Origin of the sequence: Gilliamella sp. wkB108, from assembly GCF_001690195.1 — a bacterium.
Classification (GTDB): domain Bacteria; phylum Pseudomonadota; class Gammaproteobacteria; order Enterobacterales; family Orbaceae; genus Gilliamella; species Gilliamella apicola_L.
In genome coordinates this window covers 115,344-173,014 of the sequence record NZ_LZGM01000078.1, presented here as the reverse complement: position 1 = coordinate 173,014, position 57,671 = coordinate 115,344, and the positions used below count along the sequence as shown (strand labels likewise).

General features: G+C 34.7%; 50 protein-coding genes and 4 tRNA genes (2 of these 54 cut by a window edge). 25 read left to right on the top strand and 29 right to left on the bottom strand.

Annotation, left to right across the window (positions count from 1 at the left end; all coding sequences use genetic code 11):
- Positions 1-849, top strand: partial view of an aminodeoxychorismate synthase component I gene (gene pabB / locus A9G11_RS08675; protein WP_065619208.1) — the 3' portion only. Its footprint begins 894 nt before the window's first position; 849 of the gene's 1,743 nt are visible here — the last part of the coding sequence; its start codon lies off the left edge, out of view; the stop codon is at positions 847-849.
- Between the two features lie 44 nt (positions 850-893).
- Here the strand turns inward: pabB and A9G11_RS08670 are convergent, their stop codons facing one another.
- The 3 genes from A9G11_RS08670 to A9G11_RS08660 are packed head-to-tail and all read right to left on the bottom strand — an operon-like array spanning position 894 to position 4,390.
- Positions 894-1,481: an ABC-type transport auxiliary lipoprotein family protein gene (locus A9G11_RS08670; protein ID WP_065619207.1), complete on the bottom strand. Its 588-nt coding sequence runs from the start codon at positions 1,479-1,481 to the stop codon at positions 894-896.
- A complete protein-coding gene (pqiB, locus tag A9G11_RS08665; protein WP_065619206.1) occupies positions 1,481-3,130 on the bottom strand; it encodes an intermembrane transport protein PqiB in 1,650 nt (549 codons plus the stop codon). The genes A9G11_RS08670 and pqiB overlap by 1 nt, the downstream gene beginning before the upstream one ends.
- Positions 3,131-3,145: 15 nt before the next feature.
- Positions 3,146-4,390 carry a PqiA/YebS family transporter subunit gene (locus A9G11_RS08660; protein ID WP_065619205.1) on the bottom strand — a complete coding sequence of 415 codons (1,245 nt, stop codon included), beginning with the start codon at positions 4,388-4,390 and terminating at the stop codon, positions 3,146-3,148.
- Positions 4,391-4,949: 559 nt separating this feature from the next.
- Here A9G11_RS08660 and recA point away from each other — a divergent pair.
- The 10 genes from recA to rarD all read left to right on the top strand — a co-directional run bounded on the left by recA (position 4,950) and on the right by rarD (position 12,611).
- On the top strand, positions 4,950-5,996 hold the full coding sequence (gene recA, locus A9G11_RS08655; protein ID WP_065619204.1) for a recombinase RecA: 1,047 nt from the start codon (positions 4,950-4,952) through the stop codon (positions 5,994-5,996).
- The gene (locus tag A9G11_RS08650; protein WP_065619203.1) at positions 5,996-6,496 is read left to right on the top strand and encodes a regulatory protein RecX; all 501 of its coding nucleotides are present in this window, start codon (positions 5,996-5,998) and stop codon (positions 6,494-6,496) included. Before recA ends, A9G11_RS08650 begins: the two co-directional genes overlap by 1 nt.
- Positions 6,497-6,703: 207 nt before the next feature.
- Positions 6,704-9,337, top strand: coding sequence for an alanine--tRNA ligase (gene alaS, locus A9G11_RS08645; RefSeq protein WP_065619202.1), 2,634 nt, complete (start codon positions 6,704-6,706; stop codon positions 9,335-9,337).
- A gap of 139 nt (positions 9,338-9,476) precedes the next feature.
- Positions 9,477-9,677: a carbon storage regulator CsrA gene (csrA, locus tag A9G11_RS08640; protein ID WP_065619201.1), complete on the top strand. Its 201-nt coding sequence runs from the start codon at positions 9,477-9,479 to the stop codon at positions 9,675-9,677.
- Positions 9,678-9,804: 127 nt separating this feature from the next.
- Positions 9,805-9,897: transfer RNA gene (locus A9G11_RS08635), tRNA-Ser, on the top strand.
- Between the two features lie 21 nt (positions 9,898-9,918).
- Positions 9,919-9,995: transfer RNA gene (locus A9G11_RS08630), tRNA-Arg, on the top strand.
- A 23-nt stretch (positions 9,996-10,018) separates the two neighbouring features.
- Positions 10,019-10,095 (top strand) — tRNA-Arg (locus A9G11_RS08625).
- Positions 10,096-10,114: 19 nt separating this feature from the next.
- A tRNA-Arg gene (locus A9G11_RS08620) sits at positions 10,115-10,191 on the top strand.
- Positions 10,192-10,347: 156 nt separating this feature from the next.
- A complete protein-coding gene (gene serS / locus A9G11_RS08615; protein WP_065619200.1) occupies positions 10,348-11,640 on the top strand; it encodes a serine--tRNA ligase in 1,293 nt (430 codons plus the stop codon).
- A 74-nt stretch (positions 11,641-11,714) separates the two neighbouring features.
- On the top strand, positions 11,715-12,611 hold the full coding sequence (gene rarD, locus A9G11_RS08610; RefSeq protein WP_065619199.1) for an EamA family transporter RarD: 897 nt from the start codon (positions 11,715-11,717) through the stop codon (positions 12,609-12,611).
- 57 nt (positions 12,612-12,668) lie between these two features.
- Here rarD and pflA read toward each other — a convergent pair whose 3' ends face one another.
- The 5 genes from pflA to A9G11_RS08585 all read right to left on the bottom strand — a co-directional run bounded on the left by pflA (position 12,669) and on the right by A9G11_RS08585 (position 18,472).
- Positions 12,669-13,457: a pyruvate formate lyase 1-activating protein gene (pflA, locus tag A9G11_RS08605; protein WP_065619238.1), complete on the bottom strand. Its 789-nt coding sequence runs from the start codon at positions 13,455-13,457 to the stop codon at positions 12,669-12,671.
- Between the two features lie 271 nt (positions 13,458-13,728).
- On the bottom strand, positions 13,729-16,011 hold the full coding sequence (pflB, locus tag A9G11_RS08600; protein WP_065619198.1) for a formate C-acetyltransferase: 2,283 nt from the start codon (positions 16,009-16,011) through the stop codon (positions 13,729-13,731).
- Positions 16,012-16,079: 68 nt separating this feature from the next.
- Positions 16,080-16,928, bottom strand: a complete 849-nt coding sequence (gene focA / locus A9G11_RS08595; protein ID WP_218056104.1) for a formate transporter FocA — start codon at positions 16,926-16,928, stop codon at positions 16,080-16,082.
- A gap of 201 nt (positions 16,929-17,129) precedes the next feature.
- Positions 17,130-18,194 (bottom strand): membrane-bound lytic murein transglycosylase MltC, encoded by a 1,065-nt coding sequence (gene mltC / locus A9G11_RS08590; RefSeq protein ID WP_065619197.1) that lies wholly within the window; start codon positions 18,192-18,194, stop codon positions 17,130-17,132.
- Between the two features lie 8 nt (positions 18,195-18,202).
- A complete protein-coding gene (locus tag A9G11_RS08585) occupies positions 18,203-18,472 on the bottom strand; it encodes an oxidative damage protection protein (protein WP_065619196.1) in 270 nt (89 codons plus the stop codon).
- 186 nt (positions 18,473-18,658) lie between these two features.
- Between A9G11_RS08585 and argD the strand changes: the two genes are divergently transcribed.
- The 3 genes from argD (at position 18,659) to A9G11_RS08570 (ending at position 21,766) form a co-directional block, all read left to right on the top strand.
- Positions 18,659-19,870 carry a bifunctional acetylornithine/succinyldiaminopimelate transaminase gene (gene argD, locus A9G11_RS08580; RefSeq protein ID WP_065619195.1) on the top strand — a complete coding sequence of 404 codons (1,212 nt, stop codon included), beginning with the start codon at positions 18,659-18,661 and terminating at the stop codon, positions 19,868-19,870.
- Between the two features lie 68 nt (positions 19,871-19,938).
- Positions 19,939-20,550, top strand: coding sequence for a ribosome biogenesis GTP-binding protein YihA/YsxC (gene yihA, locus A9G11_RS08575; RefSeq protein ID WP_065619194.1), 612 nt, complete (start codon positions 19,939-19,941; stop codon positions 20,548-20,550).
- 229 nt (positions 20,551-20,779) lie between these two features.
- Positions 20,780-21,766 carry a serine/threonine protein kinase gene (locus A9G11_RS08570; RefSeq protein WP_065619193.1) on the top strand — a complete coding sequence of 329 codons (987 nt, stop codon included), beginning with the start codon at positions 20,780-20,782 and terminating at the stop codon, positions 21,764-21,766.
- Positions 21,767-21,845: 79 nt separating this feature from the next.
- Here A9G11_RS08570 and A9G11_RS08565 read toward each other — a convergent pair whose 3' ends face one another.
- Complete coding sequence (locus tag A9G11_RS08565) at positions 21,846-22,139, bottom strand: GIY-YIG nuclease family protein (RefSeq protein WP_065619192.1); 294 nt, start codon at positions 22,137-22,139, stop codon at positions 21,846-21,848.
- 220 nt (positions 22,140-22,359) lie between these two features.
- Here A9G11_RS08565 and A9G11_RS08560 point away from each other — a divergent pair, with 220 nt between their 5' ends.
- Both A9G11_RS08560 and A9G11_RS08555 read left to right on the top strand, forming a co-directional pair.
- A complete protein-coding gene (locus A9G11_RS08560) occupies positions 22,360-23,064 on the top strand; it encodes a lipopolysaccharide core heptose(II) kinase RfaY (protein ID WP_065619191.1) in 705 nt (234 codons plus the stop codon).
- Positions 23,065-23,284: 220 nt separating this feature from the next.
- The gene (locus tag A9G11_RS08555) at positions 23,285-23,869 is read left to right on the top strand and encodes a hypothetical protein (RefSeq protein WP_065619190.1); all 585 of its coding nucleotides are present in this window, start codon (positions 23,285-23,287) and stop codon (positions 23,867-23,869) included.
- Between the two features lie 253 nt (positions 23,870-24,122).
- Here the strand turns inward: A9G11_RS08555 and A9G11_RS08550 are convergent, their stop codons facing one another.
- Positions 24,123-24,782: an alpha/beta fold hydrolase gene (locus A9G11_RS08550; RefSeq protein ID WP_065619189.1), complete on the bottom strand. Its 660-nt coding sequence runs from the start codon at positions 24,780-24,782 to the stop codon at positions 24,123-24,125.
- Positions 24,783-25,011: 229 nt separating this feature from the next.
- On the opposite strand from A9G11_RS08550, the gene A9G11_RS08545 reads away from it, so the two are divergent.
- The 9 genes from A9G11_RS08545 to A9G11_RS08505 all read left to right on the top strand — a co-directional run bounded on the left by A9G11_RS08545 (position 25,012) and on the right by A9G11_RS08505 (position 36,439).
- Positions 25,012-26,064: an ABC transporter substrate-binding protein gene (locus A9G11_RS08545; RefSeq protein ID WP_065619188.1), complete on the top strand. Its 1,053-nt coding sequence runs from the start codon at positions 25,012-25,014 to the stop codon at positions 26,062-26,064.
- A gap of 10 nt (positions 26,065-26,074) precedes the next feature.
- Complete coding sequence (locus tag A9G11_RS08540; protein ID WP_065619187.1) at positions 26,075-27,088, top strand: FecCD family ABC transporter permease; 1,014 nt, start codon at positions 26,075-26,077, stop codon at positions 27,086-27,088.
- A 1-nt stretch (position 27,089) separates the two neighbouring features.
- Positions 27,090-27,839: a metal ABC transporter ATP-binding protein gene (locus tag A9G11_RS08535; protein ID WP_065619186.1), complete on the top strand. Its 750-nt coding sequence runs from the start codon at positions 27,090-27,092 to the stop codon at positions 27,837-27,839.
- Positions 27,840-27,842: 3 nt separating this feature from the next.
- Positions 27,843-28,589, top strand: coding sequence for a substrate-binding domain-containing protein (locus A9G11_RS08530; protein ID WP_065619185.1), 747 nt, complete (start codon positions 27,843-27,845; stop codon positions 28,587-28,589).
- Between the two features lie 204 nt (positions 28,590-28,793).
- Positions 28,794-30,089, top strand: coding sequence for a 2-hydroxycarboxylate transporter family protein (locus tag A9G11_RS08525; protein WP_081298492.1), 1,296 nt, complete (start codon positions 28,794-28,796; stop codon positions 30,087-30,089).
- Between the two features lie 128 nt (positions 30,090-30,217).
- Positions 30,218-31,381, top strand: a complete 1,164-nt coding sequence (locus A9G11_RS08520) for an NAD(P)-dependent malic enzyme (protein ID WP_442902983.1) — start codon at positions 30,218-30,220, stop codon at positions 31,379-31,381.
- Positions 31,382-31,489: 108 nt separating this feature from the next.
- Entirely contained in the window at positions 31,490-33,118 is a 1,629-nt protein-coding gene (dcuS, locus tag A9G11_RS08515) for a DcuS/MalK family sensor histidine kinase (protein ID WP_065619183.1), read from the top strand.
- Entirely contained in the window at positions 33,111-33,794 is a 684-nt protein-coding gene (locus A9G11_RS08510) for a response regulator (RefSeq protein WP_065619182.1), read from the top strand. The genes dcuS and A9G11_RS08510 overlap by 8 nt, the downstream gene beginning before the upstream one ends.
- A gap of 191 nt (positions 33,795-33,985) precedes the next feature.
- On the top strand, positions 33,986-36,439 hold the full coding sequence (locus A9G11_RS08505) for an autotransporter family protein (RefSeq protein ID WP_065619181.1): 2,454 nt from the start codon (positions 33,986-33,988) through the stop codon (positions 36,437-36,439).
- 98 nt (positions 36,440-36,537) lie between these two features.
- Here the strand turns inward: A9G11_RS08505 and yfbR are convergent, their stop codons facing one another.
- The 19 genes from yfbR to zwf all read right to left on the bottom strand — a co-directional run.
- On the bottom strand, positions 36,538-37,131 hold the full coding sequence (gene yfbR / locus A9G11_RS08500) for a 5'-deoxynucleotidase (protein ID WP_065619180.1): 594 nt from the start codon (positions 37,129-37,131) through the stop codon (positions 36,538-36,540).
- Between the two features lie 89 nt (positions 37,132-37,220).
- On the bottom strand, positions 37,221-38,135 hold the full coding sequence (lpxC, locus tag A9G11_RS08495) for a UDP-3-O-acyl-N-acetylglucosamine deacetylase (RefSeq protein WP_065619179.1): 915 nt from the start codon (positions 38,133-38,135) through the stop codon (positions 37,221-37,223).
- A gap of 65 nt (positions 38,136-38,200) precedes the next feature.
- On the bottom strand, positions 38,201-39,337 hold the full coding sequence (gene ftsZ / locus A9G11_RS08490; protein WP_065619178.1) for a cell division protein FtsZ: 1,137 nt from the start codon (positions 39,335-39,337) through the stop codon (positions 38,201-38,203).
- 81 nt (positions 39,338-39,418) lie between these two features.
- A complete protein-coding gene (gene ftsA, locus A9G11_RS08485) occupies positions 39,419-40,672 on the bottom strand; it encodes a cell division protein FtsA (RefSeq protein ID WP_065619177.1) in 1,254 nt (417 codons plus the stop codon).
- Between the two features lie 21 nt (positions 40,673-40,693).
- On the bottom strand, positions 40,694-41,524 hold the full coding sequence (locus tag A9G11_RS08480; protein ID WP_065619176.1) for an FtsQ-type POTRA domain-containing protein: 831 nt from the start codon (positions 41,522-41,524) through the stop codon (positions 40,694-40,696).
- 14 nt (positions 41,525-41,538) lie between these two features.
- Positions 41,539-42,447, bottom strand: coding sequence for a D-alanine--D-alanine ligase (locus A9G11_RS08475; RefSeq protein WP_065619175.1), 909 nt, complete (start codon positions 42,445-42,447; stop codon positions 41,539-41,541).
- On the bottom strand, positions 42,447-43,895 hold the full coding sequence (gene murC / locus A9G11_RS08470; protein ID WP_065619174.1) for a UDP-N-acetylmuramate--L-alanine ligase: 1,449 nt from the start codon (positions 43,893-43,895) through the stop codon (positions 42,447-42,449). Before murC ends, A9G11_RS08475 begins: the two co-directional genes overlap by 1 nt.
- A gap of 170 nt (positions 43,896-44,065) precedes the next feature.
- On the bottom strand, positions 44,066-45,118 hold the full coding sequence (murG, locus tag A9G11_RS08465; protein ID WP_065619173.1) for an undecaprenyldiphospho-muramoylpentapeptide beta-N-acetylglucosaminyltransferase: 1,053 nt from the start codon (positions 45,116-45,118) through the stop codon (positions 44,066-44,068).
- Positions 45,118-46,269 carry a cell division protein FtsW gene (gene ftsW, locus A9G11_RS08460; protein ID WP_065619172.1) on the bottom strand — a complete coding sequence of 384 codons (1,152 nt, stop codon included), beginning with the start codon at positions 46,267-46,269 and terminating at the stop codon, positions 45,118-45,120. Before ftsW ends, murG begins: the two co-directional genes overlap by 1 nt.
- The gene (murD, locus tag A9G11_RS08455) at positions 46,266-47,600 is read right to left on the bottom strand and encodes a UDP-N-acetylmuramoyl-L-alanine--D-glutamate ligase (protein ID WP_065619171.1); all 1,335 of its coding nucleotides are present in this window, start codon (positions 47,598-47,600) and stop codon (positions 46,266-46,268) included. Before murD ends, ftsW begins: the two co-directional genes overlap by 4 nt.
- Before the next feature lie 23 nt (positions 47,601-47,623).
- Positions 47,624-48,706: a phospho-N-acetylmuramoyl-pentapeptide-transferase gene (gene mraY, locus A9G11_RS08450; RefSeq protein WP_065619170.1), complete on the bottom strand. Its 1,083-nt coding sequence runs from the start codon at positions 48,704-48,706 to the stop codon at positions 47,624-47,626.
- Positions 48,707-48,721: 15 nt separating this feature from the next.
- A complete protein-coding gene (gene murF, locus A9G11_RS08445; RefSeq protein ID WP_065619169.1) occupies positions 48,722-50,083 on the bottom strand; it encodes a UDP-N-acetylmuramoyl-tripeptide--D-alanyl-D-alanine ligase in 1,362 nt (453 codons plus the stop codon).
- Positions 50,080-51,627 carry a UDP-N-acetylmuramoyl-L-alanyl-D-glutamate--2,6-diaminopimelate ligase gene (murE, locus tag A9G11_RS08440; protein ID WP_081298490.1) on the bottom strand — a complete coding sequence of 516 codons (1,548 nt, stop codon included), beginning with the start codon at positions 51,625-51,627 and terminating at the stop codon, positions 50,080-50,082. The genes murF and murE overlap by 4 nt, the downstream gene beginning before the upstream one ends.
- Positions 51,628-51,640: 13 nt before the next feature.
- Positions 51,641-53,419, bottom strand: coding sequence for a peptidoglycan glycosyltransferase FtsI (ftsI, locus tag A9G11_RS08435; RefSeq protein ID WP_081298489.1), 1,779 nt, complete (start codon positions 53,417-53,419; stop codon positions 51,641-51,643).
- Complete coding sequence (gene ftsL / locus A9G11_RS08430; RefSeq protein WP_081298488.1) at positions 53,419-53,802, bottom strand: cell division protein FtsL; 384 nt, start codon at positions 53,800-53,802, stop codon at positions 53,419-53,421. The genes ftsI and ftsL overlap by 1 nt, the downstream gene beginning before the upstream one ends.
- The gene (gene rsmH / locus A9G11_RS08425) at positions 53,792-54,730 is read right to left on the bottom strand and encodes a 16S rRNA (cytosine(1402)-N(4))-methyltransferase RsmH (protein ID WP_065619168.1); all 939 of its coding nucleotides are present in this window, start codon (positions 54,728-54,730) and stop codon (positions 53,792-53,794) included. The genes ftsL and rsmH overlap by 11 nt, the downstream gene beginning before the upstream one ends.
- A gap of 15 nt (positions 54,731-54,745) precedes the next feature.
- Positions 54,746-55,192, bottom strand: a complete 447-nt coding sequence (mraZ, locus tag A9G11_RS08420; protein ID WP_065619167.1) for a division/cell wall cluster transcriptional repressor MraZ — start codon at positions 55,190-55,192, stop codon at positions 54,746-54,748.
- Between the two features lie 387 nt (positions 55,193-55,579).
- Complete coding sequence (gene pgl, locus A9G11_RS08415) at positions 55,580-56,281, bottom strand: 6-phosphogluconolactonase (RefSeq protein WP_065619166.1); 702 nt, start codon at positions 56,279-56,281, stop codon at positions 55,580-55,582.
- 12 nt (positions 56,282-56,293) lie between these two features.
- Positions 56,294-57,671 carry the 3' portion of a glucose-6-phosphate dehydrogenase gene (gene zwf, locus A9G11_RS08410; RefSeq protein ID WP_065619165.1) on the bottom strand. Its footprint extends 83 nt past the window's final position, so the window shows 1,378 of its 1,461 coding nt (coding positions 84-1,461); the start codon falls outside the window, past its right edge; it ends in the stop codon at positions 56,294-56,296.

The following is a 57,671-nucleotide window of genomic DNA, read 5'->3' as shown; positions in this document are numbered from 1 at the left end:
GAAATGGAAAACTCAAGGCGAGGAGTTTACTGCGGAACAATCGGTTATATTGAACCATTTATGCATAAGGCAACATTTAATATTCCTATTCGTACCTTAACTATACATAATCAACAAATATACTATGGTGTTGGCGGTGGGATCACTTGGGACTCGACATCTCAAGATGAATATAATGAAATTCTTGCTAAAACAGCTATGCTAAATCGTACCAACGCATTTCCAAAGCATCTGCTTGAATCGATTTTACTTGAGAATGGTCAGCTGTTTTTACTTGATGAACACTTAGCTAGATTACAAGATTCTGCTCACTATTTCGATTTCCAATGTGATACTGATTCAATTAAATTACAACTTATCAGTGATGCCAAAGCGTATAGTCGTGGTTGTTATAAAGTTAGAGTATTACTATACCAAAATGGTTTTTATACTCTTTGCTATCAAAATCTAAATAGTCCCTTGTCAATTACTGAAATCGCTTTTGCTCCGCAATGCGTGGATAGTCATAATGTTTATTTATATCACAAAACCTCAAATCGTGAACACTTCCCTGTTATAACAACCGGTAAAGAGTATATTAATTTTAACCAAAATGATGAGTTAACCGAATTTGTCAACGGCAATATCGCGTTATTGATTGATCATCAATGGGTTACTCCTGATCTTAGTGCCGGATTATTGGCTGGAACCATGCGTCAATTTTATATAGATCATGAGCAATTAGTTGTAAGAAAAATACTAAAAGATGAGCTATTATCTGCTGAAAAAATAGCTTTTATTAATAGTGTTCGTAAATGGGTCGAAATTGATGATAAGATCTTTAAGCAATTTAAACTACAATTGAGTTAAATAAAAACATTCCGTGTATATATCAACGGAATGTTTTTTAGTGATTAATGTTTAATGGATTTGGCAAAATCTTGTTCTTCATCCTGCCAACCTTTTGATAAAGCCTTAACTAAGGCATCATAACCATTATCAGTTAATGGCACATGTCTATCAAATGTCTTGGTTTGAATACTGTTTTTACTATCTGTTACCACCCAACGTCCTTTGATAATCGCATCTCCCGTATAACTGCCATGAAAACCATCAATAAATAGTTTAACGGTATAAGTTGGTGTGGTAATGGATTTATTGGATACTAAGTAGTTAGGTAAAAAGAGTGTCATATCCTGCATTAACCGATCCGCTAATTGTTGTGAAAGAGTTGAAACCCATAGATTTTGGGTAGCAGTCGTGTACTTAATATTCTCTGTTTGTAGCACAATACCCGGAGTATTTAAAAAACTCGCCACATCAATCGTCTCTATCCAGATAAAATGATTAGTTTTTTTCATTGTGTGAGAGGGTTTATTCGTCAAGTTACTGGTTAATTGAAAATAATTTTTACTCGGTTCATTGGATGAACACCCTATTAAGGTAGTAAATAATGCCATTAACATAACCATAAATAGTTTTCGATGAAATACTCTATTCATTATTTTTTACCTTTAGTTTTAGTTTTAGCTTTTGGCTCCACATCCTGCTTCGCTGGTGCAGAAAAAATCAACGCATTACTTTTATCATTGAGTGTATTAAGTAATGGAGTAAGTTGATCCATCATTTGTTGAACTTTCTGCAAACTCTCAGTCATCTGATTATTGAGATCTGAACCAGGTTGGAAACTTTTCATAGTTTCGTTTAAATTCCGTATGGTTTTTTGCAGTTCTTTCGGCATATTTTGCATCTCTTTGCTTGCCATAATCTTATTTAACGAGTTCATTAACTTTTCACTTGAAGCTAGAGATTTATCTAATTGTGTTACTGCGCTGTTAAGTGGTAAGTTATTGAAATTATCAAGAACTTGTAAAATTTTTGCTTGTATCTGTGCAAATCCGGTTGAAGTAGTTTCAATGGTATCGTAACCATACATTTTAGCTTGAGATGGATCATATTTATCTTTTTGGTTCGGATAAAAATCTAAATCAATATATAGCGCGCCTGTAAACATATTAGAGGTTTTTAATGAAGCTCTTAAACCATTTTTCTGTTCCTGAATAATTAACCCTGCAATATCTATTTTTTCTTCCACCAATTCAGATAAGCGATCTGGTTCAATTTTGATTAAAACAGGGACTTTTTGATTTAATATGGATGAATTTTTTAACATTTCTGCGGTATAAAATGGCACTTTACTCACAGTACCAAGTCTTATACCATGATACTCAACAGATGTCCCTTCCGTTAAACCTGATATTGAGTCAGAAATCATAATAAGGAATTCTTTATAATTAGTATACTGTGATTCCTGAATGGCTTTTTTATCCTCATACAATTTATACACAGCATGCTGTTGTGCCGGTGCACCTAATTTAGCTCCTTCTGGTATATCGAAACTAATTGCACCTGTCATTAATACATCTAATGAAGGAAAATCTAAACTAGCACCATGTGAGGACAAAGATAAATTAATACCACCTTCTTTCCAAAAGCGCACATTTTGTGTGACTAATACATCATACGGTCTGGTGATAAAAATTTGATATTTCATTTTACGAGCTTCAACATCAAAATCAGAAGTTTCAACATTACCAACTCGATACCCATGAAACATCACAGATGCACCTCTTGGGATAACATTATTTTGGTCACTTTCTAAGTTTAAACGGATACCTTTGATGCTTGGATCGGATAACGGCGGTGTATCTGAAAGTATAAAGGGATTATTTTTAAAGCTATGGGTATCATTTCCCGCGACGAGTTCGATATAAACACCCGATAAAATCGTACTTAAACCAGTCACTCCATCACGACCAATTTCGGGTTTCACTACCCAAAAGATTGAATCGTTGTGAAGAAGAGGATCCATATCATTATAAATGCGACCTTTAATTACAACTTGTTTATAATCATCGGATAACGTCACTTCATCGACAATACCGACATCAACACTACGATTTTTAATCACCGTTTTACCCGCTACAATACCGCTTGCATCTTTTGCCAGTAAAGTAAATGAAGTTCCTCTATCAGCAAAATGAGAATAGATAATCCAAAGGCCAACAACTAAAGTCACAATTGGAATAATCCATATTGCTGAAATGGCTCTTATTTTAACTATTTTTGCTAATCTACGTGATGTTGCCATATTGTTCCTATTACTCTATTTTCTAATTTTTACCTGATCCCAAATTAAACGAGAATCGAATTTTTGAGATGCAACCATAGTAACGATGACTACAGTTGCAAAAAATGCAACGCCAATATCCGGGTAGACACTCATCATTTGTTGATTTCTTACTAACGAACAAACAACAGATACTACAAATATATCAATCATTGACCATTTACCGATAAATTCTACTGCACTATATAGTTTTTTCATTTTTAAGCAATCATGACCGCGTTTTCGTTTCACGGCTAGCGCAAAATAACACAGCCAACTTAGCGAGATGATTTTTAAAATTGGTATCACCACGCTTGCTGCAAAAATAACTAATGCCACCGGGATATCTCCCGATTGCCACATATAAATCACTCCATCCATAATGGTTGAAGTAGAAGACGAACTAAACAAAACTGTTATCATAATCCCAAATACATTGGCAGGAATATAAATAATCAATGAAGTCACTAACAAAGCAATTGTCCATTGTATCTTATCGCGATTTCTTAGCTTACTTTTTTGTTTACACCGAGGACATTTTACGTAATGCACCGGTAACATCGCTTCACAACAACCACAAAGCTTTAAATTTTGACGTATTCCTGTTCTTCCTACTTTCAAAGGTTCGAGTGCGAAATTATTAGAATGAAGTTCGTTCCAAATTGCTTCAGGCGAAAAAATAACTAACGCTTTAATATAAAAAAAGACAAATAAACAAAATGCCCAAAATGTGCTAGTTACCCCAATATTTCCATAACTCATTAATTTTACAAAACTAACTAAAACACCAGTTAAAAATATTTCAGGCATACACCAATGTTGAAGCTGTTTATAAATAATCAAAAGATCGCGTTTACGATATTTTGATAATGGTAATTTGCTACAAAGTAGCGTAATAATTAATAAATTAAATATAGGAAAAAGTAATACAAATAATATAAATAACGCTGAAATATAACTATAGCGATCAAAAAATAAGATTCTGGGGATATCTAACACGCTTACCCCATTAAAGTTACCAACAATACGAATATCAATGAAAATAAATCCACAAGCTATAACTGCCATTATTAATGAACAAATTGCATAAATAGCAGATTTATGCTTCATGTTAGTATTATTTTTTGCCAATGTCGTATGACAGCGCGGGCAAACAGCTTTATGTCCTAAAGTAATATCCGCGAACTCTACTACCAAATCACAATGGGGGCATAATACATAGTGGTGGTGATCAATGGTCATTATTTTCCTTGATATAATAGCTATTTTAAACTGTGAAGATGTTTCAGGTTAAGACTACGTTTCAGTATAAAAACTCTAATTAACAACATAAAATCCAATTTTGCTAGATAATTAATTCAAATCAATGCAATGACTAAAACTTCTTCGTTGCTCATCATAGCAAATGGCTTTTTTTTAGGAAAGTATTAGCTGATTAAACCCTAACTATTTTCATCTGGACAAATCAAAAAAACAATGATTAATAAATAAGATGATAATTATTTTTCATTGCTTAGTTTCTATACATCTATAATTTTAATATTATTTTCCTTCTTAATATGAAATTCAATTATTCAGATTAAAATTAAATCAATATTACAATAATATTTAACCTTGAATATGACTATTTCATCACCATTTACGGGTCTTGGTATAATTTAAATTGGTTTATTAACTAATGAATATTCGAATTTTTTTACCTTATCTGATCTAATTTATAATAAGTATAAAAAAAACTTGATACTGTATAACAATACAGTATAATGTTCATTAATAGCCTAACTTATTGGAATTTAATTATATGAACGAAAACAAACAACGCGCACTTTCAGCAGCATTAAGTCAAATCGAAAAACAATTTGGTAAAGGTTCAATTATGCGTTTAGGTGACACCCAAACGTTAGATGTTGATGCTGTTTCAACGGGTTCTTTAGGATTAGATATTGCATTAGGTATCGGTGGCTTACCGATGGGTCGTATTGTTGAAATTTTTGGTCCAGAATCATCAGGTAAAACAACGTTAACCCTATCAGTTATCGCACAAGCACAAAAAGAAGGTAAGACTTGCGCATTTATTGATGCCGAACACGCTTTAGATCCAATTTATGCTGCTAAATTGGGAGTACAAGTAGATGATTTATTAGTTTCACAACCTGATACAGGGGAACAGGCGCTCGAAATTTGTGACGCGTTGGTTCGTTCTGGTGCTGTCGACGTTATTATTGTCGACTCAGTTGCCGCATTAACACCTAAAGCTGAAATTGAAGGAGAAATGGGTGATTCTCACATGGGTCTGCAAGCTCGTTTAATGTCACAAGCTTTACGTAAACTTACAGCAAACATCAAAAATGCTAACTGTTTAGTCGTATTTATCAATCAAATTCGCATGAAAATTGGTGTCATGTTTGGTAATCCAGAAACAACAACCGGTGGTAATGCTCTTAAATTTTACGCATCAGTTCGTTTAGACATTCGTCGTACAGGTGCAGTAAAAGAAGGCGAAGATGTGATTGGTAGTGATACCCGTGTAAAAGTAGTTAAAAATAAAGTAGCAGCACCTTTTAGACAAGCAGAATTCCAAATTCTTTATGGATGTGGGATCTCAAAAGAAGGTGAACTGATTGATTTAGGTGTAAAACACAAATTAGTCGATAAAGCCGGAGCTTGGTATAGCTATAACGGCGAAAAAGTAGGACAAGGTAAAGCTAATTCTATTAAATTCTTGCAAGAGCATCCTGAAATTGCTCAAGAGCTTGAAACAAAATTACGCGAATTATTATTAAATAGCCCAGCTGTTTTTACTGCTGACGATGAAGATACATCATCTGAAGATGATAACTTTGAATAATGAACCAAAAACTGAATAAATTAATTCTGAATAAAGCTGTGCAATTACTTGCACAGCGAGATCATTCATCATACGAATTAACGCAAAAAATCACCCTATTTTTTTCCAAAAAAATTAAACATTGCGACGATGAGTTTAGCGAACAATTAAACCAATTAAAAAATGAAATAAGTGATGTTATTCAGTACTGTATAAGTAAAAATTGGGTAAATGATACACAATATATCGAAAAATACATTATCATGCGTGCTGATAAAGGTTATGGGAAATATAAAATCGCCATAGAATTAAAACAACGAGGTATATCATCTCATGTAAGTCGTGACCTATTACAAAAATCGGCAATTGATTGGGTTAATATCGCTCATAAGCAATTAATTAAAAAATTCAAACAAGTTGATCCTAAAGATAATCAACAACGACAAAAAGGTATACAGTATTTAATTTCCAGAGGTTATACGCAAGATGATGTAAAAACTCTCTATAGTTTATTGACTTAACCAAGTATAATCCTTAAAATGTGGCGCATTAAATTTAATGTAACATCCATTACGAATAAAGCTCCTAGGTCATTTTATTTTTTTCCTTTATTTAGTAGTAATACTAGCTTGATTCACTGCCGTATAAGATAATAATTACTTTTCAACTTAAGTTGTTACGGGTATATTATTATGTTTAAAATTCTATCGTTTTATTTGGAAGCATAAATGAAAAGCACTGCAGAAATTCGTCAAAACTTTCTTGACTTTTTCCATAGCAAAGGACATGAAATTGTAGCGAGTAGTTCGCTTGTACCACACAATGATCCGACATTATTATTTACTAATGCGGGTATGAACCAGTTTAAAGATGTCTTTCTTGGTATGGACAAGCGCCCATATACCAGAGCGACAACATCACAACGATGCGTTCGTGCTGGTGGTAAACATAATGACCTTGATAATGTAGGCTATACAGCTCGACATCATACATTTTTTGAGATGTTAGGTAACTTTAGTTTTGGTGACTACTTTAAACATGATGCTATTCATTTTGCATGGGAATTACTTACCAGTAAACAATGGTTTAACTTGCCAAAAGATAAACTTACTGTAACTGTGTATGAGTCAGACGATGAAGCGTATGCAATTTGGGAAAATGAAATTGGCATACCTAAAGAGCGTATAGTTCGAATTGGTGATAATAAGGGCGCACCTTATGCTTCAGACAACTTCTGGCAAATGGGTGATACTGGACCATGTGGACCTTGTACAGAAATTTTTTATGATCATGGTGATCATATTTGGGGTGGACCTCCGGGTAGTGCAGAAGAAGATGGTGATCGATTTATAGAAATTTGGAATATCGTCTTTATGCAATTTAATCGCCATCCAGACGGAACAATGGAACCATTACCTAAACCTTCAGTAGATACAGGTATGGGGCTTGAACGTATTGCTGCAGTACTACAACATGTCAATTCAAATTATGATATTGATTTATTTAAAAAGTTAATTAAAGATGCAGCTACAATTATTCAAACAAATGATTTAGAAAGTAAATCGCTACGAGTTATTGCAGATCATATACGATCATGTGCATTTTTAATTTCTGACGGTGTATTACCTTCTAATGAAGGTCGTGGTTATGTACTACGTCGCATTATCAGACGGGCTGTTCGTCATGGACACATGCTTGGTGCAAAAGATATTTTCTTCTACAAATTAGTTAAGCCATTAATTGATGTTATGGATAGAGCTGCGGTAGAATTAAATAACAATCGTAAATTAGTAGAAGATACGCTTAAGATCGAAGAAGAACAATTCTTAAAGACCCTTGAGCGTGGATTATTATTACTCGATCAAGAATTAACTAAGATAAGTGGAACCGTATTACCGGGTGAAGTCGCTTTCAAACTTTATGATACTTACGGATTCCCATTAGATTTAACCGCTGACGTTTGTCGCGAAAAAAATATCACCATTGATGAAACAGGTTTTAATAACTGTATGGAAGAGCAACGTAAGCGCGCTCGTGAATCCAGTTCATTTAGTGTTGATTATAGTAATGTCATCAAATTAGATGATAAAACCGAATTTTTGGGATATCAGTCGACAGAATCTACTGGTAAAGTTATCGCTATTTTCCAAAATGGTCAAAAGGTTAACAGCATTAATGCTGGTGACGAAGCCATTGTTATTTTAGATAAAACACCATTTTATGGTGAATCTGGTGGTCAAATTGGCGATAAGGGGTTACTCACCGCAGCTAATCTTGAGTTTGCTGTCGTAGATAGCCAAAAATATGGTAAGAGCATTGGCCATTTAGGTCAGATAGTAAAAGGATCTTTAAAAGTTGGTGAAACTGTAACTGCTGCAATTAATGTAGAACTACGTGAACGAATTCGTCGAAATCATTCAGCAACACATTTATTACAAGCGGCTTTACAGCGTGTTTTAGGTAATCATGTTCACCAAAAAGGATCATTAGTAAATGAAAGTTATCTGCGTTTTGACTTTTCTCACAATCAAGCCATTACGTCAGATCAATTGATCGAAATTGAAAACCTCGTTAATCAACAAATACGTCGTAATTTGCCAGTAAATATTGAACTTATGCCTATCAATGAGGCTAAAAATAAAGGGGCAATGGCACTATTTGGTGAGAAGTACGAAGATATTGTTAGAGTACTAACGATGGGAGATTTTTCGATTGAACTTTGTGGTGGTACTCACGTTGATAGAACTGGCGATATTGGTTTATTTAAAATAACCTCTGAGTCAAGTATAGCTTCTGGAGTACGTCGCATTGAAGCCACATCAGGACAAAATGCAATGGATTACATACACCAAGAGTCCAATTTGTTAAGTCAGATTGGATTATTGGTTAAAAGCGACAAAACGGCAGTTTTAGGCCGCGTTGAGCAACTGCTTGATCAGACTAAACTGTTAGAAAAAACAATTGAGCAATTAAAAGCACAGCAAGCTAGCCAACAAAGTGTACAATTGCTCAATCAATGTGAAAAAATTAATAATAATAATTTACTAATTGCTAAACTTGATAACGTCGAGGCTAAAGTGTTACGAACGATGATTGATGATCTCAAAAATCAATTAAAAACGGGCGTCATTATTTTAGCAGCCGTCAATGATGGCAAAATCAATTTAGCGGCTGGCGTAACAAATGATTTAATTCATATTGTTAAAGCTGGCGAATTAGTCTCTCAATTAGCATTAAAAATAGGCGGTAAAGGTGGTGGGCGACCTGATTTTGCTCAAGCAGGTGGAATGGATCTTTCGGCGTTACCAGGAGCTTTATCTTCTGTCAAAAAGGAAATCAGTAATAAATTACAAGCAAGTTAGCCAGATACCCGTAATGCTCTAATCGAGTATGAAGGTGTATTCTGTAAAATTCCGTCTTTCTATCTTGTTGATGGGAGGCTGACGAAGCTATATCTTAAAATTGTTTGGATATATAAAATAACTGAGAGTGGGAGATCTAATGTTAATTTTAACTAGGAGAGTAGGTGAGACACTTATCATTGGTGACGATGTGGTAATTACCATTCTAGGCGTAAAAGGTAATCAAGTCAGAATTGGTATTAATGCACCTAAAGAAGTTTCTATTCATAGAGAAGAGATCTATAACAGAATTCATCATGGTCAAGACAAAATTGATGATTTATCTGGGTCCAAGGAGTGATTTTGGGCATGAAATAAACAACTAGCGCACATAAGCAAAAAAATGTTTGACTTATTTTTTGTAAAAAGTAATATGTGCGCCACACAATATGATTTTGTTCAAGTTCGGATGAAGTCATTATTGTTTTGGTGAGATGGCCGAGAGGCTGAAGGCGCTCCCCTGCTAAGGGAGTATGCGGTCAAAAGCTGCATCGAGGGTTCGAATCCCTCTCTCACCGCCATTTTATTAACAAAAAAGATATGCATCCGTAGCTCAGCTGGATAGAGTACCCGGCTACGAACCGGGCGGTCAGGGGTTCGAATCCCTTCGGATGCACCATTTTTTTCTAATAATTTCTATACGCATCCGTAGCTCAGCTGGATAGAGTACCCGGCTACGAACCGGGCGGTCAGGGGTTCGAATCCCTTCGGATGCACCATTTTTTTACGAACTTACACGCATCCGTAGCTCAGCTGGATAGAGCACTCGGCTTCGAACCGAGCGGTCAGGGGTTCGAATCCCTTCGGGTGCGCCATTTCGGTTGAATCCCGATATAATTCTAGTATACTAAGCTCACTAATTTTATATTGATTATCAATCTACATTGTTATTTATATGATTTGTTAACTATATTAAAATAATGGTTTCAGTAGATAGATATTCACTCAATTGATGATTAATGGACTTTTTTATGTTAGACCCTAATTTACTTCGAAATGAACTGGATCTTGTTGCTAAGAAATTAGCTCGTCGTGGATTCAAATTAGATGTTGACACTATTGGTCAACTGGAAGAAAAACGTAAAGTATTACAAGTTGAAACAGAAAATTTACAAGCTGAACGTAATGCTCGTTCTAAAGCCATTGGTGAAGCAAAATCGCGTGGTGAGGATATTACGGTCGTTCGTGAAGAAGTCAATAAACTTGGCAAAAAACTAGATAGCGCAAAAGCAGAGCTAGATATTCTATTAAATCAAATTAAAGATATCACATCAGCTATTCCCAATATCCCGGATGATTCTGTACCTGATGGTGAAGACGAAAAAGGGAATGTTGAAGTATCTCGTTTTGGAACACCAAGAACATTTGACTTCCCTGTGCAAGATCATGTGGCATTAGGTGAACGTTTTGGTGGATTAGATTTTGCGGCTGGTGTGAAATTGACTGGTGCTAGATTTGTAGTAATGAAAAATCAAATCGCTCGTTTACATCGTGCTATCACTCAATTCATGTTGGATTTACATACCGAACAACATGGTTACGCAGAAATCTATGTACCCTATTTAGTTAACAATGCCACGCTTTTTGGTACAGGACAATTACCAAAATTTGCTGGTGATCTCTTCCATACAAAACCCTTAGCTGAAGAAGCAGAGACCAGTAACTATGCATTGATTCCAACTGCAGAAGTACCCGTAACAAATCTAGTACGCGACGAAATTCTTGATGAAAGTGTATTACCTCTTAAAATGACTGCCCATACACCATGTTTCCGTTCTGAAGCGGGCTCTTACGGTAAAGATACGCGTGGTTTAATTCGTATGCACCAATTTGACAAAGTAGAATTAGTGCAAATTGTTAAACCAGAAGAGTCAATGAAGGCATTAGAAGAGTTAACTGCACACGCAGAAAAAGTCTTACAATTACTTGAATTACCTTACCGTAAAATTGTACTTTGTACCGGCGATATGGGCTTTGGTTCATGCAAAACCTATGATCTCGAAGTTTGGGTTCCTGCACAAAATACTTATCGAGAAATTTCATCTTGTTCTAATATGTGGGATTTCCAAGCTCGTCGTATGCAAGCTCGTTATCGTAGTAAGGCTGATAATAAAACTTACCTAGTACATACATTAAATGGTTCTGGTTTAGCGGTTGGTCGTACTCTGGTTGCCATTATGGAAAATTACCAACAAGCCGATGGAAGGATTAAAGTGCCGTCCGTTTTAGTCCCTTATATGAACGGTGTTGAATTTATTGGTTAAGATTAAAAAACATATTATCTTGCTATAGCGCTATTTATTAGCGCTATTTTTTTATTAGTTAAAAGGTGAAACAGATGATCAAAGGTGTGGTACTTTCGATATTAGCATCATGTCTTTTTGGCTTGCTCTATTACTATCCTGTTTTATTACGACCCTTGTCTGTGGTAGATATTTTTTGCTGGCGATTGTTAACCTCCTTCCCTGCCATCATCGTGCTTATTGTTATTGAAAAAGAGTGGTCTGCTATCGGTTTACTTTTTACCAGAATTAAACAACAGCCTTTATTTTTATTAGGTCTATTATGCTCATCATTGTTACTCACTATTCAGATGATAATTTTTATTTGGGCGCCATTAAACGGTCACGGTTTATCAGCTTCGCTGGGTTATTTTCTCCTACCACTATCCATGGTGATTTTTGGTCAACTATTTTATAAAGAGAAGTTGAGTTTTTTGCAAAAAATAGCTGTAGTGCTTGCCATATTAGGTGTTAGTGTAGAAATCTATATCACAGGTGCATTTTCATGGGAAACGGCTGTTATTGCACTAGGTTACCCTATCTATTTTATGATCCGTCGAAAATTGCAAATTGAAGGCATCGCGGGTACTTTTTCAGACTTCTTTTTTATTTTTCTGGGTTGTCTCATCTATTGCATATTTAGTTATGATCTTAGTAAGGTAATGAGTGATATTAGGCATTTCCATATTTATATCCCTATGTTAGGCATTATTACCGCCATTGCTTTTGCCATGTATTTTGTTGCAAGACGATTACTACCAATGGGATTATTTGGATTATTGGGTTATGTCGAACCCGTACTACTTACCTTTGTTTCGGTCATATTCTTACATGAATCGGTTTCTGCCCAGCATATCATCTCATACGGGCTTATTTGGCTTGCAGTATGTGTACTGGCTCTAGAGGGAGGGATTTTTATGTTACGCGCTATAAAACGTAAAAGAATCCGATAATCATCACACATACAAAAGGCACCACTCGTGTGCCTTTTGTAGCGAATATCTGTTAACTTATTTACTAAATGTGACTGACTGACCGTAACTTTCTAAAATAGACTGTATTCTATCTAAAGTCTCTCTTGGCGGCGCTTCAACACCTTCTAACATATATTTATCACCTAAGGTTTCCCACTTGTAGGCACCTAATTTATGGTAAGGCAAAAGTTCAACTCTTTCGATATTATTCATCCCTTGCATAAATTGACCGAGCAAATGAGCTGAATTATCATCATCTGTCCAACCCGGTACAACGACATAACGAATCCATGTTCTTTTATTGATCTTCTGTAGATATTTGGCAAACTCAAGAACACGTTTATTAGGCACTCCAACAAGTTTTCGATGAATTTCGTCATTGATTTGTTTCAGATCTAACATCACCAGATCTGTAACACTCATTAACTCTTCCATGGTATGATCGAGTTGTCTTGCATAACCATTGGTATCCAAGCAAGTATTAATTCCTTCCTTATGGCATGCTTTGAACCACTCTGTGACAAATTCGGCCTGTAATGTGGCCTCTCCTCCGGAAGCTGTTACACCGCCTCCATTTGGCATTATAAAACTTTTATAAGAAACGATTTCTTGCATAAGCTCATCAACAGTAACTTCACGGCCTGCTTTTAAATCCCAAGTATCTCGATTATGACAATATAAACAACGCATCAAACAACCTTGAAAAAAAACAATAAAGCGGATCCCAGGACCATCAACAGTACCAAAAGATTCAAAAGAATGAATCCGCCCTTTTATCGGTTGCTCTGAGACTGTAGCATTAGCATTCGTTTGAGCTGTAGTCATAATAATATTCTGTTGTTCCATATATCTTCTCTAATAATTACTCACACTATTTTTAGTAGTATTTTAACTCAGATGATATTTAGCTTACACCAATTGCTTTAATAAGAAATAATCTTTATTTTAACTTAATTATACAGAATAAATATCCACAATATTAGGTTTATATCATTATAAATTATGTCTAAATCAATGCTGACATTAATTTAAATAATTACCTAAAAAAATAGCGCCCCTTAAGGACGCTATTTTATATTTTTACTATTAACTAAAGTTACATAGATTGTGTGAAAGTACGTGTAATTACGTCTTTTTGTTGTTCTTTAGTTAATGAATTGAAACGTACTGCATATCCAGAAACACGAATAGTTAATTGTGGATATTTTTCAGGGTGATCCATCGCATCTAATAATGTTTCACGATTTAATACGTTAACATTTAAGTGTTGACCACCTTCAATAGTTGCTTCGTGGTGGAAGTAACCATCCATTAAACCAGCTAAGTTACGTTTACGAACACTATCATCTTTACCTAATGCATTTGGTACGATAGAGAAAGTATAAGAAATACCGTCTTTAGCATAAGCAAATGGTAATTTAGCAACAGAAGTTAATGAAGCAACCGCACCTTTTTGGTCACGTCCGTGCATTGGGTTAGCACCTGGTCCGAATGGTGCGCCTGCACGACGACCGTCAGGAGTATTACCAGTTTTCTTACCATATACAACGTTTGAAGTAATGGTTAATACTGATTGAGTAGGAATTGCATTACGATAAGTTTTAAGTTTTTGAATTTTCTTCATGAAACGTTCAACTAAATCAACAGCAATATCATCTACACGAGGATCATTATTACCAAATTGTGGATATTCGCCTTCAATTGCGAAGTCAATAGCTAAGCCATCTTCGTCACGAATTGTTTTCACTTTTGCATATTTAATTGCAGATAGTGAGTCAGCAGCAACAGAAAGACCAGCAATACCACATGCCATAGTACGAATAATATCACGGTCATGTAGAGCCATTAATGATGCTTCATAACTATATTTGTCATGCATATAATGGATTGCATTTAATGCAGTAACATATTGTTTTGCTAACCAATCCATAAAATGGTCAAGACGAGCAAACACAGTATCAAAATCTAAATATTCGTCAGTAATTGGCGCTTCTTTAGGTCCAACTTGCATTTTTAATTTTTCGTCCACACCACCATTGATTGCGTATAGAAGAGTTTTAGCAAGGTTGGCACGCGCACCAAAGAATTGCATTTGTTTACCAACGATCATTGGACTTACACAACATGCGATAGCATAGTCATCGTTGTTAAAATCTGGACGCATTAAATCATCATTTTCATATTGTAAAGATGATGTATCAATTGACACTTTAGAAGCAAATTCTTTGAATCCACTTGGTAGTTGTTCAGACCAAAGAATAGTCATGTTAGGTTCAGGTGATGGACCCATGGTATAAAGTGTATTTAAGAAACGGAATGAAGTTTTAGTAACTAATGTACGACCATCAACACCCATACCTGCGATAGATTCAGTTGCCCAAATTGGGTCGCCAGAGAATAATTCATCATATTCAGGAGTACGTAAGAAACGAACCATACGTAATTTCATTACAAAGTGGTCAACAATTTCTTGTGCATCTTTTTCAGTGATTAAACCAGCAGCTAGGTCACGTTGGAAGTAGATATCAAAGAAAGTCGAAGTACGACCTAATGACATTGCAGCACCATTTTGTGATTTAACCGCAGCTAAATAACCAAAATAAGTCCATTGAACAGCTTCTTGAGCAGTTTTAGCTGGTGCAGAAATATCATAACCATATTTAGCAGCCATTTCTTTAATTTGACCAAGCGCACGATGCTGTTCAGCAATTTCTTCACGACGTTGCATAGTCATTGCTAAATCTACACCATTTTCGAAATCTGCTTGTAATGAATTAAATTGAGCAAATTTGTCTTGCATTAAGTAATCAATACCATAAAGTGCTACACGACGGTAATCACCAATGATACGACCACGACCGTATGCGTCAGGAAGACCAGTAATAACACCTGATTTACGACAACGGAGGATATCTGGAGTATAAATATCAAAAACGCCTTGGTTATGAGTTTTACGATATTCAGTAAAGATTTTTTTAACTAATGGATCAAGAGTTCTATTATATGCTTTGCATGAATTCTCGATCATTTTGATACCACCAAACGGGATAATAGCACGTTTTAATGGTTTTTCTGTTTGCAAACCAACGATTTTTTCTAAATCTTTTTCAATATAACCGGCATCATGAGCAGTAATAGTTGAGATAACACTGGTATCAAAATCTACAGGAGCATGGGTAGCATTTTCAATTTTAATGCCTTCCATGACTTTTTCCCATAACTTGGTTGTAGCTTCAGTTGCACCAGCTAGGAAAGACTCATCACCCTCATACGGTGTATAGTTTTTTTGAATGAAATCGCGGACATTGACACCATTTTGCCAATCACCTTCTTTAAAGCCTTTCCAAGCAGCTGCTTGTACTTCGTTTAAATTACTCATAGTTTTTTACCTCAGGTTTTCAAAAATATATATCTACCATTACTTAAATAAGGGTAAATATTATAAAATCAATGGGGCTTACGTAGATATAAAGCCCAATAAGGCAGTGCAACAGCTAGACCACCTAAAATATTACCGATTGTTACTGGAATTAAGTTATTAAATACAAAATGCTCTACAGTTAAAGCAGGAAACGCATCTGGTGACATACCCACTGAAAGCCAAAATTCTGGAGAAGCGAAATTATTAATCACAATACCCATTGGGATCATAAACATATTGGCAATGCTATGTTCAAAACCGCTAGCAACAAACATTGCTACAGGTAATACCATAATTAACATTTTATCCAATAAACTACGTCCGGCATAACTCATCCAAGCCGCTAAGCAAACCATTAAATTGGCAAGTAAACCAAGGAAAACGGCTTCAATAAATGTATGATGTAATTTGTGATCGGCTGTTTGTAGTACATTCAATCCCCATAATCCATTTGCGACCATGTACTGACCAGAAAACCAAATAACTGCAACAAATAGTATAGCACCAATAAAGTTACCAATATACACTAAAATCCAGTTACGAATCATTTTCAGCCAACCGGCTTTGTGCGTCATTTTAGGTAATATAGTTAACACGGTTGAAGTAAATAGATCTGAACCACAACAAACAACAAGCATTAATCCCAATGAAAAGCAGATACCACCAACTAATTTAGCTAAACCAAAAGCAACTGTTGCTGTGCCTGTTGTGACGGTTATATAAAATACAAAAGCAATTGAGATGAAAACACCTGCAATTATGGCGGATAGGATTGTACTACTTGGGTGCTTATTTAATTTGTAATTGCCGAGTTCTTCAGCGATTTGGGTCATTTGTGCGGGAGAAAATGAATCCACAATTTTATCGGTACTCAAACTAACGTCCTCAAAAAAACTAGGTTTTATGAGACGCATAGTATACTCAAAATTTAACGCAGATCATCTTTTTTTTATTAAAAACTTTTAAAACTCAAAAAGCCATTACTTTTAAGTTAATAAAATACCGTTATAATGGCTATCACTCCTCCCCCCTTTATCGAGTTAGGAGTTATAACTTATGCAAATCTTTTCAAGATGTTACTTATTGTCTAATACCTTACTAACTTTTATTAAATAATTTCTTGATTCTTGTGACACATGAGAGGTCACTAATTTTCGATATACTTGTTGTGGTGTCATCGAATTTATTATTTCAATGGCCTTATTACGATCACTAGAGAATGTTCGCAGAACACTTCCCGCCCCACCATTATAGGAAGTAATCATGGCATAACGCAAAGAGATTGGATTATTAATACCGGCTAAATATTTTGTTTTAAGTAATGATAAGTAAGCAGTACCCATATCTACATTATTACGAGGATCAAGCAAATATTTCCTACTTGGTTCTCCTGATTTGCCTCTAAGTTTAAAAATATCATGTCCTGCGGTGTGTTGTTGAACCTGCATCAAGCCAAGTGCATCAGAACGACTGACCGCATAAGGGTTAAATGCTGATTCGACTTCGATAATCGCTAAAATTAATCTTTCATCAATTAAATATTTATTTGACGCTTCAGTAATTAAAGGTAAGAATTTTCGGGCGCGTTGATTAATATGATTTGGAACAAGTTTAATTTCTACATACGTAATATTGTGAGAGCCGGATGTACGCGTTCTAACGTTATTAGCAAGCAGATAATCAGCAAAACTGTTTGCCCTACCACTCCAACGGATAGGTTGTCTTTCTTGGTCAAGAACTTGTTTGTATAAAAAAGGCTCTTCTGATAAATTTTCACTGGCTTTATCATGACGAATAATATCAACAGGTTCTGGCATTAATAACGTTGAAACAATCGCCTCTTTCAAATTGATTTCAGGTGTGCTTGATAATGTTTCAATCGTGATTATCCCTGATACGAAGTTAATATGTACTCTCGTTCGTAAATTATCTTCATACTGAACATAATCTTTAGGGCCGGCAATAAGGACTTCTTTTGATCCCCAAATTTGCTCAATATTGTTTGCATACTGACTTATCAAAATATTAAATGCATTGGTGTCTTTAACATAATAATCATCATTATCTGAATATTTATTGAAACAGCCGGTTAAAATGCTCACAGAAATAAATAATGTTATAATTTTTTTATTATTCTTCATTTTATATCTCAATTTTGAGGATTATACCCATCAATAACAACATCACCACCTTCAAATAAAAATTTAACCATTTCGGTTTCAATTCTTTTTCGATGTTCTGGATTCATCATATTGAGTTTATTTTCATTAATTAGCATGGTCTGTTTTTTAAGCCACTCTTGCCATGCTGGTTTGGAAATCTCATTAAAGATACGTTTACCCAGATCGCCGGGATAAAGCTGAAAATCCAGTCCTTCAGCCTCTTTTTTTAAATAATGGCAATAAATAACACGACTCATATTTATCTCTTTTTGGATACAATTAAAGATTAATTGCCGATTATACATGAAAATAATTCCAGAAAAGAAGAAAATTATTTAATATTTAACAATGAATATTAATTCAAAAAAATTGCATAATTATTTACTTTACTCAAAAAATAATTGGCTTAGAATAGGAGTAAATTATTTTTTGAGGATCACCAAATGAAATCACTAATTACGCGAGAACTGTTTGATAAAGTTATATTACCTATTTATGCACCAGCGCAATTTATTCCCGTTAAAGGTAAAGGTAGTCGTGTTTGGGATCAAAATGGTGAAGAGTATATCGATTTTGCCGGAGGAATTGCAGTAAATGCACTTGGTCATTGTCATCCTAAATTAGTCCAAGCATTACAAGAGCAGAGTGAAAAATTATGGCATGTCAGCAATGTTTTTACAAATGAACCTGCATTACAGCTTGCTCAAAAACTCATTGATAATACCTTTGCCGATCGTATCTTTTTTGCCAACTCAGGAGCTGAAGCTAATGAAGCGGCATTCAAACTGGCTCGTCATTATACCATTGAAAAATATAGTCCATATAAAACCAAAATTATCGCCTTTTATCAGGCCTTTCATGGACGAACTTTTTTTACAGTTTCTGTAGGAGGACAAGCTAAATATTCTGATGGTTTTGGTCCAAAACCTGCCGATATTATCCATGTACCATTTAATGATCTTGATGCGGTTAAAGCGGTGATGGATGATCATACATGTGCCGTTGTCCTTGAACCTGTACAAGGTGAAGGTGGATTAGCCTCAGCAACACCAGAATTTTTACAAGGTGTCCGTGCGCTTTGTGATGAACATAATGCTCTACTCATTTTTGATGAAGTACAATGTGGTATGGGACGTACAGGCAGTTTATATACCTATCAACAATACAATGTCATTCCGGACATATTAACTTCGGCAAAAGCACTAGGTGGAGGATTCCCTATTAGCGCAATGTTAACTACCGAGAAAATAGCATCAGTTATGCATCCGGGTGTGCATGGGACTACTTATGGTGGAAACCCGCTTGCTTGCGCCGTGGGTTGCGCCGCTTTTGATATTATTAATACTGCTGAGGTACTTGAAGGAGTACAAAAACGTCGTGCAATTTTTATTGAGCAACTTGAAAATATCAATGATAAATTCAAGGTTTTTCGTGAATACCGTGGTAAGGGATTATTGCTTGGTGCAGAATTACAACCACAATTTCATAATAAAGCACGAGACTTTTTAAATATTGCTACGGATTTTAAAGTCATGATTTTAAATGCTGGCCCAAATGTACTACGATTCACTCCGTCGCTCATTATCGAGGAAAATGAGATAAAAGAAGGAATGTCACGATTTGCAAAAGCGGTCGAAAAAGTTGTCAATTCTTAGGTTTTTCTATACAGTAACGGCATTTTAATTGATTAAGTGCTGTTGTTGTACTTAAAGGATCCTTATTTATGACTGATATTCGCCCATTGAATTATGCTAAAACTCATTTTATTTTGAGCGCACCTGATATTTCGCATCTCCCATCGGATACGGGGGTTGAAATCGCCTTTGCGGGTCGTTCTAATGCTGGTAAATCTAGTGCGCTTAATACACTCACTAATCAAAAAAGTTTAGCCAGAACCAGCAAAACACCTGGACGAACACAATTAATTAATCTTTTTGAAGTCGAAGAAAATTGTCGTTTAGTGGATTTACCGGGGTATGGTTACGCACAAGTTCCGGAAGCCATAAAACGCAAATGGCAAAAATCACTTGGTGAATATTTACAAAAGCGTGAAAGCCTTAAAGGATTAATTGTATTAATGGATATCAGACATCCATTGAAAGATTTAGACCAGCAAATGATTGAATGGGCCGTTTCTGTCGATATCCCAGTAATGCTATTATTGACTAAGGCAGATAAACTCGCTTCTGGCGCACAAAAAAAACAAGTCAATATGGTAAAAGAGGCAATTTTGCCTTTTCAAGGTGATATTACCGTCACCCCTTTTTCTTCACCAAAGCGCATTGGTCTTGAACCTTTGCAACAGAAATTAAATGAATGGTTTAATCTTCAATAATTTTTTATATATTTACTATTGTTATCTATGGTGAAATTGATATTTACTTTGATCAAAATGATATCTTCATAAAGGAAAAGTAGATAAACGATTAAATACAAATTGCCCGTGATGAAATTGATCAATATCATCACTCGCTGGCTTTTTTTCTATTTTATAGCGAGTATCATAAATAATCTGTATTTATAAATAACCAGTGTATAACTAGAATACTTAAGGTAGACATCTCATGAATAGCTCAGCTTTTTCATTTCACACATTATCCCCTGATCTTATTGTAGAGAGTTTAGCTTCGATTGATATTCGTATAGATTCAGGTTTGACGGCATTAAATAGTTATGAAAATCGTGTCTATCAATTTCATGATGAAGAGCGTCAACGTTATGTAGTTAAATTTTACCGCCCTTATCGTTGGAGTAGAGAACAGATCCTTGAAGAGCATCAATTTACAGCACAATTATTAGAAGCCGAGATACCGGTTATTGCGCCATTAACCTTCAATAACACTACGCTTCATGAATATCAAGGCTATCTGTTTGCACTTTTTCCTAGTGTTGGTGGCAGGCAATTTGAAGTAGATAATATAGAACAAATAGAATCTGTTGCGATGTTGCTTGGACGTATTCATCAAATCGGATCTGAACAACGATTTATATATCGCCCAACAATTGGTCTTGAGGAATATCTTTATCAACCACAAGAAATTTTGTTGCAATGTTCTTTGATTCCTAAAAAAATCCAATTCGATCTGCAAACTCTTTTAGCTCAATTGATTAAAACTGTGCAGAAATATTGGCACAATGACTGGCAAGCTATTCGTTTACATGGTGATTGCCATGCAGGTAATATTCTATGGCGAGACGGTGCAATGATTGTCGATTTTGATGATGCACGCAATGGCCCGGCAATTGCGGATCTATGGATGCTTTTATATGGTGAACGTCAAGAACAACAAGTACAGTTAGATATGATAATTGAACTCTATCAAGAATTTCATGATTTTGATACAAATCAACTCAAACTCATTGAACCATTAAGAGCGATGAGAATGGTTCATCATTTGGCATGGATCGTTGAACGTTGGCAAGATCCAGCCTTTCCAATTGCATTTCCTTGGTTAACTGAAATGGATTTTTGGTATCAACAATTAACCATATTTAAGCAACAAATTTTGGCAATTAAATCTCCACCATTAAGATTAATGTCAGGCATATAAAATAGATCTATCCAAATAATGGTTAGTTAAACAGATAATAGTGATATATTAAAAAAACCTTTAAAAGGTTATTGTACAATTAATTCAATAATTCCAATAAAATTGGTAAAGTAGGGCTTTGCATGATCAGTGCTTCTTTTTTCTTTTTCGATAGCTGCTTGATTTTGTATTCAAGTTTAAGTGCGGTGGAACGGTCACCGACCTTAATTTGATAAACAACTGACAGATCTTTATGTCCTTTTAAATGTTTAGCGCCTTTATTATTTTGATGCTGACGTAAGCGTCGAGCTACATCTGTGGTAATGCCTGTATAAAGGGATTGTTTAGCGGTTCGAATAATATAAACAAACCATATTGATACATTATCGGACATAAATAAGTGATAAACAGACTAAAGATAGCTGAATAATAGCATGGTTTATGCTTATTGCCGACATCGTTAATTTATATCATCCCTTATTAACTTAGTTCCTAAATTAAAGTTAATCGGTCAACAGCAAATTCATCTGGTAAATAGTTGTGTTTCGTTTACTTTAAGATAGATAATGTTTAAGATAGATCAATTTTTTTGATGTATTTCGAGGTTAAGTATTTTGAATAATTTTGCGAAAATTATTGAAACGCAACGTGGGGATATAAAATTTGCTTATGTCCAAAATGATGAAATAGATTATCTTGCCCTTTTTGACCAATTTATAGCTGAAGAAGGACATGGTGAGTTACTTGATCCTAGTGACAGAATTGAGAGATATACTTATTTAATTAATCACAATCAAAAGAAGTTTATTTTTAAAATTGACGGTGGTGTAGAGCATCGTCTGGAACGCCGAATTATTGCCAAAATTACAGGTGATTTTTATTTTAATTTGATTCATAAACTAGCCAAAATATCACTGGATAAATGTGATATTGCCTATGAGCTTTATTTAGTTGCTTTTGATCAAAAAACTAAACGTCACTATATGATTTTTAATTTTATTGAAGGTCGCTCTTTGACCTGGGATGAAATGAAACAATACGGTGATCAGATTAAACACTGTATTGAAACCCTACATAGTTACAATTTAGTCTCTAATGATATTCACGGAGGAAATTTCATTTTAACGCCTGAAGGGAAAATAAAAGCAATTGATTTGACTAATTCCGGTTTTATTTGGCTCACCAAAGCTAATGATGCAATCGAACTGCGCGATCGCTTCAATATCAAAATTAAAGTTCCTTTTTTAGCTATGGCATTTAAAGAATTTGCCCATGGTTTTAAACGATTATCACGTAAAATACGTGGTAAAGAAGATTAAAATTAGCTATCCAAGGTGAGGAAACCTCTCCTCACTTAAATATTTTTGCATGATATCAATTTTTAATATCGCCATTATTGATTTCAAGTTATCTGTCATTGCAAATAAAAAACTAATGCGTTATCTAAATCAATTAAATTTTTAGTTAACCCTTTCTTCTACTGGTAAATCATTGCATAAAAAGATAAAATTAATTAATTCAACCAAAAAAGGATGTGGCATGAGAAAGTTAATCGGGCTTTTTGTAGCATTTACAGTGCTTACAGGTTGTGTATCTCAAAAAATGGTGTCAATTTATCAGACTGAAGGTGTAGAGATTGTGCAGAATTCGTCAGGTGTGGACATTTTGAATAAATATAGCACATCTCGTTCGATTAAAGCCCTTCATTCCTCGTTATCGCTATGTATCGCTCAAGAGCTTGATAATAGTCCTGTTGTACTCACTAGTGAAAACTATTTTGGTTCGCGTTGGTGGTCTTATTATACTATGCCTAATCAACAAGCGATAACTGTTAATGGTGGTGAAACGATTAAATTGGTAGAAGGTAATAATGTGGTTGCTAATGCAGTAACTGATTATCAAAATTATTCAAAATATTTTGTTAGTTACACCTTAACTGCAACACGTAATCAAGATAATATTCGTTATCTATTTAGTAACATTAAACAAGCACAACAATATACCGGTTCAGTGGTCAATGATGGTTTTGAGAATGTAAAAACACTAGAAAGTGCGCATCCAAATTTGGTTATTGATACACTAAATAAAGAAGTAGATAAAATTCAAGCTTGTTTGTTACGCTAACAATAAGTAATAAAGAGTATAGCTTGTAAAGAAGTTTCAGGTTAGCTATACGTTTCAGTATATTTTTAATAAAAAACTTAGCTAGCCATTATTTCAATGGCTAGTTATCTAGCTATAAAAAGATAATGAATTCAGCTCCCTTTTTATGATAATAAACCTTCCAATTAATATTGGATTGTCAGATCTTTATATTAATTTTATTACAATCAACATATTCAACCTAAAAATCGATATTACGTTTTACTCATTCACTTTAATTTTTTTGCAAAAATCTCATCAAATCTGGATATAACATATCATTATTGATGATGTAGCTACCATGATCATGATTTGGAATAATTTTCAATTGTGAATCGGGTAGAGTATCAGCAATTTGAGTAAATAACTCAGGATGATAAATATCATTTTCAGCAGCAACAATTAGAGTTGGTACCGTAATTTTAGTTAACCAATTTAGCTCAATATTGGGTTGCTCTAACATCATTTTAAATAGGGGATCACCTGTTTGAGCATAATGTTGTTGTAAATATTGGTAACTCTCTTGAGTAAAATCTGATGGTTTTAAATTAACGCCTAATAATGCCATTTTTTTTATCATCGCTTGACAACGTAACGCTAGCAATAATGCAATAATCGCTCCATCACTAAAACCAATCAGATTAACGGATTTAAGTTGTAGTCCTTTAATCAATGCTTCAATGTCGTCAGCCATAACGTTATAGTCATAAACCGCCGTTTTTTCACTTTGCCCATGATTACGACTATCGACCGCATAAACAGTGAAATTCGATTTTAGTTTTGTAATTAATGGTGAAAAAATCTGATGATCCTCACCATTACCATGTAATAAAATGAGTGCCTCTCCATGACCCGTTTTTTGATAGTAAAGATTAACGCCGTTTACATAAATCATATTATTCCTGAGTAACCCTAATTTTCATATACAAAATAGTATAACAATATTACTAGCTTTGTCATAAACATCTCTGTGTCAAAAATCCTATATTTTGGTTATTGCTCTTTTTCTCCTAATATTATTTGTTATTAAACTAAAATTTCGTTATATTTAAAATTATATAGCGTATGCCATTATAAATAGTTCCATTATTAATTAACGCATAATATGTTTTTTAGGATGAACGATGAAAAAATACAGAAATTATCTAGTGAAATTAGGGTTGTTTTTCACATTATGTTTAACGTTTACTTGTGAAGCCAAGCAGGTAACTGATCAACTTAATCGTACCGTTGAAATTCCTGATAAAGTCGAAAGAGTAGTGGTATTACAACATCAAACATTGAATCTAATAGTACAACTCAATCGACAAGATACTATCGTTGGTGTACTCTCATCGTGGCAAAAACTTTTAGGCAAAGACTATGTCAGGTTAGCCCCCAATTTAGCAACAATGCCGACGCCCGGTGATTTAACCTCAGTAAATATTGAAAGTTTGATCGCACTTAAACCACAAGTAGTATTTGTTGCAAATTATGCACCTAAAGAAGTTATTGAACAGATCGAAAAGCTTAATATACCAGTAATTGCTATTTCTTTGCGTAAAGATTTAGCCTCCGAAGCGAATAAAATCAATCCTACCATGGTTGATGAAGAAACCACTTATAATGAAGGATTAAAAGAAGGCATTTTATTAATTGGCGAAGTATTAAACGCCAAAAATGACGCAACTGCATTAATTGATTATGCTTTTAAAAATAGACAGATCGTCACTGACCGCCTAAAAAACATCCCGTTAGAAAAACGCATTCGTGTATATATGGCCAATCCAGATTTAACTACTTATGGATCAGGGAAATATACCGGTTTAATGATGGAACATGCTGGTGCTATCAATGTAGCAACGGCAACAATTCAAGGCTTCAAACAAGTCACTATTGAAAATGTAATGCAATGGGATCCTCAAGTTATTTTTGTACAAAATCGATATCCACAAGTCGTCGAGAGTATTTTAACTGATAGTTTATGGCAAAATATTGATGCAGTTAAACAAAAACGTATTTATCTGATGCCTGAATATGCAAAAGCGTGGGGATATCCAATGCCTGAAGCTTTAGCTATAGGAGAGTTATGGATGGCGAAAAAATTATACCCAGAATTATTTACAGACATTGATATGCAAACACAAGCTGATAATTACTATTTGCGTTTTTATCGAACTCATTATCAAGGATTATAATAGATTTGATATGACTTTATTATCACATCAACGTATTCTTATTGGGCTAATTGTGATCACTATTGGATTAGCCCTGTTCTCACTGTTTTTAGGACACTATTCAATCTCAATTAACCAAATTTTTAAAGTACTTTACTCCCCTTTCATAGAGAGCCAAGATCATTTGTTTACTTTTCAACAGCAAATTATTTGGCAGGTAAGAATACCAAGAATATTATTAGCTTTTTTAGCTGGTTCAGGATTAGCACTTTGTGGCGCTGTGCTACAAGGATTATTTTATAATCCTTTAGTTGATCCTCACGTCATCGGCGTAACATCAAGTGCAGCTTTTGGTGGTACATTAGCTATTTTACTAGACTACTCAACCTTTGGATTGATCGTTTTAGCTTTTTTATTCGGAATATCAACATTATTATTAATTTTTATTCTTATTCATAGTCTAAAACAGAACAATATCTTAATACTAGTTTTAGTTGGATTAGTATTAAGTGGATTTTTTAGCGCCTTAGTGAGTTTAATGCAATACTTAGCCGACACTGAAGAAAAATTACCGAGTATTGTCTTTTGGTTACTCGGTAGCTTTGCTACTGCTAATTGGCATAAATTAATAATATTAGCAATACCCACCATTATTGCCAGTTATCTATTAATTCGATTGAGTTGGCGAATTAATCTATTATCTTTAGGTGATAATGAAGTAAAAAGCTTAGGAATATCAGTCTTATTTTCTCGTTGGTTAATATTGGTACTTTGTACTTTAATTATTTCTATTCAGGTTGCAGTTAGTGGTTGTATTGGTTGGGTAGGTTTAATTATTCCTCATGCGGCTCGATTATTAGTTGGAGGTAATCATCAACGTTTACTACCTATTGCATTTTGGTTAGGTGGTGGATTTATGATAATAATTGATGATATTGCACGCATAATTAGTACTTCTGAAATACCACTGGGCATCATTACTGCCTTAATTGGCGCGCCCTGTTTCGTTCTACTATTACGACAACAAATTTTACCGAGATCTTAATATGTCACTGACCATTTTAACTACACATGATTTAGTTTGTGGTTATCAAATTAACCATCCATTAACCTCACCGCTTAATATCGTGGTAAATAAAAATGATATCGTTGCAATATTAGGTGTTAATGGTCGAGGCAAAACGACCCTATTACATACTTTAATGGGTATTAACCAACCACTATCTGGAAAATTTGATTGCCGTTATCCATGCTGTTTTGTGCCACAAAATTTTACCTGCAATATTGATTATGCATTATGGGAAATTGTGGTTATGGGAAGTGTTAAACAATGGGGATTATTTGGTCAACCCGATAAAAAAACAACAGAGTTAGTACGAGATAATTTAACTCAATTGGGATTGGAAAAATATTACTATTCCCCCTTCTCTCAACTCTCAGGAGGGCAAAAACAACTTGCTTTAATTGCCCGTGCTTTGCTCACTAAATGTAAAATATTATTGTTAGATGAGCCAACTAACGCATTAGATCTCTATAATCAAAAAAAAGTCTTAAATATTCTAGCCTCACTAGTTAAACAGCAGGATTTGACGATTATTTTTACTACTCACGATCCAGCCCATGCGATGAACATCGCCAATAAGGTTTTATTATTGGATAATAAACAATATCAATATGGCTCAACCCATGCTTTATTGACTGAAAATAATCTAAGCCAGTTATACCATATTACTATGAAAAAAATAGTCTTAACAAAAGCACAAACCATTATTCCTATTTATGATCAGGGGCAATAACTTATGATGAATAAACTCAATATTTATGCCGCAGGCAGTTTACGCATAGCCTTTCCTGAAATAGCAAAATTATTTGCCCAGACTTATGCTTCTGAAATAGGCATGCAATTTGCTCCGGCTGGTTTATTGTGTGAAAAAATCATACAAGAAACAGCACATCCATTTGCCCACTTATTTGCTTCGGCAAATACGGTTCATCCACAGTATTTGATTAGCAAAGGACTAGCTGTATCTCACCATATTTTTGCACATAACCGATTATGTTTAACTGTACGTAATGATCCAAAATGGACAAATTATGATGCTTTAACGTTACTGTTAAATACTAATGCTAGAATTGGTATGTCTACACCTAAAAAAGATCCGTCTGGTGATTATGCATTTGCATTATTTGATAATATCGAAAATCATTACAATGGTATGGGTGAACAGTTAAAAAAACGCGCTAAACAATTAGTAGGAGGCTCTCTTACTTCTTCTATACCTAAAGGAATACATCCTGCTGAATATTTTTTGTTGAATGATATCATTGATGTTTATATTGGTTATGCCAATTATGCACCGGAACTTTTGAAAAACCGACAATTAGCTATGATTGAATTACCGACTGAATATAGTCCAGCAATTAATTATAGTATCGCATTACTTAATCATCTTCATCCACAGGCTAAGTTATTTATTGATTTTCTGATAAGCAATCAAGGTCAAGATTGTTTACAAAAAAATGGGTATATCAAAATAGATAGATAAAAACTATTTTATAAAACTGAGTATATGCAAGTTTATAATGTAAGTTCACAAGACTCTTATTTTATGTTTTTTTATGTAAAAATTCGTGTTCACTTACATTAATTACAAAAATAGTTAGATAACTTTCTTATTCTTTTGCTTTTTTTACTGCTATTTATACTGCCAATAGTATTAACCGAAATATAACTATGTTGAGGTATATTTATGAGCATGATGCAAAATTTGAAAGAAAATAAAACCTATATCGGATCTTTACCCCTACCTATTTTTATTGTTTGTTCCATTATCGTTATTATTGCCGCCCAATTAGATATGCTACCAAGATCATTAATTGGAGGGTTTGCGGTCATTTTACCTTTAGGGTGGTGTTTAGGGACGATTGGACAAAATATTCCGTTTTTTAAAAAATTTGGTGCGCCAGCAATACTATCATTAATTGTACCTTCTTTATTGGTTTATTATGGTGTCTTTGATGAAAATACATTAGCAGCAACAAAGATGTTAATGAAAGAATCAAATTTCTTACTCTTTTATATTGCTAGTTTAGTGTGTGGTAGTATTCTTGGTATGCATCGTGTGATTTTGGTTCAAGGTTTTATTCGTATGATGATACCAATGTTACTCGGTATGTGTCTAGCTGCAGTAGTTGGCGTCGCCGTAGCGGTAGCCTTTGGTGATACTTGGCAACACGCATTTTTTTATACTGTTTCACCGGTCATGGCTGGCGGTATTGGTGAAGGAGTATTACAGTTATCAAATGCTTATAGCAATATTCTTAATCAAAATTATGATTCTTTCGTAAGTGCTTTAATTCCTGCTACTGTAGTGGGCAACTTTTTTGCCATTACCTTTACCGCCATAATGAGTCGTATAGGTGAAGTTAAACCTCATTTAAGTGGTCATGGGCAACTAGTAAAAATTGAATTTGATGGTTTAGCTGATGCACTAAAAGAAGATAAAACACCTCTTGATGCAAAAGCAATGAGTGGTGCGGTTATGATTTTAGCTACTCTCTTTATTTTAGGTATGATTTTAGAAAAATGTATCCATTTCCCAGGTCCTGTATTGATGATTATTGCAACAGCCATTGTGAAATATTTCCGACTTTTACCTGAAAGTGTGGAACGAGGAAGTCAGCAATGGTATAAATTTATTTCGGGTAATTTTACTTTCCCATTAATGGCTGGTTTAGGGTTGTTATATATCGATTTAGGTAGTGTAGTCAATGTACTCACTGTTCCTTACTTTATAACAATAATTGCCGTAGTACTCACTGTTTCAATGACAGGGTTTATATGCAGTTTCTTCTTAAAAATGTATCCTGTTGAAGCATCAATTATCTCTTCTTGTCAAAGTGGTATGGGAGGTACAGGTGATGTGGCAATACTATCCACTGCAAATAGAATGAATCTGATGCCATTTGCTCAAGTGGCAACCAGATTAGGGGGTGCATTAATGGTCATTTGTACGACAGCACTGTTACGTTATTTAAATATGTGAGGAGAACATTCAGCACTTTAAAAAATCTAATCAATAATAATTTATTTTGGAAGTTTGTTATTGAGCCAATACAGATGTAATCGTGTAGAAAGTTAATCCTGTATTTTTTAAAAAGTAATCTAAAAGGAATGATTATGACAACTGTTCAAGAAAAAGCTTTAGCAATTAGCAAACAAATGCATGGTAAATTTGAGATAAATTCAAAAGTTCCTGTCAATTCAATGGCCGATCTGAGTGTTGCTTATACACCAGGTGTCGCAGCAGTATGCACAGAAATAGCCAATAACCCGTCATCAGTATATGAATATACCAGTAAACGCAACTTGGTAGCCGTTATTACTGATGGTTCTGCTGTATTAGGACTGGGTAATATTGGACCAGAAGCTGCAATCCCTGTTATGGAGGGTAAAGCCATCTTATTTAAGCAATTCGCTAATGTCGATGCCATTCCACTTTCACTCAATACTCAAGATCCTGATGAGTTAGTCAAACATATCGCTGCCTTAGCGCCCTCTTTTGGCGGAATCAACCTCGAAGATATTAGCGCACCAAGATGTTTTGAAATTGAAAAACGTTTACAAGAAATATTGGATATTCCGGTGTTCCATGATGATCAACATGGAACCGCTATTGTCGTTTTAGCTGCATTATATAATGCATTAAAAGTAGCAGGTAAAAAGATTGAATCAGTAAAAGTAGTCATCAATGGTGGTGGCGCTGCAGGGTTAGCTATTGCAGATATGCTACTTGCCGCCGGTGTTACTCATTTAACAATCGTGGATAAAATAGGAATTTTATCTGAGGATGATCATTCATTACCTTCCCACCATATGGCAATGGCTAAGCGAACTAATCGCGAAAAACAAAGAGGAACATTACAAGACGCCATCAAAAATGCCGATGTATTTATAGGTGTTTCAGCGCCAGGCGTATTAAAAGCTGAATGGGTTAAAACGATGGCTGCAAAATCCATTATTTTTGCTATGGCTAATCCAACGCCTGAAATATTTCCAGAAGAAGCAAAAGCTGCTGGAGCTTATATTGTTGGTACAGGGCGCAGTGATTATCCAAATCAAATCAATAATGTGTTGGCCTTTCCGGGAATTTTTAGAGGTGCATTAGATGCTAGAGCAAAAAATATTACTTTAGCAATGCAACTTGCTGCGGCTAAAGGTTTAGCAAGCATTATTCCAGCAGAAAAACTAGCAGTAGATAATATATTACCAAATGCATTTGAACCTAACGTCGCTAAAGTTGTTGCCGAAAGTGTGAAAAATGCAACGCAATATTAACGGGTTATTTCGTTAATAATATAACCTACTAATAAAATATTTTATTAGTAGGTTGCAGTTGATAGGTTAATATTATTCGTCTTCAGATTTATAAAATAAGTATTAAAAATGAATTATTTTTTTAATCGACTTTCATTAAAAGTAAAACTTATCAGTTTAATTTGTTTAGTATTTATCTTATCGGTAATTGCTGAAAATATATATATTATTCATGTTGTTAATGATGAATATTTAAGACTTTCCCGCCAACGCGTTGAAAATATTGCTAATATCATTTCAACCTCTGGCAATACTATTGACAACATGAATAACCCCACACCAGCAAATCTCGATTTTATTCAAAACGACACTGAACAAGCACGCCTATTGTCACAAGTTGATTTTATTGTAGTTTTTAATATGCAAGGCATCCGTTATTCTCATCCTGATAAAAATAAAATTGGTAAATTAATTGTTGGTGGTGATGAACAAAGAGCTTTACAAGGCGAATCTTATACTTCTATCGCTAAAGGAACACTTGGGAATTCTGTTCGTGCTTTTAGACCTATTTTTAATCATGAACATCAACAAATTGGTGCAGTGCTAGTTGGCCAAACGCTACAAAAAATAGATCATATGGCAGCACGAACCAGTCAACCGATCTGGTTATCACTATTTGCCTCATTAGCGGTAGCCATTATTTTGGCTAGTTTATTATCTCGTAATATTAAGAAAACGTTGTATGGCTTTGAACCGATAGAAATGGCGCAATTATTTGCCGAGCGAGATGCAATTATTAGTACAGTGAAAGAAGGTATTGTTGTGGTTAATCGTAATGGACTTATTACACAAATTAATAACGAAGCCATGCGAATACTACGTATCGAAGATAGCAAAGAAAATATTATTAATCGTCATATAACTGATATCATTCCTAATACTCGCTTACATGAAGTTATGATAAGCGGAATTGCAGAATATGATTGCGAACAAAATATCAATGGTGTTGTAATTTTAACTAATCGAACTCCCTTGTTTGTAAATGATTCGCTCGTTGGTGCTATAGCATCTTTTAGAGATATGACTGAAGTTCGACAATTAGCAGAAAACTTGACTGGTGTTAATCGTTATGCTGATGCACTACGTTCTCAATCTCATGAGTTTAAAAACAAATTACATGTTATTTATGGTTTAGCTTTTAATGATAATAAACAGGAGTTAATCGATTACCTTGAAGAGATTATCGGTAATAAACAGGCTGAATCTAAACTCGTTAGTCAAGCTATAAAAGATCCTATTATTGCTGGTTTTTTAAATAGTAAATTCAGCCGAGCAAGAGAATTAGGTGTTTCGTTATCTTTTAATATTGACGGTGTATTAGCATTAATACCAGATAGTTCTGTAACCCATAGTTTAATTACAATCCTTGGTAATTTAATTGATAACGGTTTAGATGCTGTACAGTTTTTAGACGACAAGCGGATCAGTGTTAATTTAGTTGTCGGCGATACTATTTTTCAAATTGAAATTAATGATAATGGTGAAGGAATTTCAGAAAAAGACATGCAACACATATTCCAAAAAGGTTACTCTACCAAAGGAGATAACCGCGGAATTGGTTTATATTTAGTTTTAGCCAGTATTGATGAACTTGACGGTCATATTCAATTGTGTGATCGAAGTGATAAAAAAGGAACTTGTTTTAGGGTATTATTACCTCTCAAAGCACTCTATCGGGAGAAAAAATCACATGGTTGATGTTTTGATTGTTGAAGATGATCCAATGGTAGCTGAGTTGAATAAAAAATATTTACAAATGTTGTCGGGATTTAATCTAATTGCAAATGTAAATAATGGAGAACAAGCACTACATTTTATTCATGATAATCATGTTGATTTAATATTACTTGATATTTTTATGCCTAAATTAAATGGCCTTGAGTTGTTAAAACATATTCGTATTAGTTATCCGAAAATTGATATTATTATGGTCACAGCTGCATGTAATAGCAATGAAATTCAAACCGCACTTCGTTTAGGAGTGATTGATTATATTGTTAAACCCTTCACTTTCAGTCGATTACGAACCGCTTTAATTACCTATCAAGAACGGGTACGCTTATTATCTTCTTCAAAAATCTTAAATCAAGATCAATTAGATGATCGTATTTTTGCAAAACCGGCAATTCATAATAAGGGGTTACCCAAAGGTATTGATATACAAACTTTACAAACCGTGCGTAATGTAATTAGTAAGTGTCAAAGTGATTTTTCTATGAGTGATATTGTTGAATTAATTCCATTGTCTCGAATTTCATTAAAAAAATACCTTGATTATTTAGAAGAGCGCGGAGAGCTTGAAAGCCATTTAACTTATTTATCAGTTGGTAGGCCTGTAAAGCGTTATATTTATCCAAATCAAGCTAACGATTAATCTTATTCATAAAATATTAGCATTAAAGAATTAATTTTTATTAATAACATAATCTACAAGTTATTTCATTATAATTCCCAATAAAAATAAATAGTTAATCAAAATCATATTAATATATTTTAAAATAGTATTGATTATCATTATCAATGAGATATTATTTTATTACCTGAAACCACATACAAGATAAAACAATGAAATTAAAATCCGTTACTTTATTAATAATAAGTGCTTTAAGTGCTAATTATGTACAAGCGAAAAACTATGATGCCACATCAGATGTTACTTTACCTTTTAATCAAGTTAATGAGCGCTACTTTTTAACCAATAGTAGTTCTACCCCTGTTAATATTACCGTTACAGACGGTTTGACCGTTAATAGTGAAGGCTCTTTTCACTTAGGGTTTAGTGGCAAAACCGACACTGAGACGCCGTCAGTTGCCGCAGGTGATATTAACATGAATATCAACGGTAATTTTCAAATTTATAATGATACCTGGATAGGTAAATTTGATACTAAATTCTTTACTCAATATCTCGGTTTACATAAAGACTACCCGTATGATCCGATTAATAATGACATTAATGTCCATGTAGCTGGTGATATTAATGTTGAATTAGGTGCAGATAAAAAAAGAGGTGGACTCATGATTTTGGCTGGTAATGTCATGGGTACTGGAACAAATACTTCAGGTAAAACTACCGTAAAAGTAGATGGAGATACCAATATTCGTAGTGGTGATAACCATTTAGCAGGAACTACATTAGCACCAGCTAAACTAATTACCCGTAGTTTTAACTTAACAGGTGGTGATATTGAGATTATCGGAGCGAAAACCGTATTAGAAACTACAAATAATGATAGCAATAGATCTTCTGTGTTGATAGGTAAAACAGGAAAAATGATCATCATGCGTGGTGGTACCGTTGATGTTAGTAACGGTGGTAATTTTAATGTGGTACAACAAGGTATATTAAGTGCCAGTCGAGGTAATGGCTTTGTTAAACTCGCATCAGATGGACAGTTGAATGTTGGCAAAAATGCTACGATTGAATCCACTAAGGGATCTCTTGCTATTAGTGATCAAGCGAACAAGGCATCGCAACTAAATATCGAAGGAATAATCAGCTTTGGTATCTCTGACTCACAACAGATAAATAATATTAGTGGCGATAATGTCAATGTCAAATCTTCTGCCAAATTTACTGGTACTGATGACTTTATTAAAAAAGGGCTAAAAAACACAGCAACCGAAGCTAATGTCTCTGTATTATCAGCAAATAATTCATTAAAGATAGCTAATATTAAAGAAGGTGAAACTAAATCGCTTATTCAAAATATATATGGCGATCTGAACTTTAAACTAACTGGTAATGAATTAAAATTTGTTAATGCTAGTAATGTCACTGATTTTACCAATGCATGGCAAACAAAAGCTGCCGCTGATCGCCAAGTTTCTCGTTATTATCAAGAAGTAGGAACCGGCTCTAAAAATGTAGCAAAACGCTTTTCCCAAAATTTAGCAAAAGTTTCGTATGAATCATTTTATAATCCTACAAATAATGGTGAAGTTATTTCCGATAAATCTTTAGCAGGAGATTTAAACTGGGCAGTATTAAGTGCAATGGGACGCGGTAATTTAGCGGTGGAAAATCGAGGTACTACATTACAATTTAATCGTGCATTAGCCGGAATATACAATAATAATCATGGTTTACATTTAACTGAAATAGCACTTAATTCATTTAACTATACTAAATCCACCTTAGATAACCGTATGCAACAATTTTCCCAAACCGGAAAATTAGCAGAGAATGATGACAATTTATGGATAAATCTCACTCACCATTATGAAAATACAGATAATCATCGTGGTATTTCTGGGTATAAATATACTTCTAACGGTTTTATCATGGGCTATGATAAAGAAGTTATTGATAATTTATTAATCGGCTCTGCCATAGGTTATGAATCTGGTGATTACAAAAATAAAGCTACATCATCCAACGATTCTGATACTAAAAATTATCAAATCCAACTTTATTCTAACTATAAATGGCCAACGAATATTGTTACTTCTGCCTATGCTGGATACTCTTATGGAAAAAACCATCTAAAAGCAAACGATAGGTATAATACGATTAAAGAAAATTTCCATAGCAATACGTGGGATATCGGAGCGTCTGTTGGTTATCAGTGGCAAGATATAGAACAATTAACATTAACACCTACTATTGGCTTAACTTATGTTTATACTGAAAATAGTGCGCATAATGTAAGTTATAATAATATTGATTTAGTCAAATATGGAAAAGCATCAAATGAGGCTTTGTTAATTCCAATCGACTTAATGGCAAATTATTCGCTTTGGCAAGATAAGGAAAGCCAACTGTTATTACGAGCCAAAACAGGTTATTCATTTAATTTAAGTGATGATGAATTTGATAGTGATATTACTATTAATGGTATTAATGGTTTATCTAAAATGAGTGCAAACTCTTCTAATCGTAGTAAAAATCAATACAACGTTGGTGGTGGTATAACTTATAAATACAATATGGTTGATATTAATATTGATTATCAATACTTTGGTGAAAGTAAGAGAAACTCAAATTATATTACCGCACTTGCTAAAATCAGTTTTTAATTTTTGATATTAATTAATTTGGATATTAATGATGCTCTATTTTTTGCAGAGCATCATCTATATTGAGGCTTGTCTTTATTCTTACAGAAAAAAGTGAACTATTTATCCATAGTGATTTCATCTAATGACAAACTAAAACTAGGGACAAATACATCCAGAAAATAATCCATTTCAGGGCTACTCCTTTCTGATAACGTCTTTTTTAGTCGTTGCTCTGCTAATCTAAACTCATTATTACCTGCACTAAGCTCTTCTATTGTTTTAAGGTAAGCACATAAAGCATCGGCTTGTTTAACGATGCTCTTTTCAGTTTCGTCATAAAAATCATCATCTATTAACGGTCTAAAATCGTCTTGCAACTCTTTAGGCAACATATTAATCAGTTTGTTTTGGGCTATTTTTTCTATCTTTTTATATTCTGTCGTTATTTGTGGATTGTAATATTTAGTTGGTGTTGGCAGATCGCCGGTAATGACTTCCGAAGCATCGTGATACATGGCTAATAAAGCAATACGTTCGGGATTAACTTTACCATTAAAACGTTTATTTTTTATAATCGCAAGCGCATGTGCCACAAAAGCAACTTGTAGACTATGCTCTGACACATTCTCGGTTCTAACATTACGCATTAATGGCCAACGATTAATAAGCTTCAAACGTGATAAGTGAGCAAAAAAATGACTTTTATTCATACACTACTCTCTTTGACTATAAAAATAAAAAACGCCTCCATTACACATGGAAGCGTTTATAAACAGTAATATTATTTCAATAAATAATTTTATGCTAAAACAAGCTGTTTAGTACTCAATGCTACCGGAACAGTTTGTTCTTCAGTGAAGGTCACATATTCCCATGCACTCTGTTTTGCTAATAATGCCTGTAATAACTGATTGTTTAATGCATGACCTGATTTATAACAAATCACTTCACCAATCATATTATGACCACTCATGTATAAATCACCAATGGTATCAAGCATTTTATGGCGCACAAACTCGTCTTCGAAACGTAATCCATCTTCATTCAGTACTTTATAGTCATCAACTACAATAGCGCAATCCAAACTACCACCTAAACAAAGTCCTTTAGATTGCAATGCTTCTATATCACGCATAAAACCAAATGTTCTTGCACGACTGATTTGACGAATAAACGCTTCAGAAGAAAAATCTAATTGGTAACGTTGTGAGCTACTATCAATAGCAGGATGATGGAAATCGATTGTGAAATCCAATCTAAAACCACTATATGGTCTAACTTCTGCCCATTTATCACCATTTTCAACACGTACAGTTTCTTTAACTCGTAAGAATTTTTTCTGTGCATTTTGTTCAGTAATACCTGCGTCAAGTAATAAATAAACAAATGGACTTGCACTACCATCCATAATCGGGATTTCAGGTGCGTTAACTTCGATAATAATATTATCAATGCCAAGTCCAGCTAATGCAGCATTAATATGTTCAACAGTCGAAATTCGAACGTTATCTTCGTTAATCAAACATGTACAAAGCATGGTATCTCGCACTGATTTTGCATCAACAGGAAAATCAACATACGGATTAACATCAGTACGACGATAAATAACTCCTGTATTTTCAGGCGCAGGACGCAACGTTAAAGTAACTTTTTTGCCGGTATGCAAACCAACACCAGTTGCTTGTATTGTCTTTTTTAATGTTCTTTGTTTCACTTTGCACCTACTTTTTCTATTTGTTCCTATTGACTATGACAATAAAAATTCAAATAAGTTCAATTTTAATTCGCTTGCTTACGGATAAAAGCAGGAATATCTAAAATTTTATTTTCTTCTAGTGGAGAAATAACTTGCTCATTAACTGCTTTAGCTATTTTCTCTTCTTGTCCCAAAGAATTACTTTGGCTAAACAAGGTATTTTGTGGCACAGATTTGGTAATTTTTACTTCTGGACGTTTATCCATACCAATACCTGTTGCAACAACTGTCACACGAATTTCATCAGACATATCAGGATCAAAGGTTGTACCAACAACAACTGTTGCATTATCAGAAGCAAATGCTCTAACTGTACTACCTACAGTTTCAAACTCTTCTAAGCCTAGATCTAAACCAGCTGTTACATTTACTAATACGCCGCGCGCACCAGATAAATCGATATCCTCTAACAATGGACTAGAAATTGCCATTTCAGCTGCTTCTTCGGCACGGTTATCACCACTTGCACGACCTGAACCCATCATAGCATATCCCATTTCAGACATCACAGTCCTAACATCGGCAAAGTCCACATTAATATGACCAGGTTTAGTAATTAATTCAGCAATACCTTGTACAGCACCTTTTAAAACACCATTAGCCGCTGCAAAAGCATCCAATAATTTAACACCTCGACCTAATACTTTTAATAATTTGTCATTCGGAATAGTGATAAGTGAATCGACATGTTTTGCTAATTCAGCAATACCTTGCTCAGCAAAAGCCATACGTTTCTTACCTTCAAAACCAAAAGGTTTAGTTACCACAGCAACAGTTAAAATACCTAATTCTTTAGCTATTTCAGCAACAACCGGCGCAGCCCCTGTTCCTGTTCCACCACCCATCCCGGCTGCAATGAAAACCATATCCGCACCTTCAATTGCGCTACGAATTACTTCTCGATCCTCTTCAGCAGAATTTCTACCGACTTCCGGATTAGCGCCTGCACCAAGTCCTTTTGTAACATTAGTGCCGATTTGGATGGTCTGACCTACCTTAATTCTTTTTAATGCCTGTGCATCTGTATTTGCAGCAAAAAACTCTACACCTTCGATGTGCTCAGCAATCATATGCTCGACAGCATTACCACCGCCACCACCGACACCAATAACTTTAATGACTGCTGCTGGCTCATCATCTGCAACCATAGGCTCAAACATAACTCATCTCCAAATTTACGATCTCACAACATTGTACAGATAACCGTCTACAATGTCCACGAAGTTCTTGAAATATATTAGCTAAAATTCTTTTTTAAACCAACCGGTCAAACGCTTAGCTATCCCTTTTAATGATGATTTATCACTATCTTTAGCATCATCATTCAATAAACTTTGTTTTCCATAATGCAATAGTCCTACAGCCGTTGAGCAATAAGGTTTTTGTACATAATCGGTTAATCCTGAAATGTTTAGCGGTTGTCCAACACGTACTTGATTTTGAAAAACTTTTTCAGCACACTCTACCATGCCTTTAATTTGTGCGGCTCCACCAGTTAATACAATACCTGCCGCTAATTGATATTTAACATTCTGTTTTTTTAGTTCTTCTTGAAGTGATAACAACTCTTTATGTACCAATGAAAGCAATTCTGAATAGCGTGGTTCAATCACATCTGCCAGAGTTTGCCTTTGTAATGAACGAGAAGGTCTTCCACCAACACTTGGAACATCGATCACTTCATCCTTTCCAATTAAGGAACCAACTGCACATCCATAACGGATTTTAATATTTTCAGCATCCATCGGTGGCGCGCCAAATGCATAAGCAATATCACTTGTTACTACATTTCCAGCATAAGGAATTACAACTGAATGACGTAAAGCGCCGCCTGTATAGACAGTCACATCCATTGTTCCTCCGCCCATATCAATTACGCATACGCCAAGTTCTTTTTCGTCGTCAGTTAATACCGCATAGCTAGAAGCTAAACCAGAAAAAATAAGTTGATCGACTTTTAATCCACAACGTTCAACCGCTTTGACAATATTTCTTGCCATATCATTATGACAGGTAACCAGATGAACTTTGGCCTTCATTCTAACACCAGAAAGACCAATTGGATTTTTAATCCCTTCTTGTAAATCTATAGAGTATTCTTGAGCAATAACATGTAAAATGCGGTGTTCATCTAAAATTCGGACTGATTTTGCAGTATGAACTACATTTTCAACATCTTCTGCGGTCACTTCTTCTTCGGCTATTGGCACCATACCGATTTCATTTTGGCAACGGATATGTTTACCTGAAAGGCTTAAATAAACAGAAGAGATTTGGCAATCAGCCATTAGTTCAGCTTGATCTACCGCACGTTGGATTGAGTTCACAACAGCTTCAAGATCATTGACACCACCTTTATCCACACCTTTTGACGGACAATGTCCTACCCCAATAATATTAATAATACCATCAGGAAGAACTTCACCAACAAGTGCAAGTACCTTGGATGTGCCTACTTCCAGTCCAACGACTAATTTTTTTTCTGTTGCTTTCATACTTCAGCCTTAATTTATTCCTTACTGCACTATTTTTTCTCTTTGTACTGAAATACCATTTTCATAACGTAAATCAGCTACCGTTATTCGTTCATCTACTGGAATCCTTGATTGAATTTCAGGAAATAATTTAATAAATTGATGAAATCGTTGCTCTATATTTTCACTACCTAATATCAATCTCATTTCCTGATTTTCAAGACAAAAATTACCGATACATTGTTTTACCATTAATTGCCATGCATTGCGTTCGTCAGCTAGCGCCGCTTTAATATGCAAAACTAATTGACTATTGGCTAATTTTTTAGAAATATTATCTAATTTATAATAAGTTTCTAATACTGCTTTTGCCTTTCCTTCCGGACCATAAAGTCTAGGTAATTGTAATTCAGCTATACGATCAAGTGGTACACTAAACACATTGCCTTTTTTATCCAGTAAAAAGAGATCATTCCAATAAAATGCCGGTTTGTACTCTTGTACATAAATAATTAATCTGTCAGGCCACTGTTTACGTACACTGGCCTGTTTAACCCAAGGAAATCGCATTACTTCTTGTTGAATATCATCAACGTCTTGACCTATATAGGTATTAGGTAGACCTAATCCTAATATCGCTTTGCGAATATCATCTTCGGTTGTATAGGTATGATCACCACTTAAAACTAATTGCGATAATACCATTTGTTCTGGGTTATCCATCCAATTTCTGATACTTTTAATAACCCATATACTAATCAAAATAATAGTAATAAAGAACAAAAATCCAATCAACTGTTCTGTATTACGAAAGATAAGCAGCTTTCTTTTTTTAATGTCTCGTCTTTGTGCCGCTTGCCGAACTTGTTTCATATAAGTAAGGCCAATTATATGGTTGCTAAATTCAAGATTCGATAAACCAGATCACTAAATGACCAACCATTTTGTTTTGCAGCCATAGGTACCAAGCTATGATCTGTCATACCTGGCGCCGTATTCACTTCGAGTAAATATGGATTTTGTTTTGCATCAAACATAATATCTACTCGTCCCCAACCTCGACATCCGACAGCCTTATATGCCTCTAAGGCTAATTTTCGAATCTGTTGCTCTTTCTCATTTGATAAACCACTTGGACAAAAATATTGGGTTGTATCTGATAAATATTTAGCATCATAATCGTAAAAATCAGTAGCTGGTTTGATATAAATTGAGGGTAATACTTCATCACCTACAATCGCTATAGTAAATTCAGGACCAGCTAAAAATGATTCAATCATTACTGAACTATCATATTTGAAAGCTACATCAATGGCATCTTTCAATTCAGAGGCTTGATTTACTCTAGTCATACCCACACTTGAGCCTTCATGACTAGGTTTGACAAATAAAGGTAACCCTAGTTGTTTTACAATATCATCAATTACGATCGATTGTGATTTATCAACCATAACAGAATCAGCAACAGGTAAACCAAGCGCTTTCCAAACGAGCTTTGTTTTTAATTTATCCATGGTTAGTGCAGATGATAAAACATCACTGCCGGTATAAGGGATATTTTGATAGGTTAAGATTGCTTGAGTAATGCCATCTTCACCACCACGCCCATGTAAAATCACAAAAGCCTTTGTGAAACCTTGTTCTTTTAAATTAGTAATAGGATGATCTTTAGTATCAATAAGATGAGCATCAATTCCTTTTGCTAATAATCCAGCTAATACAGCATTACCCGATTTAAGCGATACTTCGCGTTCGGCTGAGGTTCCACCATACAATACCGCAACTTTATCAACCATTATTGTTCCTCTTTAGAAAATAATTGAACATTAGCAAGCTGACGTGCAATACGGCCAACACTACCGGCACCTTGAGTTAGCAATAGATCATTACCTTTTAACACTTCTTTCATTATTTCTGGTAATAGTTCTAAGTCGGAAACATATATTGGATCAACCTTGCCTCGATTACGAATTGAACGACACAAGGAACGGCTATCAGCACCAGCAATGGGTGGTTCACCAGCCGAATATACATCTAACATGACTAATGCATCAACTTGGGAAAGTACTTGCGCAAAATCATCAAAGAGATCACGCGTTCGAGTATATCGATGAGGTTGAAATAACATGACTAAGCGCCGATCAGGCCAACCATTTCTTGCTGCTTGAATTGTTGCGTTAACCTCACTTGGATGGTGACCATAATCATCCACCATCATTATATCGTCACCATCAGGGTGTTCAAAAACGCCTAATAAATCAAATCGTCTACTGGTACCGGCAAATTTAGCTAATGCATTAATAATTGATTCATCATCAATACCTTCTTCTGTTGCTGCAATAATTGCTGCTGCTGAATTTAGCGCATTATGTTTACCCGGTGCATTTAATTCAATATGTAAATCGTTTCGATTTGGACGACAAACAGTATAATAACTAATACCTCGTTCTTGACGATAATCTTTTATCACTACATCCGCTTCTTCACTAAACCCATAAGTGATAATTTTGCGTCCTACAACAGGTAATAACTCCTTATTAATAGGATCGTCATAACACATCACAGCCAAACCATAAAAAGGAAGGTTACGTAAAAAAGAGATAAATGTTTGTTTGAGATTTTCAATATTGCCTTGATAGGTATCCATATGATCAGGTTCAATATTAGTGACAATAGATACCATTGGTTGCAAATGTAAAAATGATGCATCACTTTCATCTGCTTCTGCAATAAAATAACGACTACTGCCTAATTGTGCATGCGTACCTGCTGCTTTAACCAAACCACCATTGACAAAAGTAGGGTCAAGTTTCGCTTCAGCATAAATCGCTGTAACCATAGCGGTTGTCGTTGTTTTACCATGAGTACCAGCAATAGCAATACCATATCGAAAACGCATTAATTCTGCTAACATTTCAGCTCGTTGGATAACAGGAATACGCGCTTCTCGAGCCGCGACCACTTCAATATTATCTTGAGAAATAGCAGAAGAGATAACAACCACACTTGAATTAAGCACATTTTCAGCCACATGACCAATAACAACTTTTGCACCTAAGGTTTCTAAGTGCTGAGTAACGGCGTTTTCAGCGATGTCAGAACCACTAATTTCATAACCTTCATTAGCCAGGACTTCAGCAATTCCACCCATACCAGCGCCACCTATCCCCACAAAATGAATGTGTTTAACGCGTTTCATCTCCGGTACAATTGCTCTTAATTGAGCTAATTGCTTTGTATTCACTATTTGACTCCTAAAAATTTAATTTCTGTTTAGCGTTTTCTAATCTTTTTGCATTGAACATTTTTATAAATGATCGTTTTTAGTTCAATGTTATTATTAATTTACCTAAACATATACCTAACCTGAAACATCTTGACAAGATTATTACATAAAATCACATCAAAAAGTAATTATTTTAGCACTGAATTAATTGTTTCTGCTACTCTTTGAGTAGAATTTACAATAGATAAACTTTTTGCTTTTATTGCCATTTCTACTAGTTTGTCCCTATTTAAATTCGACAGTAAGTTGAATAATACTTCAACATTAAAATCTGGTTGTTCTACAATACTTGCCGCACCAATATCGGCTAATGATTTTGCGTTCCAAAATTGTTGGCGGTCTTTATGCATAAAAGGAACAAAAATAGCACCGATCCCGACTTCTTCTATTTCACTAACGGTCAAAGCACCACTTCGACATATCACTATATCAGCCCAACTGTAAGCATAAGCGACATCTGCGATAAATTCTGTTACTTGATTGTTAGTCATGTCACAATCTTTATAAGATCCTATAACGGCCTCAAGCATTCCCTTACCTGTCTGATGCCATACAATATACTTATCGGATAATTTAGTTATCACTTGAGGCACAATATCATTTATTACTTTAGCCCCTTGACTTCCTCCCATTACCAGAACTCTTATTGGTCCTTGGCGATCTTTAAATCTTTGGGTTGGTTCTGGTACCTTTAAAAGATCGCTGCGAACCGGATTACCAACCACTTCAGCTTTTGGAAATGCGGTGGGAAATGCTTGCAAGACTTTTGTGGCAATCTTTGCTAACCATTTATTGGTTAAGCCCGCTACACCATTTTGTTCATGAATTACAATAGGAATACCTAATGTTTTAGCAGCAATTCCACCCGGCCCAGAAACATAACCGCCCATACCTAAGACAACATCTGGGCGATAGGTCTTTAAAATTTTTCTTGCTTGCAATACAGCTTTTAGAATTCTATAAGGTGCTTTTAAGAGTGCAAACATACCTTTACCGCGTAAACCTGATATTTCGATAAAATCAATTTCGATACCATTTTCAGGAACTAAATGCGCTTCCATACGATCAGCGGTGCCTAACCATCTGACTTGCCAACCCTGTTGCATTAAGTAGTGCGCTACAGCTATACCTGGAAAAACATGTCCACCTGTTCCCCCCGCCATAACTAATAATTTCTTCATTATTTTATTGACCTTATTCTTGCTTGCGCTTGTTTTTGTCTAAACTCAAAATCGATTCTAAGTAATATTGCTACAGCAATACTCATCACAATTAAACTTGAACCACCATAACTAATAAATGGTAATGTTAAACCTTTGGTCGGTAACATCCCTGATGTTACACCCACATTCACAAAAGTTTGAAATCCAAACCAAATACCTATTTCACAGGCTAGATAACCTGAAAATTGTGAACCTTCATTTAACGCCCGATAACCGATTGCCAATGCCTTAAATGTTAAGAAAAACAGTAGTAACAGTAAAGCAATGACACCAACATACCCATATTCTTCAGAAATAATTGAGAAGATAAAATCGGTATGGCATTCTGGTAAATATCCTAATTTTAGGATCGAATTTCCCATTCCTTGCCCAAACAATCCACCACTACCAATTGCCATTAATGATGCTACTAACTGATAACCTGAACCAGTAGCATCTTGCCACGGATCAAGAAATGTTAATAATCGGGTTAAGCGATAAGATTCGAAAAGAATCAAACTAACTACGGCTGTTATACCCGTTGATAAAATAGCAATAAACTGCCATAACTTAGCACCTGCAATAAACAAAATGCCTATAGTAACCGTAAATAGAACAATAACCGTTCCTAAATCAGGTTGTAATAGTAACAGAGTAGATAAAATAGACATGATAGTCATGGGTTTAAAAAATCCCCAGAAACCACTTTGAACTTCATCAGACTTACGTGTTAAATAACTCGCTAAAAATAAAAATAATGATAATTTTGCAAGTTCAGCTGGCTGAAAATTAAATACACCTAATGGGATCCAACGCGATGCACCATTGATTGACGAACCAATACCTAATACAGCAACTAACATGATAAGCGTCAGAATCAATAACGTGGTACCAAACTGTTGCCAACGTTGCATTGGAATATATAACGTTATACACATTAAAAAAAGAGATATACCCAACTGAATTATTTCACGCTGAGTATAGAAAAAAGGGTTACTTTCACTAAATGACATAGAAGCCGATGTGACCATCATTAGACCAAATATCATTAAACCAATTACTACCCAAAGTAATTGGTTATCAAATGGGATATGGGGATTAACTTGTTTTTTAATCCAAAAAAGACTCATTGTTCACACCTTTGAGAAAATTGCTCAGCCAATAATGCAAATTGTTTGCCTCGTTCAATATAGTTTTTATACTGATCTAAACTTGCACAAGCAGGAGAAAGTAAAACGACATCACCTGAAACTACTTTTTGGGCAATCATTTGCATTGCTTGAGCAAGCGTCTCAGTCATACTTGTAATGTTGGGTGCTAGCTTAGCTAGTAGTTGGCGATCACGACCAAAACAGAAGATTTCAAGATTTCTATTCTGTAAATAAGGTAATAAGGGTGAAAAATCTGCTGATTTACCATCTCCGCCTAATAATAAAAATAACTTGCCTTGACATATAACACTTTTTAAAGCGGCTTCCGTACTACCTACATTGGTTGCTTTTGAATCATTAATCCATTGCACTCCATTTTTTTCAAAGACTAACTCAAATCGATGAGGTAAACCGTGAAAATTAGCAATGGTTGTTAGACTCGATTGTCTAGCGATCATTAACTTGTCAGCTATAGCTAAAGCAGCTAATGCATTTAGATAGTTATGACAACCCGTTAATTGCATTTGCTTAGTTGTCAATACCGGTTGTTCATTGGCAATCAAGCAGTCATAACCTTCACTTATGTGATAATCACCATGATGTACGCCAAACGATAATAAATCTGTATGATGATCAGTTGGTAAAGTCAACTTATCATCATAATTAATCAAACAATATTTGGCATTATGATAAATACGTTGTTTAGCTTGCACATATTGCTTTAAACCAAGTGGATAACGATCCATATGATCTTCTGAAATATTTAATATAGTGGCAACAGTTGCTTGCAAACTGTTAGTGGTTTCTAACTGAAAACTCGATAATTCCAGCACATACACATCACAATCTTGAGTTAATAATGTTAATGCAGGTTGCCCTATATTGCCGCCAACCCCTACTTTTATACCGGCAGCTTTAATTATTTCACCAACTAAAGTTGTAACGGTTGTTTTACCGTTAGCTCCTGTAATTGCAACAATTTTTTTGTCAACTTGTTGATTGACCTCACGGCAGAAAAGCTCAATATCGCCTACAATTTCAATGCCTTTTTCAGCTGCTTTTTGTAACTCAGGGGTTGATAATGCAATTCCGGGACTAGCCACAATTAAATCAGCTTCAAGTAGCCAATTGATATTTAAACCACCTAAGTGATGAGCAACCCGTTTATCTAATTGTTCTAAGCCTGATGGTGATGAACGCGTATCAATAACTTTAGGAATAACGTTTTGAGCAAGAAAATAGTCGACACAAGAAAGCCCTGTAATGCCTAAACCGATAATAACGACATTTTTTCCCTGATAGCTAATCATGATTTAATCCTGCTCTAATTTAATTAACGTAATTTCAATGTTAATAAACCAATTAATACTAACATCAATGAAATAATCCAGAAACGTACGATCACTCGTGGTTCAGGCCAGCCTTTCAATTCATAATGATGATGAATTGGTGCCATACGGAATATTCGTTTACCCCGTAACTTAAATGAGCCAACTTGCAAAATAACCGATAAGGTTTCAATGACAAAAATTCCACCCATTATTAATAATAAAAATTCTTGTCGTAATAAAACGGAAATAATACCCAAAACTCCACCTAATGCCAGAGATCCTACATCCCCCATAAAGACCATTGCTGGATAGGTATTGAACCATAAAAATCCTAGTCCTGCGCCAATAATAGCCGTACAGACTATCATTAGTTCACCACTAAATTTAATATAAGGAATATGTAGATAAGCAGCAAAATTGACATTACCTGTTGCCCAAGAAACTAGTGCAAATCCTGCTGCAACAAATACTGTAGGCATAATAGCAAGTCCGTCTAATCCGTCCGTTAAATTAACCGCATTACCCGCTCCCACTATCACAACATAAGTGAGTAAAATAAAGACTAATCCTAACTGAGGCATGATATCTTTAAAAAATGGCACAACTAATACCGTCACAGAACTATCTTTGCCGTAAGCATAAAGACCGAATGCGACAATTAAAGCTATCACTGATTGCCAAAAATATTTCCATCTAGCGATTAAACCTGCACTATTTTTACGGATCACTTTTAAATAATCATCGGCAAATCCAACAATACCATAACCAATTAACACAAATAGGGTTACCCAGACATAAGGATTACGGAGATCTGCCCATAAAAATACAGCTAATGAAATTGATCCAATAATCAACGCACCGCCCATGGTTGGTGTCCCTTTTTTACTTAAATGTGATTCGGGGCCATCATTTCTAACCACTTGACCAATTTGGAGTTTTTGCAACCAATCTATTACTTTCTGTCCCATTAGTAACGAAATCGTTAATGAAGTTAACAAAGCCAAAATAGCTCTGACCGTTAAATAAGAGATAACATTAAAAATGGTAAAATATTTAACTAAATATTCTGATATCCACACCAACATAATTTTAATCCTGACTCACTTTAAGTTGTTTAATTGTAATTTTTCTACTATTTCTTCCATTTTAGCACTACGTGAACCCTTGACGAGCATGGTCAATATTGAATGCTGATGTAATAGTGTTAATAAGTAATTTACTGCATCTTGCTTATTAACAAAATGATGACCAACATGACTATATTGGCTAACAAGTTGACTTAATTTACCTACACTAACCACACAATCAAGTTTTTCTTGTTTGGCAAGTTCGCCTATTTGTTGATGACATTTTTCGGCATCAGCGCCTAATTCAGCCATATCCCCTACTACAAATACTTTAAAACCTGGTTGATTAGCTAACACTTTGATTGCAGCTGTCATGGAACCGACATTGGCATTATAGGTATCATCCCAAATTAATTGAGTTTGATTTAATTTTATTGGATATAACCGACCTTTTACTGGTTGTAACGTTGCTAAACCTTGCTTAATCTGATTGAAGTTGGCTCCTACAGAAATAGCTAATGAAGATGCAGCTATGGCATTAGCAATATTGTGTTGTCCAACTAATGGTAACGTTATTTCACAATCACCTTGTGGTGTGTGTAATGTAAAATAGGTATTTTCACTGACTTGAATATTGGTCGCATAAAAGTCAGCCGATTGTTTATCTAATGAAAAAGTCCAAACTTTTTTACCTTTTAAAGTAGTGATCCATTTATCTGAACAACTGTCCAAATTAATAATAGCGACACCATCTTTTGGTAAACCTTGAAATATTTCCCCTTTGGCTGTAGCTACACCCTCAAGTGAACCAAAACCTTCAATATGTGCTTGAGCGATATTATTAATCAATGCACTTTGCGGTTTTACAATATTAGTAGTATAAGCAATTTCACCAATATGATTAGCACCTAACTCAATTACTGCATACTGATCTTGTGGAGTTAAACGCATTAAAGTAAGTGGCACACCGATATCATTATTAAAATTGCCTTGAGTATAGAGTGTTTGTCCACAATGTTGTAAGATTGCAGCGGTCATCTCTTTAACTGAGGTTTTACCTGAAGAGCCTGTCAGTGCAACAACCTTAGCTATACTTTTTTGGCGAATGAAGGAGGCTATTTGCCCTAGTGCCAAACGAGTATCAGTGACAACAATTTGCGGTATTAATCCATCAAGCTTTCGATTTACAAGTACTGCGATAGCACCATCTTTGATAGCTTGATGTGCAAATTCATGCCCATCAAAATTATCACCTACTAACGCAATAAAAAGTGAATTCTTAGTTATTTTACGCGAATCAGTGCTTATCGAATCAACCATTACCGTTTCATCGTTAATATTGTAAGATTCACCTTTAACTAAGGTTTTAATTTGTTTTATCACTAATGGAATCATGATTGATTCTCTACTCCTAAAAGCTGTTTCACTGTTTCTTGATCTGAATAGTGATGTTTTGTTTTACCGATAATTTGATAATCTTCGTGACCTTTTCCTGCAATTAAAATCACATCTTTAGCATTAGCTTGGGTAAGTGTTTGGCTAATGGCTTGGATCCTATCGGTGATCACCTGTACTTTTTTACTATCTGGTAAACCGTGCAAAATGTCCTGAATAATTTTCATTTCGTCTTCAGTTCTCGGATTATCATTGGTCAGAACTACTTTATCGGCAAATTGCTCAGCTATTTGCCCCATTAATGGCCGTTTACCGCTATCCCTATCACCACCACAACCAAAAATCACCCATAAAGAGCCTTTACAGTGAATTCGACTTGCTTGTAACGCTTTTTGCAGTGCATCAGGGGTATGGGCATAATCAACAATGACTGTAGGACTATTTTTAGTATGTAAGACTTCCATTCGCCCACAAATTGGCTTAAGAAATGAAGCCATATTAGTTACAGCAAAAAAAGGAAAATTAAGTGTTAACAATGTGGCTAATGACAATAGAAGATTTGAAACATTAAATTCACCTAATAATCGACTATGAAGAAGAGTATTTCCCCAACTTGATTCCATATGAATTTTAGCCCCTTTATCATGATATTCAATCATCGAAACACCAACATAAGGTTTGTTTAATGCTTTTAATTGACGTAGTGATTTGGGTTGACATGAAACTACCGTTACTTGGTCTAGTTTAGCAATCCAACGTCTACCATAACTATCATCATAATTAATGATCGATTTACCTGAATTAACAACTTGTTTTTCTTTTTCTTCGGGACTAAATAATGACCATTTTACTTTAGCATACTTACTCATGGTTTTATGATAATCGAGATGATCACGACTTAAATTAGTAAAGACGGTTGCAACTAAACTCAAGCCTTTGACGCGATTCATTGCTAGTCCGTGTGAAGATATCTCCATTGAAACGACTTTAACTTGTTTTTTTACAAAATCATTTAATAATGTTTGTATATCAACTGCCGATGTGGTGGTATTAATAGATGGCTCTAAATGATTATAAATGCCATTACCAATAGTTCCCAAAATAGCGCTCTTTTCATTCAACAATGTAGTACATTGCGCGATAAGTTGTGTGACAGTCGTTTTACCATTTGTACCTGTTACACCAATAACCGATAATTTTTTAGAAGGAGATTGATAAAAATCATTGGCAATATTAGATAATCGTTTAGATAACTGAAATATACTTATCTGAGGTACCAGCTTATTATCTTGTTTGATATAGGTGATCTTTAAATCATTTGATTTTCTATTTGTTTCAACTAAAACGGTAACTGCTCCCTGTGAAATAGCTTGAGGAATAAAAGTTTTTCCGTCAACAGTCATACCTTGGATAGCGACAAATACATCGTTTTTATTCACCATTCGACTATCTATACGTAAGTGGTTAAGAGGAAAATCTTTCGATTCCAAATTATCTCTTCCCCCTAACAAACGGAATAATGTTTTAAATGTAGATGTTGCCATCATTTACCACCTATTAATAAATAATCATTTGACCATCAACTTGCCGATCAGGTTGTACGTTCATTGTTCTCAGCACTCCCCCCATAATACGACTAAATACTGGTGCCGAAACTGACCCACCGTAATATTGACCCGCTTTCGGATTGTCAATAACTACAACTAGCGAATATTTAGGTTTAGTCGCCGGAGCAATACCTGCGGTATACGCTAAATATTGATTAACATAACGTCCACCTAATAGCTTTTTAGCCGTACCTGTTTTTACACCAACGCTATATCCCGGAACTGAAGCTTTAGTACCTCCACCAGTAACCGCTACCGCTTCCATTAAATGAACGACAGTTTTAGCTACTTTTTCAGGTACGACTCGTTCACCTTCAACCGGTTCTGTTACCTTGACAATTGAAACTGGTCGATAAATACCATAACTTCCAATAGTTGCATATGCTCTGGCAAGTTGCAGTGGTGTTACACTCAAACCATAACCAAAAGCAAATGTTGCACGTTCAATATCAGCCCATTTGCGATTTCTATCAGCCGCAATCGAGCCACTTACCTCACCACCTAAACCAAGCCCAGTAGGTTGTCCTAATCCAAAGCGACTATAATATTCAACAAGATCATTAGATTGCATTTGCAAAGCTAATTTACTCACCCCAACATTACTGGATTTTTCCAATATACCCGCTAAATTAAGCGCTTTTTGATATGACACATCTTTAATTTCGTAACGATTTACATAAAATGGTCGTGTATCAATAATTGTATTTAAATCTGCAATTTTCTTTTCTAAAGCAGCCATAACAACTAACGGTTTAACTGTTGAGCCGGGTTCAAATGCATCAGTCACAGCCCGATTACGTAATAAGTTATAATCGATTGATGAGCGATTATTTGGATTATAAGATGGACTGGTTGCCATCGCTAAAATCTCTCCAGTATGCACATCAATTAAAACCGCTGTTCCACTATCTGCTTTATTAAACTCAACTGCTTGGCTCAGTTCGTTATATACCAATGATTGTAAACGTTCATCGATACTTAATACTAAATCTGAGGCAGTTTCACTGTCGGTTCGCTCTATCTCTTCGATTACTCGACCTAATCGGTCTCGTCGTACAATTCGTTGTCCCGACTCACCTATTAACCATTTATTAAAACTCTTTTCTATACCTTCTGAACCGGTTTCTGTGCCGTTATTGTCAATATCAGTTAATCCAATTAACTGCGCAATATTTTCCGCTGCGGGATAGTAACGTTTAGAAGTTTTAGCAAACGCGATTCCTGATAACTTTAATTTTTTTAAATAATCCGCTATTGTTGGTGTTATTTGTTTAGATAAATAAACAAATCGCATTGATGGATTACTTAATTTTTCTTGGAGTGTATCCATAGGTATATTCAGCGTTTTTGCCAAACTTTGCCAACGTATATCGTCTGAATTTACTCCACCTTTTTGAACCACAATTTTAGGATCTGCCCACACATCAAACATTGGTACACTTACTGCTAATGCACGACCATTACGATCAGTAATCATTGCTCTTGGAGCATCCATATCTTGATGACGGATTGAGCGTTTATTACCCTCCGCAATCAATTTATCTGGTTCAATAATTTGTAATATCGCCAATCTGACAATTAAACAGATAATAGCGAAAATAATAAAACCATATACAATATAAAAACGATTAGGCGTAAAAAACTGTTTTTTAGTATTTGTTTTATTTACTTTATTAGTTTTTGTAAGCTTTTTAACTTTATCTTTCTTATTTTTAGCAATTGGCTTCATTATTTACTCTTTATCACAATAACCGTTTCATTTTGTGGTGTAACATAATTCATACCTAATTGATTCTTCGCTTTTTCTTCTACCCGTCTAGGATCTGCAAGCACATTTTCTTCAATTACTAAATTTCGCCATTCACTTTCTAAAACATCTTGTTCTAATAAAAGTTGTTCACGTTCAAATAATTGTTTACGAACTTGTTGCGTAGTAATTAATACAGCAACAGCCGAAATAACAATAAGTATTAGCAAAAATAATGAAAATTTTTGATGTCCAAGTAAATCACCAATAATTATTTTAAATAGACTTTCATTTGATCTTCTTTGATTATCGATATCAACATAAGCATCATTTTGGTAATTATCATTACTTTCATTAATATTCATTTTTTCTTTCTGCTATTCTTAATATTGCACTCCGAGATCTTGGGTTATTATCAATTTCTACAGTACTGGGTTTAATTTTTCCTAGCGACTTTAATTTAGCTTGTCCATATTGTTTAATTTGCTCTTCTGTAAGTGGTAAACCTACAGGGATCTCTGGACCTTTACTCTGCTTGCTAATAAATTGTTTTACTATCCGATCTTCTAAGGAATGAAAACTAATTACGGCTAATCTTCCTCCATCGGCAAGCATAGCTAAGCTACCATTTAAGGCTTGTTCTACTTCTTCTAATTCGCTATTAATATAAATACGTATTGCTTGAAAACTTCTTGTTGCCGCATGCTTATACTTATCTTTTTTTGGTGTAGCCTTTTCAATTAGGTTAGCTAATTCCAATGTCCTTGTTACAGGTGTTATTTTATTTTGTTCAACAATTGCGTGAGCGATACGTTTAGCAAATTTTTCTTCACCAAAAGTCTTAAGCACCCATGCAATATCTTCTTCATCACTGTTTTGTAACCACTCGCTTGCTGTCATACCTTTGTCAGTATTCATACGCATATCAAGGGGTCCATCACGCATAAATGAAAATCCTCTTTGCGGATCATCTAATTGAGGAGATGACACACCAAGATCTAATAAAAAACCGTCAATCTTTCCCGATAATTTTAAATTATCAATATATTGACACGCTTTCGAAAATTCACCGCGAACAAAAGTAAACCTAGGATCTTCAATTTGTGCAGCGACCTGCTGAGCTCGTTCATCACGATCGATAGCAATCAACCGTCCTTGTTCGCCAAGTTGTTCAAGTATCAGACGAGAATGACCTCCTCGTCCAAAAGTTCCATCAACATAAATGCCATCTTTTTTTATATTTAATGCTGTTACAGCTTCAGCTAACAAAACTGTTTTATGCTGATAAATCATCTATCTTTTACTCTTTTAAATAGTCAAACTTTTCAGATTTTCTGATAAGTTTTCGATATCCGCAGGTAATGCGGCTATATCATCATTAATTTGTTGATACCAAATTGCTTCATCCCAAATCTCAAATTTGTTTGATTGACCAACAAACATAGTATGTTTTTCTAATTTTGCATATGTCCGTAGTGTGGATGGTAATAAAATTCGTCCCGTATTATCCATTGGGCATTCTGTTGCATAACCTAATAATAATCGTTTAATTCGACGTTCAGCCTCAACAATCGTTGATAAAGTCGAAAGTTGTTGTTCAATGCATTTCCATTCAGACATAGAATAAAGTGTCAGGCACGGATGATATAATCCAATCGTACAAACCATGCCTTCAGACAAAGATTCTCGATAACGAGTTGGAATAGCCATTCGCCCTTTACTATCTAAATTGACTGTAATTGCACCACTAAACATGAAAGCACCGTTATTTATAAATTTTTATTATTTTTTAATTGAAAAAAATCAATCAATTAAATAACTCATACATTTTCACCACTTAACACCACTTTTTACCACAAAAGTTACAAAAATAATAGGTATTTGATTAATTAATTTGTAACTCATTTTCAAATAGACATTTATCTGATTTTAAGAAGTATGTATTTGGATTATACAAACTAAAGTAAATTAAGATAATATATTGATTTTTTGATATTTGATGAAATTAAGATATGAATGAACAGCTATTAACTTTAAAAAGCGTTACTAGGTGTAACCAACAAATTTATGTTTGAAAATAGATTTAATTAAGAAGTTGTATTTAAGATCTCTTGCCGACATAGGTCGGCAAAATAGATTCAGTTATGCTTGTGTCCAAAACCCTAAAACATTAACTTTTTCTTGCTTTAAAATCGCTCGAATTGGCATTTTGGTCACATTATTACCTTTTTTTGCTTGTTCTAGCACATTCAATTTACTTTGACCAATTAAATGTAGATAAATATTATTGCTATCTAAAATCGTTGGTAATGTTAATGTAATACGGTCAAGTGGAGCGGTTAATGGTGTCATACCAACAACCTTTTTGCCTGATTTCATATCTAGCCCGGCAGCTAAATTGCTTGCGCCAGGGAAAAGAGATGCAGTATGTCCGTCTTCTCCCATACCTAAAATTAACACATCAAATGGCAATGGCATTTTAGTAGTTAAGATTTCATCTGTTATTGCAGAACCATCAAATGGATTATCACAACTATTTTTTAATCCAATAAAATTGGCCAATTTTGCTTTATTTTGTAATAAATAGGTCATCACTAACTTTTCATTACTGGCGTCGTTAGTGTCATCAACCCATCTGTCATCTACTAAGGTGATAAACACTTGATTCCAGTCTAAATCTTGCTGACTTAACAAAGTAAATAATGGAATCGGTGTGTTACCTCCCGATACGGCTAATGATGCATGCCCTTTTTGTTCAATAGCTTGTTTTAACTCACGGACTATATGTGCGCTTAAATCTTCTATTAATAATTGACTATTTGCATATTTGTTTAATGTAAACATGTTTATGTTTCCTTATTCAAATTCGTGCCAAGAATACCCATCTTTAGTTATCAATGCAACTGAGGCTACAGGTCCCCAAGTTCCAGCTTGATATGTTTTTGGCGATTCATGATCTGCATTCCATGCATTGATAATTGAATCAACCCATTTCCATGCTGCTTCAACTTCATCACGGTGTACAAATAATGCTTGACGTCCTCGCATAACTTCGAGTAACAAGCGTTCATAAGCATCAGCTCTATGTTGATGAAAAGTTTCACTAAAACTTAAATCAAGTTTCGTTGTTTGTAAATTGTGGGTACTGTCTAGACCCGGTACTTTATTTAAAATTTCAATATCCATACCTTCATCAGGTTGCAAACGTATTGTTAATTTATTTTGTGGTAATTCAAGATATGATTGACTAAATAGGTTAAGTGGTAATGGTTTAAAGTAAACAACGACTTCAGAACATTTACTTGGTAAACGCTTACCTGTCCTTAAATAAAATGGTACTCCAGCCCAACGCCAATTATCAATATCAACTCGAATAGCTACAAAAGTTTCAGTATTACTCTCTTTATTTGCTCCGTCTTCTTCTAAATATCCCGGGACATTAATGCCATTAACAAAACCTGCGGTATATTGACCACGGACTACTTTTTCACGAATATTATGTTTATCAATCGGTCGAAGTGCATTTAATACAGCTATTTTTTCATTACGTAAGCTTTCGTCTTCAAGATTTGACGGTGGAGACATTGCAATCATAGTCAAAATTTGTAATAGGTGATTTTGCACCATATCACGCATTTGCCCTGCTTTATCGAAATATCCCCAACGACCTTCAATACCTACTTGCTCAGAAACCGTAATTTCAACATGATCAATAGAATTGCGATCCCAAAATGAAGCAAAAAAAGTATTTGCAAAACGTAAAGCGAGTAAATTTAGAACTGATTCTTTACCTAAATAGTGGTCAATACGATAGACTTGTGATTCATTGAAGTATTTAGCAACCGAATCATTAATTTCACGAGATGATTGTAAATCTGTACCCAATGGTTTTTCCATTACTATCCGATTCTGTGCTTGATTTAAGCCTGCTTTAGCTAAACCTTGGCAAATAGTACCAAAAGTTCCTGGATGCATTGCAAAATAGAAGATCGCCGGATGATTTTGATTAAGTTTAAGCTTTAAGCCATCAAAAGCGGAAGTATTATTAACATCCAATTTATGAAAGTTCAGCCGTTGACTAAAGCGTTGCCAAATTTCATCATCTAATGGTTCTGACATAAATGTGGTTAACGCATCTTTCGCCACTTCACTATAAGCTGCATGATCCCAATCCGCACGACCTACACCTAAGATTTTGGTTTCTTCAGGTAGTTTTCCATATTTTTCTAATTGA

Coding starts and splice junctions, on each gene's coding strand:
- A9G11_RS08670 (WP_065619207.1), bottom strand. CDS start 1,481: ATGAATAGAGTATTTCATCGAAAACTATTTATGGTTATGTTAATGGCA.
- pqiB (WP_065619206.1), bottom strand. CDS start 3,130: ATGGCAACATCACGTAGATTAGCAAAAATAGTTAAAATAAGAGCCATT.
- A9G11_RS08660 (WP_065619205.1), bottom strand. CDS start 4,390: ATGACCATTGATCACCACCACTATGTATTATGCCCCCATTGTGATTTG.
- recA (WP_065619204.1), top strand. CDS start 4,950: ATGAACGAAAACAAACAACGCGCACTTTCAGCAGCATTAAGTCAAATC.
- A9G11_RS08650 (WP_065619203.1), top strand. CDS start 5,996: ATGAACCAAAAACTGAATAAATTAATTCTGAATAAAGCTGTGCAATTA.
- alaS (WP_065619202.1), top strand. CDS start 6,704: ATGAAAAGCACTGCAGAAATTCGTCAAAACTTTCTTGACTTTTTCCAT.
- csrA (WP_065619201.1), top strand. CDS start 9,477: ATGTTAATTTTAACTAGGAGAGTAGGTGAGACACTTATCATTGGTGAC.
- serS (WP_065619200.1), top strand. CDS start 10,348: ATGTTAGACCCTAATTTACTTCGAAATGAACTGGATCTTGTTGCTAAG.
- rarD (WP_065619199.1), top strand. CDS start 11,715: ATGATCAAAGGTGTGGTACTTTCGATATTAGCATCATGTCTTTTTGGC.
- pflA (WP_065619238.1), bottom strand. CDS start 13,457: ATGACTACAGCTCAAACGAATGCTAATGCTACAGTCTCAGAGCAACCG.
- pflB (WP_065619198.1), bottom strand. CDS start 16,011: ATGAGTAATTTAAACGAAGTACAAGCAGCTGCTTGGAAAGGCTTTAAA.
- mltC (WP_065619197.1), bottom strand. CDS start 18,194: ATGAAGAATAATAAAAAAATTATAACATTATTTATTTCTGTGAGCATT.
- A9G11_RS08585 (WP_065619196.1), bottom strand. CDS start 18,472: ATGAGTCGTGTTATTTATTGCCATTATTTAAAAAAAGAGGCTGAAGGA.
- argD (WP_065619195.1), top strand. CDS start 18,659: ATGAAATCACTAATTACGCGAGAACTGTTTGATAAAGTTATATTACCT.
- yihA (WP_065619194.1), top strand. CDS start 19,939: ATGACTGATATTCGCCCATTGAATTATGCTAAAACTCATTTTATTTTG.
- A9G11_RS08570 (WP_065619193.1), top strand. CDS start 20,780: ATGAATAGCTCAGCTTTTTCATTTCACACATTATCCCCTGATCTTATT.
- A9G11_RS08565 (WP_065619192.1), bottom strand. CDS start 22,139: ATGTCCGATAATGTATCAATATGGTTTGTTTATATTATTCGAACCGCT.
- A9G11_RS08555 (WP_065619190.1), top strand. CDS start 23,285: ATGAGAAAGTTAATCGGGCTTTTTGTAGCATTTACAGTGCTTACAGGT.
- A9G11_RS08550 (WP_065619189.1), bottom strand. CDS start 24,782: ATGATTTATGTAAACGGCGTTAATCTTTACTATCAAAAAACGGGTCAT.
- A9G11_RS08545 (WP_065619188.1), top strand. CDS start 25,012: ATGAAAAAATACAGAAATTATCTAGTGAAATTAGGGTTGTTTTTCACA.
- A9G11_RS08540 (WP_065619187.1), top strand. CDS start 26,075: ATGACTTTATTATCACATCAACGTATTCTTATTGGGCTAATTGTGATC.
- A9G11_RS08535 (WP_065619186.1), top strand. CDS start 27,090: ATGTCACTGACCATTTTAACTACACATGATTTAGTTTGTGGTTATCAA.
- A9G11_RS08530 (WP_065619185.1), top strand. CDS start 27,843: ATGATGAATAAACTCAATATTTATGCCGCAGGCAGTTTACGCATAGCC.
- A9G11_RS08525 (WP_081298492.1), top strand. CDS start 28,794: ATGAGCATGATGCAAAATTTGAAAGAAAATAAAACCTATATCGGATCT.
- A9G11_RS08520 (WP_442902983.1), top strand. CDS start 30,218: ATGATTATGACAACTGTTCAAGAAAAAGCTTTAGCAATTAGCAAACAA.
- dcuS (WP_065619183.1), top strand. CDS start 31,490: ATGAATTATTTTTTTAATCGACTTTCATTAAAAGTAAAACTTATCAGT.
- A9G11_RS08510 (WP_065619182.1), top strand. CDS start 33,111: ATGGTTGATGTTTTGATTGTTGAAGATGATCCAATGGTAGCTGAGTTG.
- A9G11_RS08505 (WP_065619181.1), top strand. CDS start 33,986: ATGAAATTAAAATCCGTTACTTTATTAATAATAAGTGCTTTAAGTGCT.
- yfbR (WP_065619180.1), bottom strand. CDS start 37,131: ATGAATAAAAGTCATTTTTTTGCTCACTTATCACGTTTGAAGCTTATT.
- ftsZ (WP_065619178.1), bottom strand. CDS start 39,337: ATGTTTGAGCCTATGGTTGCAGATGATGAGCCAGCAGCAGTCATTAAA.
- ftsA (WP_065619177.1), bottom strand. CDS start 40,672: ATGAAAGCAACAGAAAAAAAATTAGTCGTTGGACTGGAAGTAGGCACA.
- A9G11_RS08480 (WP_065619176.1), bottom strand. CDS start 41,524: ATGAAACAAGTTCGGCAAGCGGCACAAAGACGAGACATTAAAAAAAGA.
- A9G11_RS08475 (WP_065619175.1), bottom strand. CDS start 42,447: ATGGTTGATAAAGTTGCGGTATTGTATGGTGGAACCTCAGCCGAACGC.
- murG (WP_065619173.1), bottom strand. CDS start 45,118: ATGAAGAAATTATTAGTTATGGCGGGGGGAACAGGTGGACATGTTTTT.
- ftsW (WP_065619172.1), bottom strand. CDS start 46,269: ATGAGTCTTTTTTGGATTAAAAAACAAGTTAATCCCCATATCCCATTT.
- murD (WP_065619171.1), bottom strand. CDS start 47,600: ATGATTAGCTATCAGGGAAAAAATGTCGTTATTATCGGTTTAGGCATT.
- mraY (WP_065619170.1), bottom strand. CDS start 48,706: ATGTTGGTGTGGATATCAGAATATTTAGTTAAATATTTTACCATTTTT.
- murF (WP_065619169.1), bottom strand. CDS start 50,083: ATGATTCCATTAGTGATAAAACAAATTAAAACCTTAGTTAAAGGTGAA.
- murE (WP_081298490.1), bottom strand. CDS start 51,627: ATGGCAACATCTACATTTAAAACATTATTCCGTTTGTTAGGGGGAAGA.
- ftsI (WP_081298489.1), bottom strand. CDS start 53,419: ATGAAGCCAATTGCTAAAAATAAGAAAGATAAAGTTAAAAAGCTTACA.
- ftsL (WP_081298488.1), bottom strand. CDS start 53,802: ATGAATATTAATGAAAGTAATGATAATTACCAAAATGATGCTTATGTT.
- rsmH (WP_065619168.1), bottom strand. CDS start 54,730: ATGATTTATCAGCATAAAACAGTTTTGTTAGCTGAAGCTGTAACAGCA.
- mraZ (WP_065619167.1), bottom strand. CDS start 55,192: ATGTTTAGTGGTGCAATTACAGTCAATTTAGATAGTAAAGGGCGAATG.
- pgl (WP_065619166.1), bottom strand. CDS start 56,281: ATGTTTACATTAAACAAATATGCAAATAGTCAATTATTAATAGAAGAT.